General features: G+C 63.5%; 58 protein-coding genes and 2 pseudogenes (2 of these 60 only partly in view). 27 read left to right on the forward strand and 33 right to left on the reverse strand.

Translation table 11 applies throughout. The features are described 5' to 3' along the window. Positions 1–23, forward strand: the end of a protein-coding gene (locus tag AC3A4H_RS02665; RefSeq protein ID WP_348778138.1) for an MAPEG family protein. 385 nt of this gene lie to the left of the window's left edge; only the last 23 of its 408 coding nucleotides appear in the window; the start codon falls outside the window, past its left edge; the stop codon is at positions 21–23. 7 nt (positions 24–30) lie between these two features. Here AC3A4H_RS02665 and AC3A4H_RS02670 read toward each other — a convergent pair whose 3' ends face one another. Further along, positions 31–237 carry a hypothetical protein gene (locus AC3A4H_RS02670; RefSeq protein ID WP_487765298.1) on the reverse strand — a complete coding sequence of 69 codons (207 nt, stop codon included), beginning with the start codon at positions 235–237 and terminating at the stop codon, positions 31–33. A gap of 95 nt (positions 238–332) precedes the next feature. Between AC3A4H_RS02670 and AC3A4H_RS02675 the strand changes: the two genes are divergently transcribed. Further along, a complete protein-coding gene (locus AC3A4H_RS02675) occupies positions 333–1286 on the forward strand; it encodes a LysR substrate-binding domain-containing protein (RefSeq protein ID WP_487765299.1) in 954 nt (317 codons plus the stop codon). 34 nt (positions 1287–1320) lie between these two features. Next, entirely contained in the window at positions 1321–2571 is a 1251-nt protein-coding gene (locus AC3A4H_RS02680; RefSeq protein WP_487765300.1) for an aminopeptidase, read from the forward strand. Positions 2572–2644: 73 nt separating this feature from the next. Here the strand turns inward: AC3A4H_RS02680 and AC3A4H_RS02685 are convergent, their stop codons facing one another. Both AC3A4H_RS02685 and amaB read right to left on the reverse strand, forming a co-directional pair. Then, positions 2645–2995: an ArsC family reductase gene (locus AC3A4H_RS02685; protein WP_487765301.1), complete on the reverse strand. Its 351-nt coding sequence runs from the start codon at positions 2993–2995 to the stop codon at positions 2645–2647. A 215-nt stretch (positions 2996–3210) separates the two neighbouring features. Beyond that, the gene (gene amaB / locus AC3A4H_RS02690) at positions 3211–4722 is read right to left on the reverse strand and encodes an L-piperidine-6-carboxylate dehydrogenase (RefSeq protein WP_487765302.1); all 1512 of its coding nucleotides are present in this window, start codon (positions 4720–4722) and stop codon (positions 3211–3213) included. Between the two features lie 353 nt (positions 4723–5075). On the opposite strand from amaB, the gene AC3A4H_RS02695 reads away from it, so the two are divergent. After that, the gene (locus AC3A4H_RS02695) at positions 5076–5984 is read left to right on the forward strand and encodes a LysR family transcriptional regulator (RefSeq protein WP_487765303.1); all 909 of its coding nucleotides are present in this window, start codon (positions 5076–5078) and stop codon (positions 5982–5984) included. Between the two features lie 272 nt (positions 5985–6256). Beyond that, positions 6257–7864 (forward strand): methyl-accepting chemotaxis protein, encoded by a 1608-nt coding sequence (locus tag AC3A4H_RS02700; protein WP_487765304.1) that lies wholly within the window; start codon positions 6257–6259, stop codon positions 7862–7864. A gap of 107 nt (positions 7865–7971) precedes the next feature. Here the strand turns inward: AC3A4H_RS02700 and AC3A4H_RS02705 are convergent, their stop codons facing one another. Beyond that, positions 7972–8754, reverse strand: a complete 783-nt coding sequence (locus tag AC3A4H_RS02705) for an IclR family transcriptional regulator (RefSeq protein ID WP_487765305.1) — start codon at positions 8752–8754, stop codon at positions 7972–7974. A gap of 123 nt (positions 8755–8877) precedes the next feature. Here AC3A4H_RS02705 and AC3A4H_RS02710 point away from each other — a divergent pair, with 123 nt between their 5' ends. From AC3A4H_RS02710 to AC3A4H_RS02740, 7 genes are all read left to right on the forward strand, one after another. Next, entirely contained in the window at positions 8878–9630 is a 753-nt protein-coding gene (locus tag AC3A4H_RS02710) for an SDR family oxidoreductase (protein ID WP_487765306.1), read from the forward strand. Positions 9631–9647: 17 nt separating this feature from the next. Next, entirely contained in the window at positions 9648–10532 is an 885-nt protein-coding gene (locus AC3A4H_RS02715; protein WP_487765307.1) for an amidohydrolase family protein, read from the forward strand. Continuing rightward, entirely contained in the window at positions 10529–12043 is a 1515-nt protein-coding gene (locus AC3A4H_RS02720) for a sugar ABC transporter ATP-binding protein (protein WP_487765308.1), read from the forward strand. Before AC3A4H_RS02715 ends, AC3A4H_RS02720 begins: the two co-directional genes overlap by 4 nt. A 31-nt stretch (positions 12044–12074) precedes the next feature. Then, positions 12075–13073 carry an ABC transporter permease gene (locus AC3A4H_RS02725; RefSeq protein WP_487765309.1) on the forward strand — a complete coding sequence of 333 codons (999 nt, stop codon included), beginning with the start codon at positions 12075–12077 and terminating at the stop codon, positions 13071–13073. A gap of 100 nt (positions 13074–13173) precedes the next feature. Next, the gene (locus AC3A4H_RS02730) at positions 13174–14118 is read left to right on the forward strand and encodes a substrate-binding domain-containing protein (protein WP_487765310.1); all 945 of its coding nucleotides are present in this window, start codon (positions 13174–13176) and stop codon (positions 14116–14118) included. Between the two features lie 90 nt (positions 14119–14208). After that, complete coding sequence (locus AC3A4H_RS02735; RefSeq protein WP_487765311.1) at positions 14209–15486, forward strand: L-fuconate dehydratase; 1278 nt, start codon at positions 14209–14211, stop codon at positions 15484–15486. 11 nt (positions 15487–15497) lie between these two features. After that, positions 15498–16274, forward strand: a complete 777-nt coding sequence (locus AC3A4H_RS02740) for an SDR family oxidoreductase (RefSeq protein ID WP_487765312.1) — start codon at positions 15498–15500, stop codon at positions 16272–16274. Between the two features lie 19 nt (positions 16275–16293). Here AC3A4H_RS02740 and AC3A4H_RS02745 read toward each other — a convergent pair whose 3' ends face one another. Together AC3A4H_RS02745 and AC3A4H_RS02750 are read right to left on the reverse strand one after the other, a co-directional pair. Further along, on the reverse strand, positions 16294–17049 hold the full coding sequence (locus tag AC3A4H_RS02745) for an SDR family NAD(P)-dependent oxidoreductase (protein ID WP_487765313.1): 756 nt from the start codon (positions 17047–17049) through the stop codon (positions 16294–16296). 39 nt (positions 17050–17088) lie between these two features. Beyond that, on the reverse strand, positions 17089–17859 hold the full coding sequence (locus AC3A4H_RS02750; RefSeq protein WP_348778122.1) for an SDR family NAD(P)-dependent oxidoreductase: 771 nt from the start codon (positions 17857–17859) through the stop codon (positions 17089–17091). A gap of 155 nt (positions 17860–18014) precedes the next feature. Between AC3A4H_RS02750 and AC3A4H_RS02755 the strand changes: the two genes are divergently transcribed. Continuing rightward, complete coding sequence (locus tag AC3A4H_RS02755) at positions 18015–18320, forward strand: DUF1236 domain-containing protein (RefSeq protein WP_487765314.1); 306 nt, start codon at positions 18015–18017, stop codon at positions 18318–18320. A gap of 95 nt (positions 18321–18415) precedes the next feature. On the opposite strand, the gene AC3A4H_RS02760 is transcribed toward AC3A4H_RS02755, so the two are convergent. The 3 genes and pseudogenes from AC3A4H_RS02760 to AC3A4H_RS02770 form a co-directional block, all read right to left on the reverse strand. Further along, positions 18416–19426: a cytochrome c oxidase assembly protein gene (locus AC3A4H_RS02760; RefSeq protein WP_487765315.1), complete on the reverse strand. Its 1011-nt coding sequence runs from the start codon at positions 19424–19426 to the stop codon at positions 18416–18418. After that, positions 19423–20300, reverse strand: a pseudogene (locus AC3A4H_RS02765) (substrate-binding domain-containing protein). Before AC3A4H_RS02765 ends, AC3A4H_RS02760 begins: the two are co-directional and overlap by 4 nt. Beyond that, positions 20281–22044, reverse strand: a pseudogene (locus tag AC3A4H_RS02770) (methanol/ethanol family PQQ-dependent dehydrogenase). Before AC3A4H_RS02770 ends, AC3A4H_RS02765 begins: the two co-directional pseudogenes overlap by 20 nt. 397 nt (positions 22045–22441) lie before the next feature. Between AC3A4H_RS02770 and AC3A4H_RS02775 the strand changes: the two are divergent. Beyond that, entirely contained in the window at positions 22442–22618 is a 177-nt protein-coding gene (locus tag AC3A4H_RS02775; RefSeq protein ID WP_487765316.1) for a low affinity iron permease family protein, read from the forward strand. A 44-nt stretch (positions 22619–22662) separates the two neighbouring features. Here the strand turns inward: AC3A4H_RS02775 and AC3A4H_RS02780 are convergent, their stop codons facing one another. Further along, positions 22663–23019: a PRC-barrel domain-containing protein gene (locus tag AC3A4H_RS02780; protein ID WP_348778119.1), complete on the reverse strand. Its 357-nt coding sequence runs from the start codon at positions 23017–23019 to the stop codon at positions 22663–22665. A gap of 75 nt (positions 23020–23094) precedes the next feature. Then, a complete protein-coding gene (locus tag AC3A4H_RS02785) occupies positions 23095–23280 on the reverse strand; it encodes a hypothetical protein (protein WP_487765317.1) in 186 nt (61 codons plus the stop codon). 205 nt (positions 23281–23485) lie between these two features. Here AC3A4H_RS02785 and AC3A4H_RS02790 point away from each other — a divergent pair, with 205 nt between their 5' ends. Genes AC3A4H_RS02790 through AC3A4H_RS02805 form a run of 4 tightly spaced genes read left to right on the forward strand, consistent with a single transcriptional unit; the run spans position 23486 to position 26175 of the window. Continuing rightward, positions 23486–23830 carry a hypothetical protein gene (locus AC3A4H_RS02790; protein WP_348778117.1) on the forward strand — a complete coding sequence of 115 codons (345 nt, stop codon included), beginning with the start codon at positions 23486–23488 and terminating at the stop codon, positions 23828–23830. Positions 23831–23847: 17 nt separating this feature from the next. Next, positions 23848–24258, forward strand: a complete 411-nt coding sequence (locus AC3A4H_RS02795) for a phage holin family protein (RefSeq protein WP_348778116.1) — start codon at positions 23848–23850, stop codon at positions 24256–24258. Continuing rightward, positions 24245–25168 carry a hypothetical protein gene (locus AC3A4H_RS02800; RefSeq protein ID WP_487765318.1) on the forward strand — a complete coding sequence of 308 codons (924 nt, stop codon included), beginning with the start codon at positions 24245–24247 and terminating at the stop codon, positions 25166–25168. The genes AC3A4H_RS02795 and AC3A4H_RS02800 overlap by 14 nt, the downstream gene beginning before the upstream one ends. Continuing rightward, positions 25165–26175 carry a YihY/virulence factor BrkB family protein gene (locus tag AC3A4H_RS02805; RefSeq protein ID WP_348778114.1) on the forward strand — a complete coding sequence of 337 codons (1011 nt, stop codon included), beginning with the start codon at positions 25165–25167 and terminating at the stop codon, positions 26173–26175. The genes AC3A4H_RS02800 and AC3A4H_RS02805 overlap by 4 nt, the downstream gene beginning before the upstream one ends. Before the next feature lie 7 nt (positions 26176–26182). Here AC3A4H_RS02805 and AC3A4H_RS02810 read toward each other — a convergent pair whose 3' ends face one another. Both AC3A4H_RS02810 and AC3A4H_RS02815 read right to left on the reverse strand, forming a co-directional pair. After that, a complete protein-coding gene (locus AC3A4H_RS02810; protein ID WP_487765319.1) occupies positions 26183–26692 on the reverse strand; it encodes a hypothetical protein in 510 nt (169 codons plus the stop codon). Positions 26693–26706: 14 nt separating this feature from the next. Then, on the reverse strand, positions 26707–27882 hold the full coding sequence (locus AC3A4H_RS02815) for a zinc-dependent alcohol dehydrogenase (protein WP_487765320.1): 1176 nt from the start codon (positions 27880–27882) through the stop codon (positions 26707–26709). A 275-nt stretch (positions 27883–28157) separates the two neighbouring features. Here AC3A4H_RS02815 and AC3A4H_RS02820 point away from each other — a divergent pair, with 275 nt between their 5' ends. Then, positions 28158–29447: an NRAMP family divalent metal transporter gene (locus AC3A4H_RS02820; protein ID WP_487765321.1), complete on the forward strand. Its 1290-nt coding sequence runs from the start codon at positions 28158–28160 to the stop codon at positions 29445–29447. Positions 29448–29595: 148 nt separating this feature from the next. After that, positions 29596–29910: a hypothetical protein gene (locus tag AC3A4H_RS02825; RefSeq protein ID WP_487765322.1), complete on the forward strand. Its 315-nt coding sequence runs from the start codon at positions 29596–29598 to the stop codon at positions 29908–29910. Between the two features lie 6 nt (positions 29911–29916). Here AC3A4H_RS02825 and AC3A4H_RS02830 read toward each other — a convergent pair whose 3' ends face one another. The 10 genes from AC3A4H_RS02830 to AC3A4H_RS02875 form a co-directional block, all read right to left on the reverse strand. Continuing rightward, positions 29917–30132 carry a hypothetical protein gene (locus tag AC3A4H_RS02830; protein ID WP_487765323.1) on the reverse strand — a complete coding sequence of 72 codons (216 nt, stop codon included), beginning with the start codon at positions 30130–30132 and terminating at the stop codon, positions 29917–29919. A 263-nt stretch (positions 30133–30395) separates the two neighbouring features. Then, positions 30396–31097 carry a c-type cytochrome gene (locus AC3A4H_RS02835; protein ID WP_487765324.1) on the reverse strand — a complete coding sequence of 234 codons (702 nt, stop codon included), beginning with the start codon at positions 31095–31097 and terminating at the stop codon, positions 30396–30398. After that, the gene (gene soxC, locus AC3A4H_RS02840; protein WP_487765325.1) at positions 31081–32352 is read right to left on the reverse strand and encodes a sulfite dehydrogenase; all 1272 of its coding nucleotides are present in this window, start codon (positions 32350–32352) and stop codon (positions 31081–31083) included. The genes AC3A4H_RS02835 and soxC overlap by 17 nt, the downstream gene beginning before the upstream one ends. A gap of 104 nt (positions 32353–32456) precedes the next feature. Continuing rightward, positions 32457–34157, reverse strand: a complete 1701-nt coding sequence (gene soxB, locus AC3A4H_RS02845) for a thiosulfohydrolase SoxB (protein WP_487765326.1) — start codon at positions 34155–34157, stop codon at positions 32457–32459. A 183-nt stretch (positions 34158–34340) separates the two neighbouring features. Continuing rightward, positions 34341–35201 (reverse strand): sulfur oxidation c-type cytochrome SoxA, encoded by an 861-nt coding sequence (gene soxA, locus AC3A4H_RS02850; protein WP_487765327.1) that lies wholly within the window; start codon positions 35199–35201, stop codon positions 34341–34343. 40 nt (positions 35202–35241) lie between these two features. Beyond that, a complete protein-coding gene (soxZ, locus tag AC3A4H_RS02855; protein ID WP_487765328.1) occupies positions 35242–35571 on the reverse strand; it encodes a thiosulfate oxidation carrier complex protein SoxZ in 330 nt (109 codons plus the stop codon). A 58-nt stretch (positions 35572–35629) separates the two neighbouring features. Next, on the reverse strand, positions 35630–36085 hold the full coding sequence (gene soxY, locus AC3A4H_RS02860) for a thiosulfate oxidation carrier protein SoxY (RefSeq protein ID WP_209710658.1): 456 nt from the start codon (positions 36083–36085) through the stop codon (positions 35630–35632). Positions 36086–36102: 17 nt separating this feature from the next. Next, positions 36103–36564, reverse strand: coding sequence for a sulfur oxidation c-type cytochrome SoxX (gene soxX / locus AC3A4H_RS02865; protein WP_487765329.1), 462 nt, complete (start codon positions 36562–36564; stop codon positions 36103–36105). Positions 36565–36670: 106 nt separating this feature from the next. Further along, positions 36671–37267 (reverse strand): thioredoxin family protein, encoded by a 597-nt coding sequence (locus AC3A4H_RS02870; protein ID WP_487765330.1) that lies wholly within the window; start codon positions 37265–37267, stop codon positions 36671–36673. Positions 37268–37278: 11 nt separating this feature from the next. After that, positions 37279–38013: a cytochrome c biogenesis CcdA family protein gene (locus AC3A4H_RS02875; protein WP_487765331.1), complete on the reverse strand. Its 735-nt coding sequence runs from the start codon at positions 38011–38013 to the stop codon at positions 37279–37281. A 104-nt stretch (positions 38014–38117) separates the two neighbouring features. Between AC3A4H_RS02875 and AC3A4H_RS02880 the strand changes: the two genes are divergently transcribed. The 3 genes from AC3A4H_RS02880 (at position 38118) to AC3A4H_RS02890 (ending at position 40090) form a co-directional block, all read left to right on the forward strand. Further along, a complete protein-coding gene (locus AC3A4H_RS02880; protein ID WP_487765882.1) occupies positions 38118–38489 on the forward strand; it encodes a thioredoxin fold domain-containing protein in 372 nt (123 codons plus the stop codon). Positions 38490–38545: 56 nt separating this feature from the next. After that, entirely contained in the window at positions 38546–38899 is a 354-nt protein-coding gene (locus tag AC3A4H_RS02885) for an ArsR/SmtB family transcription factor (protein WP_348778100.1), read from the forward strand. A gap of 96 nt (positions 38900–38995) precedes the next feature. Beyond that, positions 38996–40090 carry a YeeE/YedE family protein gene (locus AC3A4H_RS02890; RefSeq protein ID WP_487765332.1) on the forward strand — a complete coding sequence of 365 codons (1095 nt, stop codon included), beginning with the start codon at positions 38996–38998 and terminating at the stop codon, positions 40088–40090. Between the two features lies 1 nt (position 40091). On the opposite strand, the gene AC3A4H_RS02895 is transcribed toward AC3A4H_RS02890, so the two are convergent. Beyond that, complete coding sequence (locus tag AC3A4H_RS02895) at positions 40092–41000, reverse strand: MBL fold metallo-hydrolase (RefSeq protein ID WP_487765333.1); 909 nt, start codon at positions 40998–41000, stop codon at positions 40092–40094. 152 nt (positions 41001–41152) lie between these two features. Between AC3A4H_RS02895 and AC3A4H_RS02900 the strand changes: the two genes are divergently transcribed. Continuing rightward, the gene (locus tag AC3A4H_RS02900) at positions 41153–41623 is read left to right on the forward strand and encodes a DUF302 domain-containing protein (RefSeq protein WP_487765334.1); all 471 of its coding nucleotides are present in this window, start codon (positions 41153–41155) and stop codon (positions 41621–41623) included. 102 nt (positions 41624–41725) lie between these two features. Beyond that, positions 41726–42169 (forward strand): pseudoazurin, encoded by a 444-nt coding sequence (locus AC3A4H_RS02905; RefSeq protein ID WP_487765335.1) that lies wholly within the window; start codon positions 41726–41728, stop codon positions 42167–42169. A 98-nt stretch (positions 42170–42267) separates the two neighbouring features. On the opposite strand, the gene AC3A4H_RS02910 is transcribed toward AC3A4H_RS02905, so the two are convergent. The 7 genes from AC3A4H_RS02910 to AC3A4H_RS02940 all read right to left on the reverse strand — a co-directional run bounded on the left by AC3A4H_RS02910 (position 42268) and on the right by AC3A4H_RS02940 (position 50829). After that, positions 42268–43158, reverse strand: coding sequence for a mechanosensitive ion channel family protein (locus AC3A4H_RS02910; protein ID WP_487765336.1), 891 nt, complete (start codon positions 43156–43158; stop codon positions 42268–42270). 94 nt (positions 43159–43252) lie between these two features. After that, positions 43253–45229: a BCCT family transporter gene (locus tag AC3A4H_RS02915; protein ID WP_487765337.1), complete on the reverse strand. Its 1977-nt coding sequence runs from the start codon at positions 45227–45229 to the stop codon at positions 43253–43255. A gap of 101 nt (positions 45230–45330) precedes the next feature. Continuing rightward, positions 45331–46365 carry a formate dehydrogenase subunit gamma gene (locus AC3A4H_RS02920; protein ID WP_487765338.1) on the reverse strand — a complete coding sequence of 345 codons (1035 nt, stop codon included), beginning with the start codon at positions 46363–46365 and terminating at the stop codon, positions 45331–45333. A 33-nt stretch (positions 46366–46398) separates the two neighbouring features. Continuing rightward, positions 46399–46998 carry a formate dehydrogenase FDH3 subunit beta gene (gene fdh3B / locus AC3A4H_RS02925; protein WP_487765339.1) on the reverse strand — a complete coding sequence of 200 codons (600 nt, stop codon included), beginning with the start codon at positions 46996–46998 and terminating at the stop codon, positions 46399–46401. Between the two features lie 10 nt (positions 46999–47008). Beyond that, the gene (locus AC3A4H_RS02930; RefSeq protein WP_487765340.1) at positions 47009–49918 is read right to left on the reverse strand and encodes a formate dehydrogenase subunit alpha; all 2910 of its coding nucleotides are present in this window, start codon (positions 49916–49918) and stop codon (positions 47009–47011) included. A 1-nt stretch (position 49919) separates the two neighbouring features. Next, positions 49920–50126: a formate dehydrogenase gene (locus AC3A4H_RS02935; RefSeq protein WP_348778090.1), complete on the reverse strand. Its 207-nt coding sequence runs from the start codon at positions 50124–50126 to the stop codon at positions 49920–49922. A 28-nt stretch (positions 50127–50154) separates the two neighbouring features. Continuing rightward, the gene (locus tag AC3A4H_RS02940; RefSeq protein ID WP_487765341.1) at positions 50155–50829 is read right to left on the reverse strand and encodes a TorD/DmsD family molecular chaperone; all 675 of its coding nucleotides are present in this window, start codon (positions 50827–50829) and stop codon (positions 50155–50157) included. Positions 50830–51081: 252 nt separating this feature from the next. Between AC3A4H_RS02940 and AC3A4H_RS02945 the strand changes: the two genes are divergently transcribed. Further along, positions 51082–51603 (forward strand): DUF3305 domain-containing protein, encoded by a 522-nt coding sequence (locus tag AC3A4H_RS02945; RefSeq protein ID WP_487765342.1) that lies wholly within the window; start codon positions 51082–51084, stop codon positions 51601–51603. Then, positions 51590–52198, forward strand: a complete 609-nt coding sequence (locus AC3A4H_RS02950; RefSeq protein WP_487765343.1) for a DUF3306 domain-containing protein — start codon at positions 51590–51592, stop codon at positions 52196–52198. The genes AC3A4H_RS02945 and AC3A4H_RS02950 overlap by 14 nt, the downstream gene beginning before the upstream one ends. A gap of 54 nt (positions 52199–52252) precedes the next feature. On the opposite strand, the gene AC3A4H_RS02955 is transcribed toward AC3A4H_RS02950, so the two are convergent. After that, positions 52253–54286, reverse strand: a complete 2034-nt coding sequence (locus tag AC3A4H_RS02955; RefSeq protein WP_487765344.1) for a 4Fe-4S binding protein — start codon at positions 54284–54286, stop codon at positions 52253–52255. Between the two features lie 135 nt (positions 54287–54421). Beyond that, positions 54422–54446, reverse strand: the 3' end of a protein-coding gene (locus AC3A4H_RS02960; protein ID WP_487765345.1) for a hypothetical protein. 131 nt of this gene lie beyond the right edge of the window; only the last 25 of its 156 coding nucleotides appear in the window; the start codon falls outside the window, past its right edge; its stop codon occupies positions 54422–54424.

Consider the following 54446-nt stretch of genomic DNA (forward strand, 5'->3'; position numbering starts at 1 on the left):
ACGCCTTCCGCCTGCTTCTCTGACGCTGGCCTAGCAGCGGGCCTCCCGCAGGGCATTGCACTCATCAAGGCACGCCTGACAGCCACGATCGAAGGGCAGATCACCGAGTTCGCGCTGCGACATTGCGCCGAGCGCCGGGTGCGCCAGCGGATCGCGCATCCACGCGACGATCTCGTCTGAGGCCGGTACGTGCGCCCTCGCGCCGGAAAGCCGCTGAACGAATGAGAGAAACTTCATCTGCACTTCTCCATCGGCCTCGTTTGCCCGCTATTTTTAAGCATTTCCCTGCTTTGACAATCGACATTTCGAAATAGCGCATTTAGAAAATCTGTATGGCGAACCTCAACAACGTCCATCTCAACGGGCTGCGCGCGGTGGAAGCCGTGGCGCGGTGCGGCTCGCTTCTGAAGGCGGCGGAAGAGCTCGGCGTTTCGCCCAGCGCTGTCAGCCAGCAGATCAACCGCACCGAACGGCAGGTCGGTCGCGCGCTGTTCGAACGTCGGTCCAGCGGCCTGGTGCCAACCGAGTTCGGCGCCCTGTTCACCGCGCGCCTCACGGCGGGGTTTCGCGAACTCGCCCAGGCGGTGGCGCTGGCCGACGATCGCAGCTCCAATACGCTGATCGTCTCGGTCGCACCTGCCTTTGCCTCGCGCTGGCTGGTGCCGCGCCTCAGCCGCTTCTTCGCGCTTCATCCCGAAGTCCTGATCCGCATCGACGCCTCGACGCAGCTTGTCGACCTCGCGCATTCCGATGTGGATGTCGCCATCCGGCTGGGCACCGGAAAATGGCCGGGCGCTCGCGCGGAACTGCTGCTGCCGATGGAGATCTTTCCCGTCTGCTCCCCGCACACCGCCCGAAAGCTGAAATCCATCGACGACCTGGCGAAGGTGTGGATGATTTCCGACGAAAACACCATGATCTCTTGGGAGAGCTGGTTCGACGCCGCGGGTGTCGCGCCCGTCCTGCCGAAGCAGGGCGCCAGCTACTCAGATCCCCTGCTCTGCCTGGAATCGGTGATCGCCGGCCATGGCGTCATGCTGGCCTGGCAGTTCCTTGCCGCCGACGCATTGGCTGACGGCCGGCTGGTGGCCCCCTTCGGCATTTCGGCGCCAACCGGGCTCGGGCACTACCTGGCTGTTGCGGACGGCCAGCGCAGCAGCCGCAAGGTCGATTGCTTCCGCAATTGGCTGAACGAAGAAGTGAAGAGTTCGGTGGCAAATATGCGGCTGGCAAGCGCCAGGGCATTGCCGGACAATGGTGTCAATCCGGCCCGTTCGGGAGTATGACTCGCGGCCAGATGATCAAAGGAGCAGTTTCGCCATGACCTCCCATACGAGCGCAATCGCTGCAATAGATCCCGTCAAGCTCGACCGTCTGGCCGAGGTAGCGGTAAAGGTCGGCCTGCAGTTGCAGCCGGGCCAGGACCTTGTGCTGACCGCGCCGATTTCGGCGCTGTCGCTGGTGCGCCGCATAGCCGAGCATGCCTACAAGGCAGGCGCCGGCATCGTGACCCCGATCTTTTCCGACGACGAGCTGACGCTGGCCCGCTACCGCCATGCGCCGGACGCCAGCTTCGACCGTGCCGAGGGCTGGCTCTACGAGGGCATGGCCAAGGCGTTCGCCGGCAATGCCGCACGGCTGGCGGTGCGCGGCGACAACCCGATGCTTCTGGCGGAAGAAAACCCGGCGAAGGTCTCGCGCGCCAACAAGGCAACCTCCACCGCCTACCGCCCGGCGCTGGAAAAGATCACCGGCTTCGACATCAACTGGAACATTGTTGCTTTCCCCACGCCCGCCTGGGCCCAGCTGGTATTTCCGGGCGAGGCAGAGGATGTAGCCGTGGCCAAGCTGGCGGAGGCGATCTTCGCCGCATCGCGCGTGGACAGGGAAGACCCCGTCGCCGCCTGGCAGGAGCACAACGCAGCACTTGCCCGCCGCACCTCCTGGCTCAACGGCAAGGCCTTCCACGCCCTGCGCTTCCGCGGCCCCGGCACAGAACTGACGGTGGGCCTGGCCGACGGCCATAAATGGAACGGCGGCGCGGAGACGGCCAAGAACGGCATCACCTGCAACCCCAACATCCCGACCGAGGAAGTCTTCACCACACCGCATGCCCATAGGGTCGAGGGCCATGTGACCAGCACCAAGCCCCTCTCCTATCAGGGCACGCTGATTGACCAGATCTCCGTGCGCTTCGAGGGCGGCCGCATCGTCGAGGCGAGTGCCGCGCGCGGAGCGGATGTGCTCAACAAGGTTCTGGATACCGACGAAGGCGCGCGGCGCCTGGGCGAAGTGGCGCTGGTGCCGCACTCCTCGCCGATCGCGCAGAGCGGGCTCCTGTTCTACAACACGCTGTTCGACGAGAACGCCGCCAGCCACATCGCGCTTGGCCAGTGCTATTCCACCTGCTTCACCGACAGCAACCTGACGCCGGCCGAAGTTGCGGCACGCGGCGGCAATTCCAGCTTGATCCACATCGACTGGATGATCGGCTCCGGCGAGATCGACATTGACGGCCTTGACAAGGACGGCAATGCCGAGCCGGTGATGCGCAAGGGCGAATGGGCCTGAGCCCTGCCTGTCCAACCTGATGACCAAGGGCGGCGCGAGCCGCCCTTTTCGTTGATCGACAGAACCCGTCGCCTCAACTGGCCAGCGCCTGTGCGTAAAGCTCCGGCTTGAAGCCCACGAGCAGCCGGCCGCCAAGGTCGAGCACCGGCCGCTTGACCATTGATGGCTGGGCCAGCATCAGCGCCATCGCCTTGTCGGCGTCGAGATCCTGCCTGTCTGCCTCCGGCAGCTTGCGGAAAGTGGTTCCGGCACGGTTCAGCAGAACTTCCCAGCCCAGTTCATCGCACCAGCGCGCCAGGCGCTCGCGGTCGAGGCCTTCGGTCTTGTAGTCGTGAAACTCATGGTCGACGCCATGGCTTTCCAGCCAGACGCGCGCCTTCTTCATCGTGTCGCAATTCTTGATGCCATAGATCACGGGCTTCAATTCGGGGCATCTCGCTTCTTCAACAAGATCATGGCCGACAAGAAAGCCTGCCGCCTCCAAGAGGCAGCGCCGCGGCTTGCTTCCGGCAAATCGATTCCAAGATGGGCAAAGCTTTAGCAAGGCCGGCAAGGTGCGGCCAGCCGGCGGTCTACCGGCCACGGCAAGGTGGCTGCCGGCCCTGCGCCGGCAGCCCTCTGTTCGGAGCGATCCTTCTCTCAATCGATGTCGAAGGACACGCCCTGCGCCAGCGGCAGCGCCTTCGAGTAGTTCACGGTGTTGGTGGCGCGGCGCATATAGGCCTTCCAGGCATCCGACCCGCTCTCGCGGCCCCCGCCGGTTTCCTTCTCGCCACCGAAGGCGCCGCCGATCTCGGCCCCCGAAGTGCCGATATTGACGTTGGCGATGCCGCAGTCGGAGCCGTCCGCTCCCAGGAAGCGCTCGGACTCCTGCAGGTCGCGCGTGAAGATCGACGACGACAGCCCCGCGCCCACCGCATTGTGCAGCTCGAGAACTTCGTCGAAGTCGGAATATTTCATCACGTAGAGGATGGGCGCGAAGGTTTCTTCCGTCACCGGCGAAACCTGCCTGGGCATTTCGACCAGCGCCGGGCGCACATAGTAGGCGTCCGCATGCCCGTTTTCGACGCGCGCGCCGCCGGTCACCTTGCCGCCGTGGCCGGCCGCTTCCTCAAGCGCCTTCTGCATGGCGTCGAACGCCGCCTTGTCGATCAGCGGACCGACCAGCGCACTGGTTTCGAGCGGATTGCCGACCGAAACGCTCTCATAGGCCTTCTTCAGGCGCGGCACGATCTGGTCATAGACGCTCTCGTGCACGAACAGGCGGCGCAGCGTGGTGCAGCGCTGGCCGGCCGTGCCCATGGCGCCGAAGGCAATCGCGCGCAGCGCCATGTCGAGATCGGCGCTCGGGCACACTATGCCGGCATTGTTGCCGCCCAGTTCGAGCACCGCACGCGCAAAGCGCTTGGCCAGCCGCGGCCCGACCTCGCGGCCCATGCGGGTGGAGCCGGTGGCGGAAACCAGCGGCACCTTCGGATGATCGACCAGCACCTCGCCGATTGCGCGGTCGCCGATCAGCACCTGCAGCAGGCCCTCCGGCGCATCGCCGAAGCGCTTCAGCGCACGCTGGAAGATCGCCGCGCTGGCAAGCGCCGTCAGCGGCGTCTTCTCGGAAGGCTTCCAGACAACCGCATCGCCGCAGACCAGGGCCAGCGCCGCGTTCCACGACCAGACGGCGACCGGGAAGTTGAAGGCCGAGATGACGCCGACCACGCCCAGCGGGTGCCAGGTTTCCATCATGCGATGGCCGGGCCGCTCGGTTGCGATGGTCAGGCCGTAAAGCTGGCGCGAAAGACCGACTGCGAAGTCGCAGATGTCGATCATCTCCTGCACTTCGCCCAGTCCCTCCGAGCGGATCTTGCCGACCTCGATGGAGACCAGCCGGCCCAAATCTTCCTTGGCCGCGCGCAGTTCCTCGCCCAGCAGCCGCACCAGTTCGCCACGCCGTGGCGCCGGCACCAGCCGCCAGGCCTTGAATGCCTCGTGCGCGGCTTCGACAGCCTTGGCCGTATCGGCAGGCGACATCTGCTTCAGCGCCGCGATCTTCTCGCCCGTCACCGGCGTGCGAACCTCAAGGTCGCCACCCGAGAGAACTTCCTGCGCCACGCCGAGTTTCGCCAGAAGCTCGGCCGTTTCCTTCCTGATATCCATGTCGAAATCCCTTATCTGTCCCATCTGGGCTCGCGCCCGGTCCGCCGTTTCAGATCATGCCGGCTTTCCCTGCCAGCATATCGTCATTCGTGGGCATTTTGTCATCGCTGCTGCAGTGCCAAAACTCCGTCGTCGGCCGGCGCCCGTATCCTTGCGAACCCCGCGCTCCCCGGCTCTACCCGCGCGCAGACCCGTTCCTGCCGACCCTCGCACCTCTTTGCGGTATATCTCCGGCATCGCCGGCGCGAAAGGCCGGGCCCGCGGTTCGCGGCGGTTGATACGCAGCGCGCACTATAATGGCTTAACGCCTGCTCCATTCATGCTATTGGCGCGTTGGTTGATGCGAGAATGGAATGATGTTTGCGAGATCACTGATCCCCGATTTGGGCAAGCTGCAGGCCTTTGAAAGCGCTGCGCGCCATGGCAGCTTCACGCTGGCCGCCAAGGAACTGAGCCTGACGCAAAGCGCCGTCAGCCGGCAGATCAAGGAACTGGAAACCCAACTCGGCGTCACACTTTTCGAGCGCGTCAGGCAAAGGGTCGTTCTTTCCAGCACAGGGCAGAGTTTTCTGCCCGACGTGCGCAAATTGCTCGGCCAGACCGAGGAAGCGATGCTGCGCGCGATGACGGCGCCAAAATCCTCCGCGCTCAACCTGGCCACCCTGCCAACCTTCGGCAGTCGCTGGCTGGTGCCGAGACTGCCGGACTTCCTGAGCCGCAATCCGGGCGTGACCCTGAACATTGTTTCGCGTTCCGAACCGTTCGACCTAGAGGACAACGCCTTCGATGCCGCGATCCACTACGGCCAGCCCGTGTGGGCGAACGCGACTTGCCGCTACATCTGCCGCGAGGTGATCGTGCCGGTGGCAAGCCCGGCCTTTCTGGACGCCAGCATAAGCGGAGAAGGACCGGCGGCACTGGCAGCGGGACCGCTGTTGCATCTCGCCACCCGGCCCAAGGCCTGGGCAAGCTGGTTCCAGACCGCGGGTGTGGAGACAGGCTCGGCCTTTGTGGGCCACCGGTTCGACCAGTTCACAATGTTGATCGAGGCAACGATTGCCGGCCTCGGGCTCGCCCTGCTTCCGCGCTACCTGATAGAGCAGGAGCTAAAGGATGGAAGACTGCAGGTTGCGGTTGATCGCCCCTTGCCGACGGAAAACAATTACTACTTCGTCGTCCCGCTCAAAAACCAGGCCAATTCGTTGGCTAACCTCCTGTTTGAGTGGATTTCCGGTCAGGTCGGAACCGCAATCCAGCGCTGATTTATTTGTTCGCCATAGAGATATTCATCTTCTGGAAGCGGGGACCGGAACGCGTTCGGTAGATTTACAACAAGTAAACACCCGCCACTTACGTCAATGCTTTGGTTTCCGCCCGCCGATCATTTTCCCATCGCTTTCAACATCCTGGCGACCAATAAACCGAATTTGAACGATTGGCACATATTCGCTTGGGCAATCGAAAACCGGGCAGCGCCCCCACCCCCGGAAACGCTGATTTTTGAAGATCAGCAGCCTGAGAACAAGGAACTGCCATGTCCGACACCTCCGTTGCCACTGACGCCTCAATCGCCAGACGCCTCGCATTCGTACGTTTCGACGGCGAGGCGCGCGAGGCTCTGAATGACGTGAGGCCCGCCCTCGAGGCAGCGCTTCCGTCTGCGATGGACAACTTCTACAGCCACATCTCCAAGTTCGAGGAGGCGCGGCAGTTCTTCGGTGCCGGCGGTCAGGACGGAAGCCAGAAGATGCAGGCCGCTTCGGGCCGGCAGGTGAAGCACTGGAGCGCCATCGCCGCGGCAGATTTCGGCGACGCCTACGTCCAGTCTGCAAAGCGCATCGGGCGCATCCACGCCGACATCGGGCTCGAGCCCCGCTGGTATGTGGGCGGCTACACCGTCATCATCGACCAGCTCGTATCCGTGGTCCTCGAGCAGCTCTGGCCCAAGGCCCTCGGGCTCCGCGCGCCGGGGTGCGAACGGGCAAGTGATGCGCTGAGCGCGCTGCTCAAGGCATCGCTGTTCGACATGGAACTGGTGATTTCCACCTATCTGGAAGAATCCGAAAAGCGGCGCCTTGCCGCCGAGGAGGCTCGCGAACAGGGGGAGATGGAGCAGCGCACGGCACTCGCCGCCCTTGCGGAAGCGATCGACCAGCTCGCTAAGGGACGTCTGGACTACCGGCTCGGCACGTTGGACGCCCCGAACTACGCTTCCATCCAGAGCGATTTCAATCGCGCCATGGAACATCTCGAGGAAGCCGTCGGCCGTATTCACGGAAACGCGGACGTGATCCGGGACGGCTCCACCAAGATCGTCCAGGCGGCCGATGATCTGGCGCGGCGAACGGAGCATCAGGCGGCAAGCCTGGAGGAAACGGCGGCGGCACTTGAAGAGATCTCGCAAGCCACCTCCCAGACTGCCAGCGGCGCGCTGAAGGCGGACGGCGTTGCGCAGGAGGCGAAGACCAGCGCACAATCCAGCAGCCAGGCCATGCGGGACATGGTCGTTGCCATGGCGGAAATCGACAGTTCGGCCAAGCAGATCAGCCAGATCGTCTCCTTGATCGATGACATCGCCTTCCAGACCAACCTGCTGGCGCTGAACGCCGGCGTGGAGGCGGCCCGCGCCGGCGATGCCGGCAGGGGCTTTGCGGTCGTCGCTTCCGAGGTGCGCAGCCTGGCGCAGCGTTCAGCGGACGCCGCACGCGAGATCAAGACGCTCATCGCATCGTCGGGCGAGCGCGTGTCTGCGGGCGTCAACCTGGTCGGCCAGACCGGCGAAGCCCTGGAAGTGCTGATCGGCAAGGTTTCGGAAATCAGCGTGCTGGTTGCCGAAATGGCGAATTCGGCCAAGGAGCAGTCGATCGGCCTGACGGGGATCAACGCTGCGGTCAACCAGCTTGATCAGGTCACGCAACAGAACGCCGCCATGGTCGAGGAATCCACCACGGCCTCCCATGCGCTTGCTCTGGAAGCCGAGAACCTTGCGACCAGCGTGTCCCATTTCCAGATCGCAGGGCGGATGGCCGATGCGGTCATGCCGGTCGTGTCTCACCAGCGGCGCACCGCTCCCGCGCTCAAGGTGGTCCGCGCCGAAAAGGCGAAGGCCGTTGCCATCGACGATGGGTGGAGCGAGTTCTGATTGAACTGAACTCTACTTCCTGCTCCAGTCGAGACAGGAAGGACACCAAGCTGCACCGGGAGAACACTGTCCAGAGATGGCTCAGCGCTCCCGGCAGGCTTCCCCTTTCAAGATAGCGACAGCTTTGCCGCCACGTCCTTCAACAAGGCCAATGTCTGGGTGATATCGGCCTGGGCGTTGTCCAGCCTCTGTATATAGGGGCAGGTCAGCACCGCGATCGCGTAGCCCTCCGGCGACAAGATCGGCACGGAAATATCGTCGACACCGCGAATCTGCTGGCTTTCGCCGATCCGGTGGCCGGCACTTCGATAGCCCGCCAGCGCAGGCTCCAGTCTGGCGAAGGTTTCGGCCATTCTGGTTCCATCCCAGCGCGCCACGATTTCCGCCTCTGAATGCTCGTCCTGGAAGGCCAGCAGCGTCTGGCCGGACCCGGTCGTCAGCAGGTCGATATGGGCGCCGATGCGGATGCCGAACTCCCAGTTGCCGGGACAGCTGGCGTGAGCCACCACGATTGCCGCGTCGCGGTCGGCCACCACCAGATGGCATGACTGGCCGGCATCGCGAGCAAAGCCATCCATCAGCGGCAGGGCGCGCGTCACCAGTCGTCGCACCGGTGGGTGGCGGTGGGCCAGCACGAACAGCTTCATGGTCAGCGCGTAGCGGTCGCCCTCCGGCGAGCGGCTGACATAGTCGCGCGCCACCAGCCTTTCGAGCATGCGGTAGACCTCACTTGGCCCCCGCCCCATGGCCTTCACGATCTCCGCGCGCGTCAGGCCGCTTGGCTGCTCAGACAGAAGCTCAAGAATGTCCAGCCCCTTGTCGAGTGCCGGCGCCCTGTAGCGCTCGTCCTTGGCCGTCTCGTCTGACGTTTTGGCCGGCCGCTTCGGCATTGCTCCAAACCCTCCCGGTCAACCGGGCCTTGCGATTGCCCATTGCAGGGGCGATTTATTTATGAATAGTATGTTTGTATATAGACAGGATCGCAAGCAGTTTGCTGGGAGGAGGCAACGGTTATGCGACTGAGGGGCAAACGCATCTTCATTTCCGCAGCTGCCCAGGGCATTGGCCGTGCCAGCGCGCTTGCCTGTGCTGCCGAAGGGGCGCACGTCATCGCCACCGACATCAATGCCGAGGCGCTCGCCTCGCTTTCAGAGCAGAACAGCCTCATCGAAACCCACCGTCTCGACGTGTGCGACAGCGCTGCCGTGGCGGCGTTCGCGCGCGGACCGGCTGCGGCGCTCGACGGCTTGTTCAACTGCGCCGGCTTCGTGCATCACGGCACCATCATGGAATGCGGCGAGGACGACTGGGACTTCAGCTTCGACCTCAACGTCAAGAGCATGTACCGCACCACCCAGGCCTTCCTGCCCGGCATGCTCGAGCGCGCCGAGACAAACGGCTCCGTCGCCATCCTCAACATGGCCTCGATGGCGTCCTCGATAAAGGGTTTCCCGAACCGTCTGGTCTACGGCGCCACAAAGGCGGCCGTGATCGGCTTCACCAAGGCCATGGCCGCCGACTATGTGCGCCGCGGCGTGCGCTGCAACGCGCTTTGTCCCGGAACGGTCGACACCCCGTCGCTGCGCGGCCGCATCGCCGCGGCAGCCGACCCGGTGCAGGCCGAAAAGGACTTCATCGCCCGCCAGCCTATAGGCCGTCTCGCGACCGTCGACGATATAACGCCCTTGGTCGTCTACCTGCTTTCGGACGAATCCCGCTTCGTCACCGGCCAGGCCGTCCTGGTGGACGGCGGCGTCACCATATAGGCGAAGAGGGGCGGGCCATGATCGCAAGGATCGACGGCCACTGCCACTACTGGGCGCTCGAACGCGGCGACTATGACTGGCTGACGCCGGACGCTGAGCATCTCGCACCGATCCATCGGGACTTCGGCGCGGCTGACATGCGCCCCTTGGCCAGTGCGGCAGGCGTCGGCCGCCGCATCCTCGTCCAGGCCGCCCCCACCGAGGCCGAGACGCACTACCTGCTCGAACAGGGGCACGAGGACGATGCCGTTGGGGGCGTCGTCGGCTGGGTGGACCTGTCCGATCCCCGCAGCGTCGGCTCGCTCGAGCGCTTTGCCCGCGACCCGCTGTTCAAGGGCGTGCGCCCCATGCTGCAGGATCTCGACGATCCGCAATGGATCGCTACGCGCCCGCACCCAGAAACGGTGGCGGCCCTGAAGCGGCTCGGCCTGCGCTTCGACGCGCTGGTCATGCCGCAGCACCTTTCGGCCCTCATCCGTTTCGTCAATGCAAATCCGGATCTTCCGGTCATCATCGACCATGCGGCCAAGCCAGCCTTCACCGCCCCGGCCGACGATCCGCGCCACGAAATGTGGGAGCACGGCATGGAAGAACTTGCTTCGCGCCGGCAAGTCTTCTGCAAGCTTTCCGGCCTGCTCACCGAAATGCCCGCTGGCTGTCGCGCAACGCCCGAAGCAGCGGCTGTTTTTCTCCGGCCCACGGTCGACAGGCTGCTTGCCTGGTTCGGGCCCGAACGCATAGTCTGGGGGTCGGACTGGCCAGTCCTGACGCTCGCAGCCGGCTACGACTTCTGGAACGAGGTCACCGCGCGACTGCTCGACGGCCTCGGTGAGGCAGAGCGGGCAAGCATCCATGCCCACGCCGCCGAACGCTTCTACGGTCTTGACGGGGGCCGCGTATGAGCGCCCTCGTCCTCATGAAGGACATCCAGAAATCGTTCCCCGGCGTGCGCGCCTTGCACAATGCGCAGATCGAGCTGCGCGCGGGCGAGGTGCACGCGCTGATGGGGGAGAACGGTGCCGGCAAGTCCACGCTGATGAAGATCCTTGCGGGCATCTACCGGCGCGACAGCGGCGAAATCCTGCTCGACGGCAAGCCGGTGGAAATCGGCTCGCCGCGCCAGGCGCAAGACCTTGGCATCGGCATCATCCATCAGGAACTCAACCTGATGCCGCATCTGACCGCGGCGCAAAACATCTTCATCGGCCGCGAGCCGCGCAAGGCGGCGGGCTTGCTGCTCGACGAGGCAAAGCTGAACGCGCAGGCCGCGCAGATCTTCGCCAGCATGCATCTGAAGCTCGATCCGCGCACCACGGTGGGCGGGCTCACCATCGCGCGCCAACAGATGGTCGAGATCGCCAAGGCGCTGTCGCACCGCTCGCGGGTGCTGATCATGGACGAGCCGACCGCGGCGCTGAACGAGGCCGAGATCAAGGAGCTTTTCGCCATCATCGCCCGGCTCAAGGCCGAGGGCGCCGGCATCGTCTACATCTCGCACAAGATGGACGAGCTGAAGCGCGTTGCCGACCGCGTGACGGTCATGCGCGACGGCGAATATATCGGCACCCTGCCCGCGCGCGAGACCCCGGTCGAGAGGATCATCTCCATGATGGTCGGGCGCGCCTTGTCCGACGAGCGCCCGAGGGTCCCCGATCACTCCGCCACAACCGTGGTCCTCGAAGTTCGAGGGCTCAGCCGGGGCAAGGAAATCCGCAACGTCTCGTTCTCCGTCCGCAAGGGCGAAATCCTCGGCTTTGCCGGCTTGATGGGCGCCGGCCGCACCGAGGTTGCACGCGCAATCTTCGGCGCCGACCGGCGCGACGGCGGCGAGATCTTCGTGCATGGCAGGCGGGTAGACATCCGCAAGCCTCAGGACGCGGTGCGCGCCGGCATCGGCTACCTCTCCGAGGACAGAAAGCACTTCGGCCTCGCCACCGGCATGGATGTGCGCAACAACGTCGTAATGGCAAGCCTGGGCCGCTTCACCGGCCCGGGCGGGCTGCTCAAGGAGGCGGCCATGCACGACGCTGCCATGCGCTACATCGACCAGCTGGCAATCAAGACGCCGTCGGACCGGCAGGAGGCGCGGCTGCTTTCCGGCGGCAACCAGCAGAAGATCGTCATCGCCAAATGGCTGCTGCGCGACTGCGATGTGCTGATCTTCGACGAACCCACGCGCGGCATAGACGTCGGCGCCAAGAACGAGATCTACAAGCTGCTCAACGCGCTGGCAGATCAGGGCCGCGCCATCATCGTCATTTCCTCCGAGCTGCCCGAGATCCTGAGGCTGAGCCACCGCATCGCAGTGATGTGCGAAGGCACGCTCACCGGTTTTCTGCCTCCGGGCTCGTCTCAGGAGGAGATCATGAACCTCGCCACCATGCGCGGCGAGGCCATTGAGCTCAGCGCATGAAGGAAGCGAAGCCAGCGAAGGGAGAGGCCAGATGAGTGCGACGACGTCCACCGCGAATATCCCGTCCGGCACAAGGTTTTCCGGCGCCCAGCACCGGTTGCTCGCCTTCGCCAGCCTGATCGCGCTGATCATCGTCTTCAGCCTCGCCTCGCCCAATTTCATGCAGACCAGCAATATCATCGCCATCCTGCAGGCAACATCGGTCAATGGCGTGCTGGCCATCGCCGCCACGCTGGTCATCATCACCGGTGGCATCGACCTGTCCGTCGGCACGCTGATGACCTTCTGCGCCGTGAGCGCCGGTGTGGTGCTGACCTTCTGGGGCATGCCGCTGGGCCTTGGCGTGCTCGCCGCCGTGATCGCCGGCGCGGTGAGCGGCACCCTGTCCGGCACCTTCGTGGCCAAGCTGAAAATCCCGCCCTTCATCGCCACGCTGGGCATGATGCTGATTCTCAAGGGCCTGTCGCTGGTCATCTCCGGCACACGGCCGATCTACTTCAACGGCACGCCGGGCTTCACCCAGATCTCGCAGGGGTCGCTCATAGGTTCGCTTGTCCCTGCCCTGCCCATCCCCAACGGCGTGTTGATCCTGTTTCTGGTGGCCATCGCCGCAAGCTTCATACTTGAGCGGACCATCCTCGGCCGCTTCACCTTCGCGCTCGGCTCCAACGAGGAAGCGGTGCGCCTCTCCGGCGTCAACACCGATCGCTGGAAGATCGCCGTCTATGCGCTCGCCGGCAGCATCTGCGGCATCGCCGGGCTGCTGATCGCCTCGCGGCTCAACTCGGCCCAGCCGGCTCTCGGCCAGGGTTATGAACTCGACGCCATCGCCGCGGTGGTCATCGGCGGCACGTCGCTCTCGGGCGGGCGCGGCACGATCATCGGCACCCTCATCGGCGCGCTGATCATCAGCGTGCTGGCCAACGGCCTGCGCATCCTGTCCGTCGCCCAGGAGTGGCAGACGGTGGTCACCGGCAGCATCATCATTCTCGCCGTCTACACCGACATTCTGCGCCGCAGCAGGCTTTGAGGAGGCGTGCCTTGCGCAGCCTTCTGGCCGCGCCAACAACCAGAAGAGAGCGAAAGCGCTCCGGGTAAGTTTCGATCAAAACGAACCAACGGAGGAAACCATGTTTAACAGACGCACCGTTCTCGGCGCCCTCAGCGCCATCGCCCTCATGGGCAGCGGCTCGACCATGGCAATGGCCGAGGACATGTACATCCCGCTCATCTCCAAGGGCTTCCAGCACCAGTTCTGGCAGGCCGTGAAGGCGGGCGCGGACAAGGCCGCGGCTGATCTCGGCGTGACCGTCACTTTCGAAGGCCCGGATTCGGAGTCGCAGGTCGACCGACAGATCGACATGCTGGCCGCAGCCCTCGCCAAGAAGCCGGCAGCGATCGGCTTCGCAGCACTCGACAGCCAGGCGGCCATCCCGCTGCTGCAGCAGGCCAAGGATGCAAACATCCCCGTCGTCGCCTTCGACTCCGGCGTCGACAGCGACATCCCCGTTGCCACCGCCTCGACCGACAATCTCGCCGCGGCGGCCCTTGCCGCCGACAAGATGGCCGAACTGATTGGCGGCGAAGGCAAGGTGGCACTGGTGGTGCATGACCAGACCAGCCGCACCGGCATCGACCGCCGCGACGGCTTCGTCAACCGCATCAAGGAAGCTCATCCGAAGGTCGAGATCGTGGCCATCGAATATGGCGAGGGCGACCATCTGAAGTCGACCGAGATCACCAAGGCGATCCTGCAGGCCAACCCGGATCTGAAGGGCATGTTCGGCGCCAATGAAGGCTCGGCCATCGGCGTCGTCAACGGCGCCAAGGAACTGGGCCGCAAGGTGGTGATCATCGGCTACGATTCCGGCACCCAGCAGAAGCAGGCGATCCGCGACGGCGAAATGGCCGGCGCCATCACCCAGAACCCGGTCGGCATCGGCTACAGGACCGTCGAAGCTGCGGTCAAGGCCGCCAAGGGGGAAGCCGTCGAGAAGCATATCGACACCGGCTTCTACTATTACGACAAGTCGAGCATGGACCAGCCGGAGATCGCGGCGGTTCTCTACGACTGATCCAGCTTCTGCAAGCCGGAGGGGACGCCCCCTCCGGCTTGCAGAATGCGACTGCCAAACGCTCCGCGTGACTTTTCAGGAATCCCGACCATGACCAGCATCATCGACATGCGGGTGCTCGACCTGCGCTTCCCTACCTCGCAGCACCTCGACGGCTCCGACGCAATGAACCCGGACCCCGACTATTCGGCGGCCTATGTCATCCTCGATACCGACACGCCCGGGATCGAAGGGCATGGCCTGACCTTCACGATCGGCCGCGGCAACGAGATCTGCTGCGCGGCGATCGAGGCGATGCGCCACCTCGTCGTCGGCCTGAACATGGACGCGGTCATCGCCGACATGGGCGCATTCTGGCGCCACGTCACTTCGGACAGCCAGTTGCGCTGGATCGGCCCGGACAAGGGCGCGATCCACCTCGCCACCGGCGCGGTCGTCAACGCGGTGTGGGACATCTGGGCCAAGATGGCGGGCAAGCCGGTCTGGCGGCTGGTCGCCGACATGTCGCCCGAGGAACTCGTGCGCTGCATCGACTTCCGCTACATCACCGACTGCATAACGCCCGAAGAGGCGCTCGCCATGCTGCGCGACAAGGCGCCCGGCAAAGCCGAACGCATCGCCACCCTCGAGCGCGAGGGCTATCCCTGCTACACGACCTCGGCCGGCTGGCTGGGCTATGAGGACGAAAAGCTGCGCCGCCTGTGCCGCGAGGCAGCCGAGGCGGGCTTCAACCACGTCAAGCTCAAGGTCGGCCGCGACAAGGCCGACGACATCAGGCGCCTGCGCATCGCCCGCGAGGTGCTGGGCCCCGAACGCCAACTGATGATCGACGCCAACCAGGTGTGGGAGGTCGACCAGGCCATCGAGTGGGTGCGCGACCTCGCTTTCGCCAGGCCCTGGTTCATCGAGGAGCCGACCAGCCCGGACGATGTCGAGGGGCACCGCAAGATCCGCGACGGTGTGGCGCCTGTGCAGGTGGCGACCGGCGAGATGTGCCAGAACCGCATCATGTTCAAGCAGTTCATCATGCGCGGCGCCATCGACGTGGTGCAGATCGACGCCTGCCGCCTCGGCGGCGTCAATGAGATCCTGGCCGTGCTGCTGATGGCAGCGAAACACGGCCTGCTTGTCTGCCCGCACGCCGGCGGTGTCGGCCTGTGCGAATACGTCCAGCACCTGTCGATGATCGACTATGTCTGCATTGCCGGCACGCGCGAGGGCCGCGTGGTCGAATATGTCGACCACCTGCACGAGCACTTCAAGGAGCCGTGCATCGTGCGCAACGCCGCCTACATGCCTCCCACTGCACCCGGCTTCTCGGTGGAGATGAAGCCCGATACGTTGGAAAACTATCAATTCCGGGGCTGACGGGGACGGTTATGGATCTGGGCTTGAAGGACAAGGTCGTCATCGTCACCGGCGGCGCCGCCGGCATCGGAGGCGCGGTCACACTCGGCCTTGCTGCCGAGGGCGCAGTTCCCGTCGTGTTCGGCCGCAGCGCGCCAGCTGGGGATTTCGACGCCCGGCTGCGACAGCTGGCGCCACGGGCAAAATTCATCCAGGTCGAGCTGATGAACGATGCGGAGATCGAGGCAGCGGTGAAGGCAACCTCGGACGCTTACGGCCGCATCGACGGGCTGGTCAACAACGCCGGCATCAACGACGGCATCGGCCTGGAAGCCGGCCCGGAAGCGTTTCGCCAGTCGCTCGAGCGCAACCTGATCCATTACTACACCGCCGCCCACCACTGCCTGCCGTGGCTGAAGGCTTCGCGCGGCGCCATCGTCAACGTCTCGTCCAAGACCGCTTTGACCGGGCAGGGAAACACCAGCGGCTACACCGCGGCAAAGGGCGGGCAATTGTCGCTGACACGCGAATGGGCGGCAGCCCTGCGAGGCCACGGCATTCGCGTCAACGCAGTCATTCCGGCCGAGGTGATGACGCCGCTTTATGAGAAGTGGCTGAGAACCTTCGACGATCCGAACGCGCGGCTTGAGGAAATCACCCGCCGTATTCCGCTCGGCCAGCGCATGACGACGGCCGAGGAGATCGCCGACACTGTGATCTTCCTGCTCTCCGAGCGCGCCAGCCACACCACGGGTCAGTGGCTGTTCGTCGACGGCGGCTATACGCATCTCGATCGCGCGCTGGACTGACCAGCCGCCGGAGGCCGCGCTACCCTTTCCGCTCCTGCAGGATATTTCCGCCGTCCACCACCAGAACCGAGCCGTTGACGTAGCTTGCCGCGTCGGATGCCAGGAATGCCACCGCCGCGGCAACTTCGTCCGGCGTTCCCGCCCGGCCCGGCGGCGTGCCGCGAGCAGCCTCCAGTTCTTCCGGCGTCGAGGCGCCGGTTTCGATCCAGCCGGGCGCGACGGCATTGACGGTGACGCCCTGCCGCGCGACCTCCAGGGCGAGCGCATGGGTCATGCCCACCATACCGGCCTTGGCGGCGGAATAGGCCGATTCTCCCTCGTTGGAGACGTAGGGGCCAGTGACAGACGCGATGTTGACCACGCGGCCATGCCCCTTCTCGACCATCCGCGGCAGAAATGCCTGGGTGACGAGAAACGCCGTCTTGAGACTGACGTCGATGCCCCGATCCCAGTCGTTCTCCGTCAATTCCAGGAAGCGCTTCTGCACTGCCGGCTGCGCGGCGGTTCCCATCCCCGCATTGTTGACCAGTATGTCGACGTCACCGATTTCGGCATGAAGACGCGCAACCTGCACTGCATCGGTCAGGTCGGCCGCCGCCGCCTTGACCGCGATACCTTCGGCCTCAAGCTCCGCGGCGCGCTCGAAGATGCGGTCGGAAGATGAGGTGATGGCGACCGACAGGCCGGACCGCGACAGCGCACGCGCAATCGCCATGCCGATCCCGTCGGGTGCGCCTGCCCCCGTCACCAGCGCGGTCGTGGATTTCGTTGACACGGTAAGTCCCCTCTTTGTTTTCAGCCGCTGCAACGCGGTTCAGTAGCCTGCGGTCACGCCGAAATCGATCGGAAGCGCGGTGCCGGTGATGGGTGCAGCACCCGGCTGGCACAGGAAATGGATGAGCGAGGCGACTTCCTCGGCCTTGATGAAACGGGCGCTGTCGCCCTGCGGGTAATGGGAAAGCAGCCTGCGCTTGTAGCCTTCCGGATCGCCGTCGCCATAGGCCGTTGCCTGAAACTCGATCATCGGCGTTGCGACATCCGCCGGGCAGACCGCATTGACCCGGACCCCGTGCGGCGCGAGTTCAAGAGACAGCGCCTTCGACAGCAGGACCAGCCCGCCCTTGGAGGCGCAGTAAACCGCCGCGCCGTTGTTGCCGACCAGGCCCGCATCGGATGCGATGTTCACTATCGCCCCGCGTGACGCGATGAGATGAGGGGTCGCCGCGGAACTCAGGAAAAAAGCGCCTTTGAGATTTATGTCGAGCACGCGGTCCCAGTCCGGTTCGCTGACCTGCGTGGAAGGCCCCTCTAGCCAGACGCCGGCCGCGTTCACCAGCACGTCGATGCCGCCGCCCCACTCCACGGCGGTTTCAACTGCTTCCCGGCACGCGGCGACGGAACGGATGTCAAAAGCTATTGTCAGGGCCTCGCCGCCCGCGGCCTCAATCCGCTCCTTGGCGTCGGCAAGGCGCGGCCCTTCAAGGTCAGCGACGACGATGCGGTCGCCATCGGCTGCAAACCGCAGCGCGGCCGCAATGCCCATGCCCCCCGCTCCGCCGGCGATCATGACAGTTCTGCGCGACATCAGGCACCTCCCCTTCAAATGCAGAGTTGGGGCGCGCCATGCGCATCCCCCGCACCGGATAGCGTAACCTCGCCGAAGCAGCAACGGCGGAACCCTTCACCGACTTCTGAGTTTGCGTACGGGTGGGATGATCTGAAATTCACAAGGAGGACGTCATGCGACACATTTTTAGGATCGCTTTAGCGGCGGCAGCTCTGATCGGTGGTGCAGGACTGGCGGCGGCGCAAGACGTGGTTATCCAACCACAGCAGCAAACCGTGATCAGGGAATACGTCCACAAAAATCCCCTGGCCTCGATCAGTCTGCTGGGACTGGAACTGAACGTGGGATCGACGGTGCCTGACGAAGTCGAACTGCACCGGATCGACGTTCCGGATGTCCGCTACCAATATGTGGTCATCAATGACCATACCGTCCTGGTGGACCCGGATACGCGCCGGGTCATCGAGGTTGTACGGTAGCGTCTTGGACATACCTTCCAGGCCCGCCGAACTCTTGCGGCGGGCCTTTCACATCGCGGATCGACATTGCTGACCCGGCACGCCTCACCCATCGATCATGCATGCACGCGCTTGTAACCAGGCCTGCTGCTGGCGGTGATCCAGATTCCAGCCACGGCGACCGCCGCACCGCCATAGACCAAGCCGGCCGGCACCCACATGACCAATCCGGCGAGCTGTTGGTCTTCCAGGGGCGTCAGGCCCCACAGTTCCGAGATGCCAAGGTTTGGCGGATACCAGAGCCGGGGCGACAAGAGGAGCAGCACGCCAAGCAGTGCGGTGTGCATCGAAGTCAGCGCGAGATGCATGACGGACGCGCCAAGCTCCCGCTCCTTGCCTCTCCGAGGAACCGTTACCAGCACCGCCATCACCGCTAGCCACACGACTGCGCAAAGTGCCGTGAAGAAGATGATCAGCCGCGCCAACTCGCCGGCTGCCGGCCCCTGCGGGTTGAGTGCCGATTGTATGCCGCTGCACCCGGCCAGTGCCAGAATCGAAGCCAGCATCAAGCTGTTCCGACCCATAGGCTGCCTCATGGCGACTTCCCCAGTGTGGCGGCGCCCGGCAACCTGTTTTCCGAAGGATGTGGCATCATCTCGTCGTTGCGGCTTGGCGCGGCTGCCGAGGATTCCTTGCCCCACAGGGAGCGGACATAGACCGAGAGCTCCCAGATCTGATCGTCGGGGATCAGCCCGCCGAAAGCGGGCATGCCGTTTGGCCGGCCGTCGCGGATGGGCATGGATCTGTTCGGTCGAGCCGCCGTAGATCCATTTCTCATCCATCAGCGCCGGGCCCATGCCGCCGCCTCCCTTGGCGTGGCAGCCCGAGCAATTGAACTGATCGAACAGCCGCTTGCCCTCGCTGAGGTGAAAGGCGTTACCTTCGAACTCGGCCGCCTTGCTGTTCACCGGCGAAGGTCGTGTCCCGCCCGGTGCCAGCGTCGTCACCGGTGAAGGTTGTTCGCCGCTACCTGTATCGGGGCTGGGCTGGGTATTGCGCTCTTCGCGATGGCAGGCGGCCATCATCGCCATTGCGCACAGGAGCATGATGGAGGCGCGCGCGCTCATCGCGGCACCGCTTCGCTCTGGTTCGGCCGCGGTACGTGATACTGGGAAAGCACCGCCTCTATTTCGGCGCGATGTTTCGTCAGCGCGTCGTCGATTTCTCTGCGAAGCGCGACGTCCTCGCGCCGCACTCCCATGGAAATATCGTAGACCATCGGCAGCATCGGCAGGTCGACTGCGGGCGTGACCGGGCTGATCCTGAGTTTCCCTGCCTGCCTGTCGGCGAAGTAGCCTGCAAGCGGGCCCCCACGCGATCGCAACGTCGACATCGCCGCTCGCCACGGCATCGACGATCCTGGCGCTCGGGTTCGGCATCAAATAATCGCCATATACCGGAAAGCCGCGCACATGGCCGGCAATGCCCCGGCGTGCCAGTGCGGCCACCGGCGGCGTATTGGCACCATCGTCGCCGATCAGCTGGACCCCCGATCCGCAAGCCTCGAAGCGCCGGATCATCGAATGAAGTGATCTGCGGCCCGTCCTCGCGGGTGACGAACACATAGGTGGAGCGGTAATAAGGGCGGCTGGTGCGCAACGGCTCGAGGCCCGAAGGCGTGCCGGGAACGAGATCGCACAGCCCTGCCTTCAACGTATTGCGGATGAAGCCGCGTCGCTGCGCCCACCACACATAGGAGACGCTGGCGCCAAGCTCCCTGGCAACGATGTCGACGATCCTGTTGTCGAACCCTTCCTCGCGCTCGTTTGAAAACGGCAGATTGTTCGGATCGGCGCACACACGCAGTTCGCGCGCCGGATTGGTCGTGGTCGCCGCGACGGGAAGACCGAATATGAACGCGAGCAGCAACACTGCGCCGGTGATCGGTTCTCCTGACGACCTTCCCGACCTGGCAGCGCTTTCAGGGCAGCCGGAACACATAGAGCGTGCCTCCAGGGTTCGTGGCTTCCTTCAGGTCCTTCATCACGTTGACAAAGCCGAGCGCCGCGGTGGCGTCTCGCGGGTCGAGATCGCCGGACACGATCGCGCCTGCCCAACCGCCAACCCCGGAAAGGACGGCGATGTATTGCCGGCCGTCCGGCCCTCGATAGCTTATCGGCTGGCTGATGATGCCGGACGATGTCTTGAACTGCCAAAGCAACTCGCCGGTCTGGGCGTTCACCGCCTTGAACCAGCCCTCCATCGTTCCGTAGAATACGACATCGCCCGCGATGACCAACGCACCGCTCCAGACCGGGAAGTTCTCATCTATCTTCCAGGTCGCATGTTCGTTGGCGATGTCCCAGGCCGTGAACTGGCCGCGATGACCGCCAGGCCCCGGAATCATCCGCACATTCATGCCGACATAGGGTGTGCCGGCTATGTAGCTCACCTCCACGCCCTGTTCGTCCATGCACATGTTGTTGTGCGGAATGTAGAGAAGGCCCGTTTTCGGGGAGAACGCGGAAGGCTGCCAATCCTTAGCGCCGGCCGCAGTGGGGCAGATGTCGCGCACCACTTTTCCGGTGCCGGTCTTCTTGTCCGGGTTCTCGATTAGCCGCCCGCTTTTGAGGTCCACGCCCTTGCTCGAGTTGATGACCGGCGCGAAGGGCTTGGCGGAAAGCACCTCGCCCGTAGTGCGGTCGAGTACATAGAGATAGCCGTTGCGATCCGGGCGCACGAGCACCTTGCGGGGCTTGCCCTGCCAGTCCATGTCGAGCAGAACCAGCTCGTTTATGCCGTCATAGTCGTGCTGGTCGTGCGGCGTCCATTGATAGTACCAGTGGGCCGCTCCCGTATTCAGGATTGCGCGCGAAGACCCCCGCCGTCCACTTGTTGTCTCCGGGCCGCAGGTCCGGATTCCACGGGCCGGGGTTTCCGGTCCCATGATAGATCAGGTCGAGCTCGGGATCGTAGGAGATCCAGCCCCAAACATTGCCGCCGCCGATCTTCCATGCGTCGGGCGGCCAACTGGTCACACCCAGGTCCTTGCCCTTGTCGCCGTCATAGAACGGCTTGAAATCCGGCCCTATCAGAACGTCCGTGTCGGGGCCGTTGCTGTAGGCTGTCCACACGACATGCCCGTCGCCGACATCCAGCGCCTTGATCCAGCCGCGCACGCCGAGCTCGCCGCCGGAATTTCCAAGCAGCACCTTGTCCTTCACCACCAGCGGCGCCATGGTGACGGTCTCGCCAATGTTGATATTGCCGACCTTAGTGTTCCAGATGGCCTGCCCCGTAGTGTTGAAGAAGACGCGGCCGCCGGAGACGCGGCCACCGGAATAGACCGCGCCACGGTTGACGACGTCGCAACACGCCACACCTTGCGCGGCGGGTTCCGGATTTGGTTCGTATTTCCACTTCATCGGGGCGCCCGGCTTTGAGAGGTCGAGCGCGTAGAGGATGTTGGGATAGGGAGTGACCACGAACATGGTGCTGCCCACGACGAGCGGCGCAGCCTCCAGGCCCTTCAGGTTCCCGTAGAGAAGGTGAACGCTACCTGCAGGTTCTTGACGTTGCTCCGGTCGATCTCTGTGAGTTCGCTGTATCGCGTCGAGGCATAGTTCTTTGCCGGCATAAGCCACTGGCCGTCGTCGGGCGGAGCCGCGGCACTCGGCGGCTTGATCGCGCCCTCGGCTGATGCGCTGGTTGGCGCGGCGAAACCCGCAGCGACTATGAGCAACATGCAGGCTGCAGTGAGAATAGAATGCCCGGAGGTGGCTTCACCTGCCGCCAATCGGCCGTGCTGCGAGCGTCCCTGGCGACCAGTCGCAGTGCGACCACTCTCCCGGGAGGTTCCACCTCTGCCAAACCGCCCCAACGTACACGGAGGACATTGTTCCGCGGGTGGAGCCACGGCTTGGCTCATCGGCATCAGCGATGGCGAAGCGGGAACAATTGAACGCTTTGCCGATTTGCCACGCATGGCAGGCAGAGCTGTAAGAACCGCGATAACGGAGGTTGGCACCCTGCTCGCCAGGCCCTGGGCCTTCATAGTGTTCGGCTTGTACACAGTTGCATGGCTGGCACTCGATAGGTCCTCGCTGGGCTGGCACGGCGTAGCGACGCTTGCGACGTGGGTGATGACGTTATTCATCCAGCGCGCCGAGCACCGGGACACGCAGGCCATCCACGCCAAGCTCGACGAACTGCTGCGGACTGCCGGCCGGGACAACTTGACCACTCTCGATGAAGAAGAACCCGAGGAAATCGAAGATCAACGCGAGCGGGACCGGGGAGATGACGCTCAAGCGCGTTGAGGTGCGGCCCGGGCGGGCGATTGACGCCCGCGGGCCTTTCTTGGTCAAGACGGATATTCGGCGCCGTAGTAACCGTGGATACGCCGGCTGTTTTCATCAGACCAATCGTAGCCTCGGTTGGGGTCGTATTTCGGCCCGTTCTGGATCTGCTCCTTGGTGAGCCGGATCCGGAAGCCGTCCAGACCCTCGTCATAGGTCAAGCTGGACCAGGGAATGGGGTAATATTCGCTGCCAAGCCCCCAAAGGCCGCCGAAGCTGAGCACCGCGCAGGCCACCCGGCCATCCCGCTTTGTCAGGACCAGCCGTTCCACCTTGCCTACATTCTCGTCGCCGGCATCGTACACGGTTGTGCCGATGACATCGTCACTGTCGACCAGATTGAAGCGGGTGTCGGTTTGCATGATTGCCTCCTAATGATTTCGCCAGGGGACCCCGCGCAGATCAATGCGGGGTGGGAAAAGTTGCGGTGCGAACCGCTAGCGGTCGTTTTTATGGCTCTGTTGCCCGGCCTTCACATGCTGCTCATGTGAGCCGCCGCGCTCGCCCTGGCCGCCCCGACGGTCGCTGTCCGGTTCACCGGCGTGGCGCGTCCTGTCGTCGTTCTTGTGGCTCTGCTGGCCAGCTTTCACGTGCTGCTCGTGAGTACCGCCACGGTTGGGCATTTTGCTTCTCCTTTATTGTCCGAGGCCGGTGTGTGGCCTCACCGAACCAATCCGAGGCGGAGGACATGGTTCCAAAATATTTTGGGAGCTTGTCCGCAATGCAGGGGAATGCTTTCGTCGCTTCAGCCACCCACCGAATGGCGGGAACATTTACGTTCCAGTGGGGTTAGGAGTCGTATTCGCCAACGCGACAAGGACCACGGCGATGAGCGAAATTCAGGATATCAAAGACCAGGCCTTGCGAAACGCCGAGCAACAGAAAGATGCCGGCGCGGATCGCATTGGTGGCGTCGCCAAGGTGGCGCACGGTGTGGCTCGCGAACTTGAAGACGAGTTTCCATTAGGGGCCGCCTACGTCCACGAGGCTGCAGCGCAGCTCGAAGCTGGCGCAACGAAACTCCGGGAAAGCAGGATCGAAGATCTGGTCAAGGGCGTCGGAAGAATGGCGCGAACGCAACCTGCCGTCTTTTTCGGCGGGGCGATGCTGGCTGGCGTGCTCCTGTCCCGCTTCCTGAAGAGCTCGTCTCACAGGCGCGGCGCTCGACACTGAGTGAAAAGAGGAACGAAATGGCACACTATAGCCGCACGATTCCAGACATTTTCACAGACGTAGTATCTCTCGCTGCGACACTGGTTCGCAAGGAAAGCCAGCTCGCCCGTACCGAGATTTCGGAAAACATCGGCCGCGTCGGGGCAGGCATTGGCCTGCTGACCGGCGGCGCCGTCTTGATGATTCCGGCTCTGGTCATCCTGCTGCAGGCTGCGGTGGAATGGGTGAGCAGAACTTATGCCATCACGCCCGCGTTGTCGGCCTTGATCCTGGGCGGCATTGTCTTTGTGATCGGGCTCATCCTGCTGCTGGTCGGCGTTAATCGGCTCAAGGTCAGGACCATGGTGCCCGATCGCACCATCCGCCAGATCCAGCAGGATGCAAACGTGGCACAAGAGCAGATGAGGCCGCAAGATGCCGTCCACTGATCAACTTGAGCACGAAGTAGAGCGTGTTCGCTCCCAACTCGTCGACGCGCTGGATGAATTCCGCGCCAACCTTTCCCCGGGGCAGGTCCTGGACCAGCTCACTGAATATGCCGGTGAAGGGGATGCCGGGGAGTTCTACCGCAGGCTGCGGCACCAGGTGGGGCAAAATCCGGTGCCGATGGTTTTGGTCGGAACCGGCGTTGCCTGGATGATGCTTTCCAACGTCCTGGGCAGTTCCACCCGCACGGAGACCTCGAGGCGCCAAGGGGCGATGGGCGACGAGCTGGCCGAAAAGGCGGGCTCGGCCGCCGACACCGTCAAGGATGCCGGTTCGGCTACAGTCGATATAGCTGGCCGGATGGGCGACGCGGCCAGCGCAAGCGCAAGATCCGCAGGCAATGCCATTCGAGAAGGTGCAGCAAGCGCAAGCGACCGCCTGGGAGCGGCGGCGGGAGCGGCGGGCGGCGCTGTGAGCAAAGCCGGCTCTTCCGCCTACGATGTCGTGGCGGGCACCACCAGCCGAACCGCCTCGGCTGTCGGAGAGTCGGCGCGGCATCTCGGCAGCAGCGCCACTTCGGGTGCGAGGAGCTTTATTGAATTCTGCCGCAGTGAACCGCTCGTATTGGCGAGCATGGGCGTCGCCATCGGGGCTGTGCTTGGGGCGCTTATGCCGTCCACCCAAACCGAAGACTATCTGATGGGCGACCGAAGCGATCGCCTGAAGGAAAATCTCGGCGAAATGGCAGAAACCGGGGAGCGCGGGAAGGCCGACAAGCCGGCAGCGGCTGAGTCCGGCGGTGCGGAGGCGGCTCGTGGCTCGAAAACGGAAACGAAACGGGCCGCCGCAATGGAGACTGGCAGCCACCGAACTTCGGGCACCCGGAAGAAACGCAGCCAAGCAGATACATGAGTGGCGGCTCGATCCACCGGCCTTCGGCCGCCCGGCCTGCGAGCGTTCCGCTCTTGCTTTCCGGACTGGCGCTAGCCCTTCTGTTTCTTGGATTTCACAGGCCCCGCCATCAGGCCCCGGCCAAAGAGGACGGTGCCTCGCACAACCCCGACCAGCACAGCAAGGAACCGGTCCGCACCAGCGCGCTACGGCGATGGACGGAAGTATTGCGGCAGACCCTGCGCAATGTGTCGCGCCATCGGGTCCTCGCCAACGCCGCCGGCGTCGCCTTCTACGCGATCCTCGCGGTCTTTCCCGCCCTGGCCGCCTTGGTGGCGATCTACGGGCTCTTTGCCGATCCGCAAGCGATAGGAAATCACCTGGCGCTGGTCGCGGGCGTGTTCCCGGAAGGCGCCATCGACGTGATGAAGGATCAATTGGCGCGCGTGGCGTCGCAGGGCAGCAGAACCCTCGGCTTTGCGTTCGCCTTGGGCCTGCTGGTTTCGCTGTGGAGCGCGAACGCCGGCATCAAGGCGCTCTTCGATGCGTTAAATGTGGTCTATGGCCAGCAAGAGAAACGAAGCTTCGTCTGGCTCAACGTCGTCTCCCTGATCTTCACCCTCGGCGCCATAGGGCTCGTCCTGCTGGCGTTGTGCGCAGTGGCGGTCGTACCGCTTGTTCTTGCTTTCGTAGGATTGAGTGAAGTTGCGGACGTGCTGCTGCGGATTGCCAGGTGGCCCGCCCTTCTGATCGTAACGGCATTCGGGCTGGCCCTGCTCTACCGCTATGGGCCGAGCCGTGGCGAGGCTCACATACGCCCTTTGACCTGGGGTAGCGGCTTTGCGGCTCTGGGGTGGCTGGCGGTCTCGATTCTGTTCTCCTGGTATGCCGCGAATTTCGGCCACTACAATCAGACCTACGGCTCGCTGGGCGCGATCATCGGCTTCATGGTGTGGATCTGGATTTCCGCGATCGTCATACTGGTAGGCGGCGAAATCGACGTTGCGCTCGAACGCCATCCCACATGAGGCCGGGTCATCGCGCGGCTGCGGAGCGGGCGGTGCGGAGCCCCTTCGGGAACCCGCTGCGATCGCTATAATCTCGCCAGCCGTTCCCTCGCCGATGCCGGGCGGTGACGCTTCTGGCAGCGAGGAGATCGAGGGCGGCGATGCCAATCACCATCGCCAGCGCAAGATTGGCGTTTTCTCGCCTCGGATTAGTTGAGCGCAGGCCACCCGAGAGTGCCGCGATGTCGATGACGTCGCCGATCACCCTGCTCCAGAGCCCGATCTCCTTGTTGATTGACAGCGAGAGGACGCCGCTTGCGATCTCTCGTGCGCCGCAGGCGCGAACCATCCCCTCCCGCCCTCTCATCCCGAGCGAACGGGACAGCTGGCTGGACGCGAGGAGTTCGACAATGCCCAGCCCGATGCTGAGCCAGCCGAGCGCGCGGGCCAGGCGGTCTGATGGCCCCATTGAGCTCGGGCCGGAGTGCAGGATCTTCGGGTCGCCTTCCGGGCGGCTGAGATTGGCAAGGAGGTTCATTGCTCGCCTCGACTTTATGGTTTGATGACAACCTTGATGCAGCTGTCCTGCTTGTCGCGGAACACCTTGTACATGTCGGGGCCATCCTTGAGCCCGACCGTGTGGGTAATGACGAAGGAAGGATCGATCTGGCCTTCCTCTATCCTGCGCAGCAGGTCGTCGGTCCAACGGTTCACATGGGTCTGCCCCATGCGGAACGTCAGACCCTTGTTCATGGCAATCCCCATCGGGAACTTGTCCACCAGCCCGACATAGACGCCGGGAACTGAGATGATCCCTCCGGGCCGGCACACATAGATCATTTCCCGCAACACATGCGGCCGGTCGTTTTCCAGAAGCAGCATTTGCTTGGCGCGGTCGTAAAGCGTGTCGGGCTGCCCGAGCGAGACGTGACTTTCCGTGCCGGTAGCGTCGATGCATTTTTCAGGCCCGCGTCCCGATGTAAGCTCCTCGAGCCTTTCCAGCACGCTTTCCTCCTCGAAATTGATCGTGGTGGCACCGCCTGCTTCCGCCATCGAAAGGCGCTCGGGCAGGTAATCGATCGCGATCACCTGATCGGCGCCAAGCAGGATGGCGCTGCGGATCGCCATCTGGCCAACGGGGCCGCAGCCCCAGACGGCAACCGTATCGGTTGGCTCGATGTCGCACTGGACCGCCGCCTGCCAGCCTGTCGGGAATATGTCGCCCAGGAACAGCACCTGCTCGTCGCTCAGGCCGTCGGGCACCTTGATGTGAGTGGTGTCGGCAAAGGGAACCCGCAAGAACTCGGCCTGTCCGCCGGGATAGCCGCCAGTCAGATGCGAGTAGCCGAAGAGCCCTGCGGTTGCGTGGCCGAATGCCTTCTCGGCAAGGTCCCTGTTTCTGTTCGTGCGCTCGCAAAGTGAATAGTTCTGCCGCTTGCACTGGTCGCATTCGCCGCAGATGATGGTGAAAGGCACCACGATGCGTTCGCCCTTCTTCAGCCTGCCGTCCATTCCGGACCCGACCTCCACGACCTCGCCCATCGCCTCATGGCCCATGATGTCGCCCGGCAGCATTGCCGGAATGAGATTGTGGAACAGATGCAGGTCCGAACCGCAGATGGCGCAGCTGGTGACCTTGATTATGGCGTCGCGCGGTTCTCTGATTTCAGGATCCGTAACAGTGTCGCAGCGGATATCCTCCTTGCCGTGCCAAACAAGCGCTCGCATGTGCGCCTCCATTCGGCGGCTGAGCCGGCGTCTCTGAAGCGTCACGGGTCGCCAGAAGCCGCTTTGTTCGTGCTGCTGTCCGAACAACGGCGGGGCCAACCTGTTCCACAGATCGGCGCGAAAGTTGACCGCGGCCACTCTCGAATTCCCGGCTGCGGTCGCTCCGGCGGGGTCCGGCGGAACCATGGCCTGCGCTGGTTGTTGATTTCGGTTTGGTAGCGACATGGTCCGGTTGCAAATGCGTGGCCATGGCCGCTGTCGCTTGCGAGTTGGAAATGACAACACCGGCCCAACCCAGTCCGCACGTTCAGCCCAAAGCCCGTCTGCTGGCCGTGCTCGGGCCAGGTCTGATCACCGGCGCCTCGGACGACGACCCAAGCGGAATAGCGACCTATTCACAGACGGGCGCCCAGTTCGGATATCTCCCCACCTGGTCTCTTCTATTCTCGTATCCGCTGATGGTAGCGGTCCAGATAATCAGCGCGCGCCTTGGCCGCACGACAGGTCTTGGCATCGCCGGCAACCTCAGGAAGTTCTACCCGAACTCCGTGGTCTATGCGTGCGTGGCGCTGCTGCTGGTGGCGAATGTCATCAATGTCGGAGCGGATATCGGTGCCATGGCCGATGCGGTGCGCGTTCTGGTCGGCGGCCCGCAGATCGCATATGTGCTGGCGTTCGGCATCATTTGTGTCGGGATGCAGGTCTATCTGTCCTACAAGCCGTATGTCAGCGTTTTGAAATGGCTGACGCTCGCTCTGTTTGCCTACATCGCCACGCTCTTCTTCGTCCAGGTCGGCTGGTCCTCGTTGGCCCGCAGCTTCTTTATCCCGCATCTCTCGCTCAGCAAGGATTACCTCACGGCGATCGTTGCCATCCTTGGCACAACGATCAGCCCATACCTCTTCTTCTGGCAATCTTCGCAAGAGGTGGAGGATATCCAGGCTGTTCCCGAGAGGAAGGCGCTGGCGTCCGCGCCGGAGCAGGCCGAGGAAGCCGAAGCCAGGATAAGCCTGGATACCTTCGTCGGCATGGGCTTTTCGAATATCGTTGCCTTGGCGATCATGGTCACGGCTGCAGCGACGCTCCATGCCAGCGGCATCACCCAGATCGAAACCTCCGCCCAGGCAGCAGAAGCGCTGAAGCCCCTGGCTGGCGTGATGGCTGGAACGATATTTGCGCTTGGCATCGTTGGCACCGGGCTGTTGGCGGTTCCCGTCCTTGCGGGGTCAGCTGCCTATGCCGTCGGCGAGACACTGCGATGGCCGACAGGCCTCGACCGGAAACCGGGGCAAGCGAAAGCCTTCTACGCCACGATTGTGATCGCTACCTTGATAGGGGTCGGTTTGAATTTCAGCCCGATCAATCCGATCAGGGCTCTGTATTGGAGCGCGGTCATCAACGGCGTCGTGGCCGTACCGATCATGGCCATGATGATGCTCATGGCAGCACAGTCTCGCGTCATGGGTCAGCGCGCGATTGGCGGCCGGCTCCTCGCATTCGGATGGCTTTCGACCGCGGTGATGGCAGTCACGGCCGGCGCCATGATCGTGACGCTGGTGTTCTAGCCGCAACCGACGCGTGACCTCCGGCACGGGTTCGTTTTTTGCCTTGCGGCCTCTGGAGTTTTGCCCAAGCCGCACCATTTCTCACTCGCGACGTTTAGTGGTTTCGGGGCATTTGCCACCAAGCGTTCCGGCCAGACTGGAGGCGTCGATGCGGAGGCACCTTTCCCTCCACCCCGAGTGCTCGTATGATTTTTCCCCCGAGGTTCTGGACACCCTCGATGCTCTGGTCCAGCGCGCAGTAGAAGCGCTGCACAGCGATGATCCGGCCGATCGCAACGAAGTGGCGGCAAGAATCCTGTCGCTATACACGATCGGCGGCCGAAGCCTCGAGGAGATATTGGACCTGACGATCCGCCTGCACCGGGAAGGCTATACGCCGGGCGGCCGGCGCTCGGACAGCCCGGCGCCGAAGCGGATCCGGACCGAGCGGCAGCGCCGTCACCTGAAGGGAGAAGACGAATAGAGCCTCTCAGGCTCGGCCGAGGCAGCGCCAGTTCGCCTGCACCGCCACGCTCTTGAGCGCAGAGGCCAGTTCGGCCTCGTCCCTCATGCCTTCCTGAAGTTTGCGAGTAAGGAAGCGCGCCGCCTCCGCGGCATTCGGCGAGAAGTTGAAGCCGGCTTCGGCGAGCACGCGTCTGAGCATGGCCATGTCGTTGCCGGTGAGAGACAAGTGGCTGAGTGGCATATGTGAGGTCCTGGATTGATCACGAACCGTTCAAAACCGCTCTCGGCGATCAAGGTTCCGTGACAGACCAGAGAAAATTTGGCACGCCGGCGTGTGGGCGTGCGCCACAAAGACCGCGCTGAACCGCCTGGTGCCGGTTCAGCGCGGCAGTCGGGAGACGCGACGTTGGGAAAAAGCGGCTAATCACTTAGCAGCGGGAAGACGGTGCCAGAAGTTTTCCACTGGCACCAGTCGGGCAAAACCCGTGGGATGCTCCGACCCGCTCAGTCGATGCCGCCTGCCGGTGCGTCCTTGTCGCCGGCGTCTTCGGGCGTCACGTCCAGAACTGCCGCATGCATGGTGATCTCGGCCTTGCCGGGCTTGCAATCGGTCATGCAGGGCTCGGACTTGTCGGCATAATGAGGTTCCTCCAGCCGATCGTCGTCGATGAAGTTTTCCTCGTTGGGAAGCTTGATCGACGTGAAGTTTTCCTTCGACAGCTCGAAATCCTCGTCGTCGACGAGATCGTTGAGGTAAAGCAGATAGGCCGTCAGCGCATAGACATCGTCGTCCGACAGCGAACGTGCATTGCCGAAGGGCATGGCCCGGCGCACATAGTCGTAGACGGTCGACAGATAGGGCCAGTAGGAGCCGATGGTCTTTTCCGGCCGCTCGGCTTCCAGCGTGCCCTGCCCGCCTGCCAGTACCGGCCAGCGGTCGATGGCCTCGCCGAAATCGCCGTGGCAGGAAGCGCAGTTCTCGTCGTAGATGGCCATGCCTTCCGAGACGGTGCCGCGACCTTCCGGCAGGCCCTGCCCGTCGGGGCGCACGTCGATGTCCCAGGCTGCAACCTCTTCCGGAGTGGCGACGCGGCCGATGCCGAGCTTGCCGCCAGCGGCAGCATCCGAGGCCTGCGCCGTTGCGCCGAGACAGGCCGTGCCGAACAGCAACCCTGCGGCGAAACCGAGTTTAAGAAATCTCGACATTCTCGATCACTCCGTCGGTGCCGACATGCCAGGTCTGGATGCCATTGTTGTGGTAGATGGAATTGGGGCCGCGCACCGCGCGCAGCTCCTGCTTGGTCGGCTGCACGAAGCCCTTGTCGTCGATGGCGCGCGACTGCAGGAAGAGTTCAGAGCCGTCCCAGTCGAACTCGTAATAGAAGCGGTGCAGTGCCATGGGCAGGCTCGGCCCGTCGATGCGCGCCGGGTGCCAATTGCGACCGCCATCGATGGAGACGTCGACCCGGCTGATGGTGCCGTTGCCCGACCAGGCGAGGCCCGAAAGCACCAGCGGGCCCTTGCCATGGGTGATCGGCGCCTGCGGGCTCGGATTGGTGATGACCGACTTCACGTCCATCACCCAGGTGAAGCGCCGCGCCTTGCCGTTCGCAAGCAGGTCCGTGTATTTCGAGGTTTCCTCGCGGTGCTGCCAGGGCTGGTCGCCGACTTCGAGGCGGCGCAGCCACTTGACCCACATATTGCCTTCCCAGCCTGGCACCACGAGGCGGACCGGATAGCCTTGCTCGGGGCGCAGTGCCTCGCCGTTCATGGCAAAGGCGACCATGCAGTCGTCCAGCGCCTTTTCCATCGGGATCGAGCGCGTCATGGCGGAAGCGTCGGCACCTTCGGCCAGAAGCCACTTGCCTTCCGTCTTCACCCCGGCTTCCTCGAGCAGATACTTCAGGCGCACGCCGGTGTAGACGACGCAATGGATCATGCCATGAGTGAACTGGCAGCCATTGAGCTGCGCACCGCGCCATTCCATGCCGGAATTGGCCGCGCATTCCAGGAAATAGACCCGGTTCTCGCGCGGGAAGCGCTTCAGGTCGGCCATGGTGAAAACCAGCGGCCGCTCTACCAGACCATTGATCATCAGCCGGTGCGAACCCGGTTCGATCTCGGCGATGCCGGCATGGTGGCGCTCGAAGCACAGGCCGTTCGGCGTGATGATGCCGTCCAGTTCATGCAACGGCGTAAAGTTGATCGACGAGATTGAATCCGAGGTCAGCCACGGCACGTTCTTGCGCACCACATGGGCCTCGAACTGGGACGGCTGGCCATAGGGACGCGCGTCTACGCCGTCGCCCGGATAGCGGTTCCAGTCCTGAATCTCGGTGATGACCTCCTCGCTCTCGGTGGCACGGGCCACTCCGGCGCCGGCCAGCGCGGCCGCGCCCATCAGCCCCCCGGTAAGGAAACTGCGCCGGGAGGGAGACAGCTTGCTCTGCCGCTCAGCCATGATGACCTCCATGAATCTTCATGATTAATTCTAACATATGAATTTTTCTATGTATATGGCAACAGGACAGCCGGCGCAAACCGGCTCTCCTGTCCACATGCGGATCAGGCGACCACCTTGACCGTCCGCTCATCCGGCACGGAGACCGTGCCCTGGCGGGAGATGTAGCTTTCCATCAGGTCGTAGATGGCGGGCCCGTCGGTGCCTTCGTTGACGGAAGCCCAGCCGCCGACGACATAGCTGCGCGACGGGTCGATCGGCTCGCCGGTCGCGGCCAGTTTCATGTCGGAGATGCGGCTGCCGATCTTCTCGTTGACCGTGCAGGTATAGGTCATGCCGCCGACGCGGACCATGTCGCCGCCCTGCTGCAGGAAGGGATCGGGGTTGAACAGGTTGTCGCAGACATCCTCCAGCACTTCCTTGAGCTGGGCTCCTGTCATCTCGTTGCGGTAGACGGCCGGATAGCTCATCGAGGTCTCGGTGTAGAGATCGTCGATGGTAATGTCCTGTCCCGGCAACAACGTCGTGCCCCAGCGGAAGCCGGGCGAGAGGGCGATCTGGGTGTCGCGCTCCTCCATGATGCCGCGACAGATAAGGTCATCCCAGGTGCCGTTGAAATTGCCGCGGCGATAGAGCAGCGTGTCGGTCTTGCCGATGACCCGCGCCAGCTCGTCCTTGTAGGGCGCGCGCACCTCCTCGATCTTCGCCGCCATTTCGGCGTCGGGTGCAATCACGTCGGAAAAGACCGGGATCAGCTTCGAGCTGTAGCCCGTCACCTTGCCATTGGACACTTCAAGGTCGATGCGGCCCAGATATTTGCCGTGCGATCCGGACGACATGATCAGCGTGTCCTCGACCTGCAGGGCCACAGGCACGGCGTCATGGGTGTGGCCGGTGAGGATAACGTCGATGCCCTTGACCACGCTGCACAGCTTGCGGTCCACGTCGAAGCCGTTGTGCGAAATCACCACGACGATCTCGGCGCCCGCATCGCGCGCTGCGTCCACATTGGCCTGCAACACGTCGGGGCGGATGCCGAACGACCATTTCGGGAACATCCAGCGCGGATTGGCGATCGGCGTATAGGGCATTGCCTGTCCGATAACCGCAACCTGCACGCCGCCCTTCTCGAACATCGCTGTGTTGTCGAAGGCCGGCTCGTCCCACTCGGCATCGAATATGTTCGAAGCCAGGAACGGATAGCCCATGCTCTCGATGATCTCGAGGAAGCGTTCCTCGCCGAAGGTGAACTCCCAGTGCCCCGTCATGGCATCGGGTTTCAGCAGCTTCATGCACTCGACCATGTCCTGGCCATTGGTCTTGAGCGAAGTGTAGGAACCCTGCCAGGTGTCGCCGCCGTCGAGGAACAGCACCTTGTCTTCGCCGCGCTCGGCGCGGATCGCCTTGACCAGCGTGGCCGTGCGGTCGAGGCCGCCGAGGCGGCCATAGCTGCGGGCGAGGTCGACATAGTCCACGAAGGTGTGGGCATAGGCGAGCGGGCTGCCCCGGTCGATGCCGAATTCCTTCAGGAAGGCTTCGCCGACCAGATGCGGCGGAATGCCGGCATAGGCGCCGACGCCGATATTGGTGTCCGGCGGCCGGAAATAGACAGGCATGAGCTGGGCATGCACGTCGGTGAAGTGCAGCAGGGTCACCTGCCCCTTGGCATCGAAGCTCAGCAGATCGTCCTGGGTAAGCTTCTGCTGGGCCAGCGCGCGGGTGGGATTGGCCAGGTATCCGGCCGCGCCAAGCGCAATGCCGGCATTGGCCGCAAACTGCAGGAAATCCCTACGGGTATAACTCATGCTCGCCTCTTCGGAGCGCTCTCGCCTTCCTCAGAAGTGCAAGCGACGCTCAATCTTCCTGTTTGTCCGCCGTTGCGAACGGAAAACCGGCCCCCCTCTCCCGGATTCGCTCTCGGAACGCCGAAACGTCAATTACCCGCCGGGCGGAGAACCGCCCGGCTACATTTCAAATTGCCGCGCCTGCTATTGCCTTACGGCCGGCGTCTCCACCGAAAGCCCGGTGCCCCGCCAGGTCACATAGACCTCCAGCGCCATCAGCTCGTCGGAGAAGGCCTTGGGCATTTCCGCTCGCGTGTCGCGGATGCAGCCGCGGAAGCGGTTGTGCAGCGAAACCATGCCAGCCGTGTTGAAACGGTATGTCGGGAAGCCGTTGGCCTGCCCCTGGCTGAGGTGATCGGCGCGGATATACTTGCCCATCGCGCCCTCGTGGCAGGAGGCGCAAGCGAGATTGAGCTGGCCGGTGCGGGTGTAGTAGGACTGCTTGCCCTTCTCCCACCAGCTCTGCATCTCGCCCTCGCCCAGATCCAGCTTGACCGGAATGCCCAGCGACTGGTGCTTGATGAAGGATGTCAGGGCCACCTGGTCGGCATCGTCGAACTTGTAGGGCTCCGCCCCCATGTTCTCGACGCGGCACTTGTCAATCTGCAACTCGACATTGATCGGCTTGCCGGACGCCGCATCCCATTTGGGGTAGCGGGCGCCCACGCCCTTCATCGATTCGGCAGCGTCGTCGTGGCAGGAGGCACAGGACTTGCCCATGGTTCCGTCCACAGCCTCCCAGATGTCGGCGCCGCGTTCGACGGCCAGCATGCCGGGATTGGCGAAGGAGTCGGCCTCCGTGGCGCGGGTCTCCGCCTCGCGGAACAGCCAGCCCGACAGAACCTCGTCGAAAGGATGCCCCTCGGGCGCCGGCGCTCGGGTGATGATCTCCACGCCGTCGATCTCGAGCGCCTCGTCGACCGGATCGGCGATCGAAACGTTCGCGGCCAGAGCCACAACACCTGCACACAACGCGGACAATGCCGCGGTCGATAGTCTGCTCACCTTGTCCTCCCCCGATGGCGCGGCATCAGGCCGCGCTGGTTCAGGCTACTTCGATCTGATGTTCGTCGGTGTAGACGGACCCGTCGTCGTCAGTCCACGTCAGCTTGAAGGTCCCGCTTTCATTGACCTTGGCGCTGAACTCGAAATAGGGATTGGCCGAGATCGCCGGATCGATGTCGCATGAGAACACCGGCTGCCCGTTGAATTCGCAAGCGAACTTGTTGATGATCTTGCGCGGGATCGTGTTGCCATCCTTGTCCTTGCGCTGACCCGATTCCATCTCATGGCTGATCAGGGTCTTGAGCACGACGATCTCGCCGGCCTTGGCCTTCTTCGGGATCTTCACGCGAGGCTTGGGAGCTGCAGACATTTCACTTCCTTCAAATTGGAACGAACAAAATAGAAACGGGGCGAGACAGCGGGGCGGATCAGCCGCCGCAGCCGCCGATGGTCACCTTGACTTCCTTCTTGTCCATGTAGACCGAACCATCGGCCATCTTGGCGACGGCGATGACGTTCTGGGTCTTGGCCAGCCGCATACGGGTGGTGGCGGCAGCCGAACCGCTCAGCGCGGTGAAGCTGAACTTCGCCACATCCGGGCTCGGGTTGCCGTCGGCAAGGATCAGCACCTGGTCGACCATGTCGTCGCCTTCCATGGCGCTCTCGACCTCGACCGAGATCGGAACCGTATTGCCGTTCTCGGCGATTTCCGGCGCGGTAAGCGTGATCTTGCCGCTTTGCGGCTCCTTTCCGCCGGTGAAGTCCGCGATCAGCTTGCTGACTTCCTCAGGCGCCGCCACCGCCCGACCGGGCAGGATATGCAACGCCGGAACGACGGCCGCACCTGCGACCAGCGCGAGTACATGACGCCTGTTGAGTGCCATGCTTGTCTCCTTTTTACCTATTCCTTGAGTGTCGCCAGATAGGCGACCACATCCTCGACCTGCTGTGCGGTCAATATCGTCTTGCCGACGAGGTCCTTGCGGACATCGATGCCGACATTGAGGCTGTAGAAGCCCGGCATCATGGTCTCGTCGCTGAATACCTGCTTGGCGTCCACGACTATGGCGCGCAGCTCCGCCTCGCTCCAGCGATCAGCCACGCCGTCAAGCGAGGGAGCGACATCACCATGGAACTGCTCGCTGGCCAGCGCCGTCACCACATGGCAGGCAAGGCAATTGCCCAGACCGCGATTGGCAAGCGTCTTGGCGCCCTCTTCCGGATTGCCCGGAACGCCGGTCAAAGATGCCGTGACAGCCATGTCCTCGAACCGGACATCAGCCGGCGCCACCTCGCTCGCCTGAGCGAGCCCGGCACTGGCAAATACTGCTAATGCAACGATTGCGGTGAGTGTCCGCCCCATTCGGCCCTCCTCCAACCTGCGGTTTGCACGAGTGAACCGCCTCTCAAGCCAACGATAGTCCGCACCATGCGTGCAATCAATCAAAAAATATGAATTTGTGCATATATCACTCATCATCCCCAAGTTTACCGGCTGCTCTCAGTTCGTTGATGATGCGGGCGTGGTATTGCTGGAAGTGCTCGTCGCGCTCGTAGCCCTTTTCCTTCACCCAGCGGAACATGTTGAGGAAGGTCCACTTTCCGAAGGCGCCGGGCATGGTGGCGACGGCGGCCTCGGCCACCGTCTTGTCCTCGGGCGCCGCCTCCGGCAGGAACACGATCGTGGGGGTGAACACATAGCCCCATTTGCGGGCGGCGGTCTTCTCGGTCAGCGTCTCGCCATTGAGATCGGTGACCTCCTCGTCGCCAAACATGTTGTACTGCACGACCATGAAGTTCTGGCTGATGTAATCGCGCACTTCCGGATCCGAGAGGATCTTCTCGTGCATCTGGGCGCAGTAGATGCAACCGCGCTGCTCGAAGACGATGGCAAGGCGCTTGCCCTCGCTTCTGGCCTGCGCGATGTCGTCGCTGACGTCGCGGAAGGTCATGGCAAACCAGCTTTCCTTGTGCAGCCCATCCTCTCCCACTTCCGCAGCGGCGAGCGTCTGGGCAAATGCGAGCGCCATCAACAGCGTGAATGCGCGTGCCAGCAGCTTGTGCATGGGTTACTCCTCTAACCGATGGTCTGGAACGCCGGGAAGGTTTCCAGAAGCCAATATGAGATGGCCGACATCTGGCCGGTGATGAACAGCATCCCGGTGACCACCAGCAAGCCGCCCATGGCCATTTCGATCTTGCGCATGTGCTTCTTGAAGCGAGCCGCCCAGCCGAGGAAACGGCTGGCAAACGCGGCGGCGAGGATGAAGGGAATGCCGATGCCGAGCGAATAGGCGCCAAGCAACGCGGCCCCGCGCAGCGCAGTGCCCTCGCTGCCCGCGATGAACAGGATCGCGGCCAGCACGGGCCCGACGCAGGGCGTCCAGCCAAAGGCGAAGGCGAGGCCCATGACATAGGCGCCGAGCGGACCGGCGGGCTTGCGGTCCACCTGCACGCGCGCCTCGCGGTAGAGCATGCCGATGCGGAAGACGCCGAGGAAGTGCAGCCCCATGGCGATGATGAGGATGCCGGCTATGATCGCCAGCGCATCGAAATATTGCGCAATGGTCTTGCCGACCACGCTTGCCGTGGCGCCGAGCGCGATAAACACGGTTGCGAAGCCGAGAACGAAGGCGATCGCAGCGACAATCACCCGGCGGCGCTGCTCGGCACCCGGGGTCTCGCTTTTCAACTCGTCGAAGCTGATACCTGCCAGCCAGGCCAGATAGGGCGGCACGATGGGCAGGACGCAGGGAGACACGAATGACAGCAACCCCGCGACAAGCGCCCCACCCAGGCTTACATCCAGCATTTCCCCTTCCCCACTTTTCGATTCAGCCCAAGGCGGACATTGAATTCATACAATTCTATATTTCTATGTTATACAAGAGCGGAAAGGTTGCGGGAGTGTTGATGATGACCGGTTTCAAGACGGGGCTGCTTGCGCTTCTGGCCCTGCTCGCGGCGCCTTCAGCCTTATCCGCTGCCGAACTGCTGATGCTGGAACAGCCGGGATGCTCCTGGTGCGCCCGCTTCAACGCCGAGATCGCGCCCGCCTGGCCCAAGACCGACGAAGGCCGCCGCGCACCGCTCAGACGCGTCGATATCACCGAGGCATGGCCGGACGACCTGAAAGACGTGGCCCGGGAGCGCTTCACCCCCACCTTCGTGCTGATGGAGGACGGCCAGGAAATCGGCCGTATCCGAGGCTATGTCGGCGACGAATTTTTCTGGTATCGTATCGGAGAATTGATCGCGCAGTTGCCGAACAAGCAGCCTATGCAGTAACAGGCGCCTTCAAATGGATTTTGCGCCAACTTCTATTCCGGGATCATCAACGCGACATGAGCTTACCGAAGATCCAAGACGTCCAGACGCCGGAAGACTTCAACCAGTTGCTCGAACAGGCCCGCGTGGCCAGCGAGTTGTTGAAAGCGCTTGCCCATGAAGGTCGGTTGCTGATCCTCTGCCTTCTGGCGGAAGGCGAGAAGTCGGTTTCGGAGCTGGAAGAAGCCATGCATCTACCGCAGGCTGCCGTATCGCAGCAGCTTGCCCGGCTTCGCTTCGACCGGCTGGTCACCACCCGCCGCGAGGGCCGGGTGATCTATTATTCCATCGCCAGCGAGGAAGTATCCTCGGTCATCGAAACACTCTACAAGCTTTTTTGCGCGCCCGTGCGGCGCCCCAAGAGCGAGTAGCGGGCGAACCGTCGCGAGGGAGCAACGCACAGCCGGCGCTGCGAGAGGTGCCGGTCCGCCTTCCGGTGAAGCGGCTTCAGACCAGACGGAGGAAGCATGAACATCGCCACCCATCCGTGGTTCCTTGCCCTTGTCGGCCTCGGCGCCGGTGTCGTGCTCGGCTTCGTGGCCCGCGCCAATCATTTCTGCACAATGTCGGCGCTCGAGCGGATGTGGTATGCCGACGACAGCCGCGGCGTGCGCACCTGGATGCTTGCCGCCGCGACCGCCCTGCTCGCTACCCAATCACTGCAGGCGGCCGGCATGGTCGACACGGCGTCGAGCTTCTACATTCATTCCAGCTTCGCATGGATCGGCGCCATTGCCGGCGGCATCGCCTTCGGCCTGGGCATGGCGCTGGTGGGCACATGCAGCTTCGGCGCGCTGGTAAGGCTTGGCGGCGGCAGCCTGCGCTCGCTTGTCGTCCTGGTCGTTCTCGGTCTGGCCGCCATGTCGGCGCAGAAGGGGCTGGTCGCCCAGGCACGCGTGGCGCTCTCGGACAATTTTGCCATCGACCTTTCCGACCAGGGCGGCCAGTCTCTCGGCGCGCTGGTGTCGTTCTGGACGGGTCATGATCTGTCATTCGCCGTCGCCCTTGCCGTCGGGCTTGGCCTCCTCGCCTGGGTTTTCCGCAACCGTTCCTATCGCGTGCAAACGGGCTCCATCCTGACGGGGATAGTCATCGGCCTGATCATCACCTTCGGCTGGTGGGCGACGAGTTACGCGACCCAGCATTCCTTCGAGGTGATACAGATCGAGGCGGGCTCCTTCGTCGTGCCCGTCGCCGACACCATCCTGCACGCCATCACCTTCACCGGTGTGGTGCCCGACTATGGCGTCGGACTGGTGCTGGGCGTAATCGCCGGAGCCGCCCTCTGCGCGGCCTGGAAACGCGACGTGCGCTGGGAGGCGTGCGACGACGCCCGCGAGCTTGGCCGGCATCTGGCCGGCAGCACGCTGATGGGATTTGGCGGTGTCTTCGCCATGGGTTGCACCATCGGCCAGGGGGTCACCGGCATTTCGGCACTCGCCATATCGGCGCCCCTGGTGCTGGCTTCGATTTTCCTGGGTGCGCGGCTGGGGCTTGCCTATCTCATCGAAGGCTCGCCCCTCGGCGCATTTCGTCCCTCGGCGCGACAGCCGGCGGAATAGCTCAGCTGGGCACGTAGACGAAACCGTCGCCGCGCCGCTCCACCATGCCCGCCGCCGGATGCGGAAAATGAAAGCCGATTGTCCCCACTCGATCTGTCGCCAGGCGATCAAGCAAGGCAAGCCGCGTCTTCACGCCCTGCTGCGGATCCTGGTCGCTCGCCGTAGGCCAGTCCGGCCGCGCGAAGGACACTGTCGCATTGGAAATGGCATCGCCGACGATCATCACCGGCTCCGTTCCATGCACCAGGAAGGACATGTGGCCGGGCGTGTGGCCCGGGGTATCCACCGCCTCGACGCCCGGCAGCACTTCATCGCCTCCGGCGATGAAGTTCACCCTGCCATCCAGCGCCGCGAAGCGGCTTTGGGCACCGACCACGAAGGTCTGACGGTCCTCCGGCATTTGCGACATGGCATCCGGTGACGACCAGAAATCCCATTCCTTCTGGCCGATGTGATACTGCGCGTCGGCGAACACCAGTTCGTCGAAATCGTCGGTGAGGCCCCACAGATGATCAGGATGGGCATGAGTGATGACCACGTCGGTCACGTCGCCGGGAGCGACGCCGGCTGCCTCAAGCGATTCCAGCAGCTTGCCGGTGCTCGACATGAAGTTGGGACCGGCGCCCACGTCGAAAATCGCCAACCGGTCGCCCGTACGCACCAGGGTCACGTTGCAGTCGGGCCGCATCGCGTCAGTGGGCTGGCCGCTGCCTTCCAACAACTTCACAAGCTCGTCCTGCGGCGCATCCGGAAAGACGAAACCCAGCGGCAGCGTCATCATGCCGTCGCTGACCACGGTAAGCTCGGCGCTACCGGTGGACAGCGTTTGCGACCATGCCGTGCTGATCGGCGCGAACAAGGCTCCGCCAAACGCAGCAGCCGTCCCGCCAAGGAATGTCCTGCGGCTCACTCCCCCGCTTCTGTTCAACTTGCCTGACATTGCAGCCCTCTCTTCTATGCAAACATCTTGTTTTTTGCATATCTCGACAATGCAGGCTAGCCTTTGCAAGCGAAATGACGTTTCGTGCAACGCTCACCAGATGCCATGTCAAGGAGAACGCCATGCTCAAGCTGAAACCCGTCTCCGCCGCGCTGGCCGCAATCGGCCTGAGTTGCGCCCTCTTGAGCCTGCCTGCGAGAGCGCAGGATGGCGTTCATGCCGTCACGTCCGACAGTCCGTTCGAGCAAGTCATGGCCGATCTGGAGGACGCGATCGTCAATCGCGGACTTGTCGTGGACCATCGCGGCCGTGTCGGCGAGATGCTGGAGCGCACAGCCGCCGATGTTGGCGGCACCAGGCTCTACCGCAATGCGGAGTTCCTGCAGTTCTGCTCCGCCGTCATGTCCCGCAAGGCCATGGAAGCCGACATCCGCAACATCGCCTATTGTCCCTATGTCGTCTTTGCCTATGAGGCGGAGGCCAAGCCGGGCCAGGTCACCCTTGGCTTCCGCGAGTTGCCGGCGGGGCCGGGCCGTGACGAGGTCAATGCGCTGCTTGCCGAAATCGTCGAACAAGCCGCGGATGGGCTTTGAAGCCAGCCTTGGCTTGACCACACATCGAATAATTGAAATGTATGCATGTGGAAGCGCGACTCCCATGCGCCCCATATCGTTGTTTTTCCTGGAGGAAAATCCTTGAAGATATTCTATGCCGCTGCGGTGGCCATCGGTCTTGCGCTGCCTGTGTCCGCCTTTGCCGCAGATCATGAAGTGAAGATGCTCAACAAGGGGTCGGACGGCACCGCGATGGTGTTCGAGCCGATGGTGGTCAAGGCTGCTCCCGGCGACACCATCACCTTCGTGCCCACCGACAAGAGCCACAATTCGGCCAGCATGAAGGACGGCCTTCCGGAAGGCGCCGAGGCCTGGAAGGGCAAGACCAATGAGCAGATCACGATCACTGTGTCCGAAGAAGGCGTCTACATGTACCAGTGCACTCCGCATCTGGGCATGGGCATGATCGGCGCCATCGTCGTCGGCGAGCCGACCAACCTGGAAGCGGTCAAGAGCCTGAAATATCCGGGCAAGGCGAAGAACACGGCTGAAAAGATCTTCGCGGAGATCGAAGCCGGCTCCTGACGGCAGCGTTACGTCAAACCCGGCCGAATAGAGCCGGGTAGTCAGTCCGCACCGGATTCATGCAGCGGCAGCGACGGCTTTCCCCTCAGCCGTCGCATTCACACGGCAGATGAAAGCAGCTTCACCCGGCTGAATGGAGGCGGCAGGCCCCGGTCCCGGATCGCCGCATCGACAGCGACGAGAATTGCATCTCGGCAATCGATATCGTCGACGAAGCTCGGCACCCAATAGCGAACAGCATATCTCACACCCTCGGTGTCGTAGGAGAGCGCGCGCGCGTCAGGCTTCGGCGACGTCATGATGATCGGCGTCGACGCGGCAGCGGCAGCGAGCAGTTCCTTGCCCTGGTCAACCCGTATGTCATGCCCGAGCACGATCTCCAGCGTCGCGCGATAGTGCTTCCGCGGCGCGCTGTAGTTGGTCAGTTTCTGGCGTGAGATCTGGCTGTTGGGCACGATCATATAGGTGTCGTTGCGCGTCTGAAGACGTGTGGTGCGCCACCCGATCTCGATGACCCGACCACGGATCGCCCCGTCTATCTCGATCCAGTCTCCTATCCTGAACGGGGCCTCCAGCCCCAGGGCGACCCCGGACAGCACGTCGGCAAGCACATTGCGTATGGCGAAGCCGAGAATGGCAATGATCAGGCCCGAACTGGCGAGAGCGCCACCCGCCGATTGCCCCAGCAGCATCGCCACGGTTGCAATCGTCGCCGTCAGGAACAGGGCGGCCGTGATGAGGTCCCGAAGAAGCTTCGGCATTTTGCGGCGGCCGTTTCCGGCTCTTATCAGACCTGCTCCGATGATACGGGCCACGAGCCACGCGCCGGAATAGTACGCAGCGGCCGTGCTCAGTTGCCGTACCGCGGTCGGGTCGGCCTCCGGCGCCAGCTTCTGGAAAGCCAGACCGTGGAAGACGTAGGCCGCAACCGACAAGGTGGCGAAGAGGGCCGGCCAGAAGAACCGAAGGAAATGCGAGCGCTGTGCCAAATATACTTCTCCAAATTCTCCACTGCTCCGCCTGAGGCAGAGGAGGATATTAAAATTGCCCCGTATATGGCGGGATCGACCGGCGCTGCAGCGTCTAGTGCTCGGGAGCAGCCGTCAGCAGGGCGGTCTCTGTGGAGTGCACAAGTGCGAGATATCGTTCGAACTGTGCCAGAACGTCGTCGATGATCTGCTCTTGCGACATTCCCATGATGTCATAGCCCCGGCTGCCGTCCGAAAAGAATGTGCGGGCCTCAAAACGCAACCCCATCTTGACGGCCTCGAATGCGGTGAATGCCGGCAATTTATGTTCGCGTATTTGCACGCCGTAGACAAAGTCGCGAAAGCCTTCCGCCGGCACCGTCAGTGAAATGGCCCCTGTTTCGTCGTCGCGGCCAACATAGGCCGTACGTGAACGCAGTGCCAGCTCGTCCGCTACCGCAATGAGAGCGGGCAGAGCAGCCTTCTCCAGGAAACGGTCGATATCCTTCCTGTCTGGCGCACTGAGTACCAAGGCCAGTCGCTTCTGCCATGTCAATCCAGATGCGGGATGGGCTTGAGAAGCACCACTCAGCAGCGTCCTGCTTTGGGCGATGTCGGCGTTCATACCCTGGAACAGTGACCAAACAAGGGCCAGCATCACCAGCGAGAAGGGCAACGCTGTCGATATGGTGGCGGATTGCAACGCAGATAGCCCTCCTGCAGCAAGCAGAACGGCTGCAACGGCCCCGCCGAGCGCACACCAGAAAATGCGCTGCAGGGAATTGGTTTCGGTTTCGCCGCCCGCGGCTATCGTATCGATGACCAGCGAGCCCGAGTCCGACGAGGTCACAAAGAAGATGGCGACGAGTGCCACGGTAAGCGTCGAGGTGACGACAGGGAACGGCAAATACTGGAAGAACTGAAACAAGGCGACCGACAGAGCGGCTTCGACGGCTCGGGCAAGCGCTCCGTTCGCCTTCGTGGTGTCGAGATACATGGCGGTGTTGCCGAAGACGGTCATCCAGAAGAATGTGAAACCGGCCGGTATGAAGAGAACTGCGGCCACGAATTCCCGAACCGTGCGGCCGCGCGATATGCGGGCGATGAACATGCCGACGAAAGGCGACCAGGAAATCCACCAGGCCCAATAGAACAGCGTCCAGCGATCGATCCATGGTCGCGGTTCATAGGCGTAGATATTGAACGTGCGCAACAGGAGAGTGTCGAGGTAGAGGCCGATATTCTGTACGAAATCTCGCATCAGAAGCCTGGTCGGTCCGACCACCAGCACAAACAGCATCAGCAGCAGCGCCAGCGCCAGATTTACCTCGCTCAGGATGCGCACGCCCCTTTCGACGCCGCTCACCGCAGACATGGTTGCCATGGCGGTCACGACGACGACGAGAAGAAGCTGGACATAGATCGACACCGGAACGCCCAGCAGATAGTTCAAGCCCGCATTGATCTGAAGAACGCCGAAGCCGAGCGAAGTCGCCAGCCCGAACAGCGTTCCGCAGATCGCGAAGATATCCACCGCATGGCCGATCGGCCCGTTGATGCGGTTCTTCAGCAGCGGGTAGAGACCGGATCGGATGGTCAGCGGCAGGTTGTAGCGATGGCCGAAATAGGCCAAGGACAATCCGACCACGGCGTAGATCGCCCAAGCGTGGATCCCCCAATGAAAAAAGGTGACGCTCATCGCCTGGCGCTGCGCCGCAATCGACAGCGGGACAGCTTCCGGGGGCGCCGCAAAGTGCGTCATCGGTTCCCCTACCGCGAAATACATCAGGCCGATGCCCATCCCGGCGGCAAACAACATTGCCACCCATGAGAGGAAGGGGAAATCGGGCTCTGAATCGTCGGGTCCCAGCTTCAGGTCGCCATAACGGCCAAACGCCAGAAGTATCATCGAGAACAGAAAAACGCCGACCGCGAGAAGATACAGCCATCCGAAACTGGACAGTATGGCCGTCTGCATTTCGCGGAAAAGCACTTCCGCGTGCCCCGGAACGATCGTGCCAATTCCCACGAATAAAGCGATGATAGCCACTGAGCCGTAAAACACTGGCGGATTGATGACGAATTTGGGCACGATCCGCCCTCCTCGCTTGCCTGGTCGCGACTATGCGCCAAGCGCGCCCGGAATTCCGGCTGAAGCACCTATGATGCCCGATAGCGGCATTGCTCCATCCGCTATTCCGCAGGCGTGGAGAATGGTTCGCGGCCGCGCGGCCCCTTTGACTTGCCCTGATGCAGTTCCTTTTCGAGCCAGAGGCTGTGATGCTCCTTCGCCCAATTTACGTCGACCGTGCCGCTGCCCATCGCCTCGAATGCGCCCTCCATGCCGATCGTGCCGATGTAGATGTGAGCGAGCATGATCGCGAAGAACAGCACGGCGACGACCGCATGGACGACATGCGCCGTGTGCATCTCGCCGATGCCGGTGCCGTAGAAGGGAAAGATCAGCAAATAGCCGCTGATCGCCACCGCCGCGCCGCCCAGCACGACGATCCAGTAGATGGCCTTCTGCCCGGCATTGAACCGATCGGCCGGCGGGTGGTCATGGCCGATGATGCCGCCGCCGCGTTTCAACCACTCGATGTCAGTCCGATTTGGAATGTTCCCCCCCAGCCACATCAGGAAAATCAGCACGACGCCGATGGTGAAGGGAAAGCTGAGATAGTTGTGCGTATATTTGGCCCACTCCGAGAATGTCGAGAAGGCATCCGGGCCCATCAGCGGCATCAGCAATTTCTTGCCGAAGGTGATGTTGAGGCCGGAAAGCCCGAGTATGATGAAGCAGGTTGCCGTCATCCAGTGCACGAAGCGCTCGAAGCCGTTGAAGCGCACGATGGTCCGCCCGGAGCGGCCGCTTTCCAGCCGCACCATGCCGCGCGTCAGATAGAACGCGACCAGGACCACCAGCATGCCGAGTATCGCGATGGCGGCGATCCAGCGCAGCGCGATCTCGTGGAAGGCGCGCCACTCCTTGCCGCCGGGCTGAATCAGTACCGCCGCCCTGCTGTCGGGTATGCTTATGCGTCCGGTGATGCGCGGCTCCTGCTGCAGAAGCTGTTGCTGGGTCACGCCTTCCGCAGTCGGATTGACGATCGTCGCCGCGGGCTGCTGGGTCTGCTCCTGTGCACTGGCGGGAGTGGAAAGCGCCGTCAGCACCGCGAGAACGCAAGCGCCTGCGACATTGCGAATTCCGGCGGCAAGACTGCTCATGTCTCATCCTCCCTTGCTCATGGCCGGCGGCCTTTACGACGTGCTGACGTCCTCGCCATAGGCCGTCTTCCAGCCCCATGCGCCTGAACTGTAGCCACGCTGCTCCACCCGCTCGCGGAAAATCTCCTCGATGACGTCGCCGTCGCCGGCCAGCAGCGACTTGGTCGCGCACATCTCGGCGCAGAGCGGCAGCTTGCCTTCCGCGAGACGATTGGCACCGTATTTCTCGTATTCCTCCTTGCTGCCGTCCGCTTCCGGGCCGCCGGCGCAGAAGGTGCATTTGTCCATCTTGCCGCGCGAACCGAAATTGCCGAGCCGCGGATATTGCGGCGCGCCAAAGGGACAGGCGTAGAAGCAATAGCCGCAGCCGATGCACTGGTCCTTGGAGTGCAGCACCACGCCGTCATCGGTGGTGTAGATGCAGTTGACGGGGCAGACCGCCATGCAGGGCGCGTCCGTGCAATGCATGCAGGCCATGGTCACCGAGCGCTCGCCCGGCAGCCCGTCATTGATGGTCACCACCCGGCGCCGGTTGATGCCCCAGGGCACCTCATGCTCGTTCTTGCAGGCGGTGACGCAGGCGTTGCATTCGATGCAGCGCTCGGCATCGCAGAGAAACTTCATCCGTGCCATTGTCGCCTCCTTACGCCGCCGTGATCTGGCAGAGCGTGACCTTGGGTTCCTGCATGCCGGTGGCCGGGTCGTAGCCATAGCTGGTTATGGTATTGGCGCTTTCGCCAAGCACGATCGGGTCGGCACCCTCGGGATAGTTTGCGCGCAAGTCTTCGCCGCCGAACCAGCCGCCGAAATGGAAGGGCATCCAGGCCACGCCCTTGCCCACGCGTTCTGTCACCAGGGCGCGCATTCTGGCCTTCGAGCCATTCTCGGTGCCGGTGACCCAGACCCAGCCGCCGTCGACGATGCCGCGCTCGCCCGCGTCGCCGGGATTGATCTCGATGAACATGTCCTGCTGCAGTTCGGCGAGCCACGGATTGGAGCGCGTCTCCTCGCCGCCGCCCTCGAACTCGACCAGCCGGCCGGTGGAGAGGATGAGCGGGAACTGCTTGGCCACTCCCCTGTCCACCGCCGATTTCTGCACCGAAAAGCCGATATTGGGCAGGCGGAACTGCACCTCGTCCTCCCGCGTGGGATATTTGGCCACCAGGTCGACCCGCGGCGTGTAGATCGGCTCGCGGTGGACCGGTATCGGGTCCGGCACGCCGAAGGCATTCATGCGTGCCCGTGCATTGCCATAGGGCAGGCAGCCATGCTTCATCGCAACGCGCTGGATGCCACCGGAAAGGTCGGTCGACCACGAAACCGCATCGGCCTTGTCGGCACCGATCTTCTCGATGGTGGCGACCTCGTCGGGCGTCAGGTCATGATCCCAGCCGAGCTTCTTCAACACGCCATAGGTGAATTCCGGATAGCCGTCCTGGATTTCGGAGCCCTGCGAATAGGAGCCGGAGGCCAGCAGGTTTACGCCATCGCGCTCGACGCCGAAGCGGGCCCGGAACGTGCCGCCGCCATCCATCACATGGAGGCCGGTGTTGTAGAGCAGCGCCGTCCCGGGATGCTTCAGTTCGGGCTTGCCCCAGCACGGCCATGGCAGGCCGTAGTAATCGCCCTTGGCCGGGCCATCCTTGGCCCGCAGCGTCACCAGGTCGAAGTCCTTCTGGTTGGCCATGTGCAGCTTCAGCCGCTCGGGCGACTGCCCGCAATAGCCGGTGCTCCAGCTGCCGCGGTTCATCTCGCGCAATATGTCCTCGGCCTCGGGAAGGTTGTTCTCGACCTTGATGTTCTTGAACATCTTGTCGGCGAAACCGAGCTTCTGGGCGATGAGATACATGATCTCCAGATCGTCCTTGGCCTCGAAGCTCGGCTTTACGATCTGCTCGCCCCATTGCAGGGAACGGTTGGAGGCCACGCGCGAGCCCTTGGCCTCGAACTGCGTGCAGGCCGGCAGCAGCCAGGTGTCGCCCTTGCGCCCGGCCTTGAGCGCCAGCGAGGCCCAGGTGGTGGGATGCGGATCGGCCACAACCAGCAGGTCGAGCTTGGCCAGTGCCTTCAGCGATTCAGGAATGCGGGTGATGCTGTTGGAGGCGTGCCCCTGCACGATCATCGCCCGCACATTGTCCTTCTGGTGCACCTGGTCTTTGGGCAGGAGCACGGCATCGAACCAGCGCGTCAGCGGGATGCCCGGCGCTTCCATGATCTCCTTGTTGTCGAAGCGCGACACGAACCACTCGTAGTCGACCTCCCACACACGCGACCAGTGCTTCCAGGCGGTGTCCTTCAGCCCGTAATAGAAAGGCAGCGTCACGATATCGAGGCCGACATCGGTGGCGCCCTGCACATTGTCATGCCCGCGCAGGATGTTGGCGCCGGTGCCCGGCTTGCCGACATTGCCGGTGAGCAGAAGCAGGATGCAGCTGGTGCGCACATTGGCGGTGCCCACCGTGTGCTGGGTCTGGCCCATGCACCAGATAAGGGTCGCCGGCTTTTCGGTGGCAAACAGCCTGGCGATATGCTCCACCTGCGCGCCCGGAATACCGGTGACGCGCTCGACCTCGTCGGGCGGCCATTTTTCGATTTCCTTGCGGACGTCGTCATAGCCGTAGACGCGGCTCTGGATGAACTCCTTGTCCTCCCAGCCGTTCTTCACGATGTGCCACATCAGCCCGTAGAGGAAGGGAATGTCGGTTCCCGGTCGCAGCCGCACATAGTCGGTGGCATGGGCGGCGGTGCGCGTCATGCGCGGATCGACCACGATCATGTTGGCGTTGTTGAGCTCCTTGCCCTCCAGCATGTGCTGCATGGCCACGGGATGCGCCTCGGCCGCATTGCTGCCGACATAGAGCAACGTCTTGGCGTTGCGCATGTCGTTGATGCTGTTGGTCATGGCGCCGTAGCCCCAGGTGTTGGCGACGCCGGTTACGGTGGTGGAGTGGCAGATGCGGGCCTGGTGGTCGGTATTGTTGGTGCCCCAGAAAGCGCCGAGCTTGCGGAACAGATAGGCGCCTTCATTGGTGAACTTGGCCGAGCCCAGCCAGTAGACGGAATCCGCCCCCGACGTACCGCGAATTTGCGTGATCCTGTCGCAGATGGAGTTGACGGCTTCGTCCCAGCTTGCCCGCTTCCACTCGCCATCGACGAGCTTCAGCGGGTATTTCAGCCGCCGCTCGCTGTGCACCAGTTCGCGCACCGACGCACCCTTGGCGCAGTGCGAGCCGCGATTGATCGGGCTGTCGAAGCTGGGCTCCTGGCCGATCCAGGCGCCGTTGGAGACCTCGGCAGTGACCGTGCAGCCGACCGCGCAATGGGTGCACACGCTCTTGCGGATCTCGACGGCGGCGCCGGGTTCCGGCGGCGGGCCCGCCTTGGCCTTGCGCATATTGGCAAGCGGCAAGGCGCCGACGGCGGCGAGGCCGGCAGCGGCGAGCCCGGAGCGGCGCAGGAAGCTGCGGCGGTCGAGCCGGCCCAGCCCCTGCCCTTCGGTAAAGGAGGCCAGATGGGTCTGGCGGGCGGGACGATCCGAACGCTTGATGAGCATCTCACCCTCCCTTGCCCGGATAGCGATTGACCCGATAGTAGGTCTTCACGTGCTCGGTTTCCCGGTAGCGGGACTTTACTCGCTCATCGCGGCTTTCGCTGTCGGCGCGGGCCTCGGCGCCGAGCGTGGGAACCGCCGCCAGGGGGGACAGGCCAAGCGCCCGCAGGAAATCGCGCCGCTTCACACCATGCTCGTTCCCGGATGCCATATCGCTTCCTCCGCTCCTGTTCCCTGCGTCATGCCGGCAAGGCGAATGCCTCCGTCTCTATTTCGATAAAAAGGCGGCCTACGCAGCCGAGTTGCCGGTAAAACTCGCAATCGGCCGCACGTTCCAGATCCGCAAAGAAGCGGCCGAACCATGGCTTCAGATGCGTCTCGAAAAACGCTGCCTGCTGCGCCGGATCGATGGCACCGTAGGCTCCTGTGGCAAAGCCGGCCATGACCTCGCACAGCATCCCGGCATGATCTTCCGGCTGGCCACCTCCTGAAGCGGACTCGATGCCCAGACGGCGCAGGTCGCCGCGCAGCCGGGCCAGCGGCCGCTCGTTGAGAAACCCGGTGAGGTAGTAGGAAGCGTAGGGCAGAAGCTCACTGCGGCCGACACCGACGAACAGGCGGAAATGCTCCCGCTCGAGCGCGTCCGGATCGGCCTCGCGCGCAGCTGCAGCGAGCGCTGCATGCGCACGGCCGAGTCGGGTGCCGTCGCCTTCTATGTCGGCCAGACGCGACAGCAACTCGCTGTCCGGCGGGGCGAGAAGCAAAACGGCGAGCAGCGCATATTCCCGGGCACGGGCGCGGTCCACCTCGTCGACGTCAACGGGCGACGTCCACGACGACTCGTCCTCTCCTCTTTGGATCGGCAAGTGCCGCAATACGGTCGGGGCGGCTCGCGCTGCAACAGGCGCGCTCATTGCGTGGCCCTGGGGCGCGGCGCAAACACTAGGTCTTGCGACGCAAGTTCGACCGCTGGCACGGCTTCAGATTCAACAAAGTGGAAATTCTGCACGCGCATTTCTCCACCACGTCACAGTGGCGGGGCGCCTTCGGTAACATGCGGCACACCCGCATCTGCCTGAAAAGGGAGCGTCTACTGAAAAGCTTGAAACGTCAACCACCTGGGGTAAGACTTTCGATCGGGTGTCTGGCACGCAAGGAGCGGTAGGTTGAGCAACCCGATGCCGCATCTCAGCATCCCGGCAGGGATCGTGGTAGAACGGCGCAGCGCGGCTTCTCCGTGGATCGATTTCACGTGGCGGCCCGTCTCCTTGCTGGCCGGCGCGCCGGAGGCCGAGCCCTGGACCTGCCTCGGCGACGATGGAACGACCGCGACCTTCTATGCCGACGCCGTCACCCTCCACCTCTACAAGACGGAAGCCGGCCACTACCGCGACAACCTGACCTCGCCCCAGCCCTCCGCGTGGGTGGCTATCGTCGAGACCGGCGGCACGCCGCCTTGCGCCATCGTCGGCGCCACCGTCGATCCCGCCGAGGGCGAGGCCATGACCGAACCCGGCACGGTGGTGGAAGCAGTGCCGCTGCCGCAGGCCATTGTCCGCGAAATCGCGGAGTTCGTGGCGCGCCACCCGATCCAGGGCAGCTTCGTCAAACGCAAGCGAGACCGGGCCGACCCGGAATCGCTGGCACGTCGATCTCCTATCCACGAGGCGAGCGATGACCGATCATGAAGGCATTTTCGCACGCTGGTCGCGTCTGAAGCGGCAGGCTGCGGAGGAGACGCCCCAAACCGGCGAACCCGAAAGCACCAAAGCCGAGGACGACGCCGTGCAGGCCGCCGACGTCGCCGCAGCCGAGGAGGCAAGCGTCGACCTTTCGCAACTGCCATCACTCGATGCCATCGATGCAACGACCGATCTTCGCGCGTTTCTTGCAGCGGGCGTTCCCTCCGAACTGCGCAACGCGGCCTTGCGCAAGGCGTGGTCGGCCGATCCTGCGATCCGCGATTTCATTGGCCCGAACGAGAATTTCTGGGATCACACCTCCGGTCGCGTTGCCGGCTTCGGAGTGCTGAAGCCGGGAACGGCTCGGCGGCTCATGGCTCAGGTTCTGGGAGACGATGGGCGAGCGCGGATGGAACCCGAGGCCAACATTGCGCAGGAGCCTATCGCCGCACAGCCCGACCGCACGGCACCGACTGTGGAAGCTGCGGATGTAGAGGAACCGCCGCCAGACGATCGCTCCGAAGCTTCAGCGAAAGTGGAGAAAAACGAGCCCTTCGTTCGCCGCCATGGCGGAGCCGTCCCACGCTTCAAGGAAGATTGAAAGCGTTGCCATTCGGAACGCGTGCGTAGTGGCGCGGGGTTGACGGCTTGAATGTCAGCTTCCGGGTTGGCCGTCCTTGTCGGCATCCCGCGCCCGCAGGAAATCGTCGGTGGTGAGAATTGGCCGCCGCTGCGGCGCGTTCGGGTCGAAGCCTTCGTGCACCATGGCGGTGGCGCGGCAATTCTCGCACATGCGCACCAGATCGACGTGGCCGGCATTGGTGCCTCGGTACATCCAGTGCTTTTCCTCCAGCTTGGCCACGATGCGCTCGATGCTGCTCCTGGTGCCGAAGGGCGCGCCGCAGGAAATGCACAGGAACGGCTCTTCTTCCTTGAGTGTGCGGCTGGACGCCCCCCAGGCAGCGAAGTCGAGGCGCGGGTCGAGCGTGATGGCGTCTTCCGGACAGGTCGCCTCGCACAGCCCGCATTGCACGCAGGCAATCTCGGCAAAACGCAGCATCGGACGCTCCGGCTCGGCCGAAAGCGCGCCGGTCGGGCACGCCGTGACGCAGGCATGACAGAGGGTGCAGCGCTCGACGTCGAGATTGACGCTGCCGAACGGCGCCCCATGCGACAGGGCGATGCGCTCGACGGGCGCGGGCGCGACACGATGCAGTTCGCCAAGCGCCGTTTCCATCAGGCTGCGCCGGCCGCCAAGCGGCATGAACGAGGATGGGGTGGCGGTTTCCACACCAGCGGGAGCCGCGTCGAGCTCGGTACGTAGACGAAACGGATCGTCTGTCTGGACGATGCGCACGGCGTCTTCTCCGAAGCCCAGCGCGGCGGCCGCAGCTCCGGTCCACGCCGCCACCTGCCACAAGCCGGCAATGTCATGGCGCGGTCGTTCGCGCGTCAGGAAGACGACACCAGCACCGCCATAGGCGAAGACCGCTGCGATGCTCTCGGGGCCGACCTGGGTCACCTCGTTGACGCGGAATGGAATTACGTTGGCCGGCAGGCCGTCGCCATGGCGGGCGAGTGCGTCGATCAGTGGCTCACCGTGGTCGCCGTCGTGGAACAGGATCCTCGCCTGCCTGCCGCCTGCGGCGCGGTAGGCCGAAAGCATGGTGCGCAGGCGGCTCATCTGCTGTTCCGGCCCCGGCGTGGCGTAGGTGGCGGCGCCCGTGGGGCAAGCCGTCGCGCAAAAGCCGCAGCCGCCGCAGATCGCCGGGTCGATGGCGACAGCATCGCCGTTCGGCGTGATCGCGCCGGTCGGACACAAATCGAGGCAACGACGGCAGCCGGTGATGCCGGAGCGGGAATGAGCGCAGAGCGATTCATCGAAGCGGATGAAGACCGGCTTGTCGAAAGTGCCGACCAGACCGCCAGCCTCGAAGATCGCTCTTTCCACCGCGACGGGATCGCGTGGGTCGGCGCGCAGATAGCCCGCCCTGAGCTCCGGTGCGGAGAAAAGCGGCGCATTGCCGGTGAGGTCGAGGATTAGATCGCAATTGGAGACCGCGCCGTCGCGCGGCAGGCCGAATTGCAGCACGTCGCGAGACGAAGCGACCGGCAGGGCAAGGCCGTCTATCGTCAGCTCAAAGGCGCCGAGATGCCCGCGCGCGGTGCGGATGTCGCCCTTGAGCACAGGAAACTCATCCACATGGCTTGGCACCACATTTTCCGGCCGCGTCAGCAGCACGGTGATATCGAGCCGATCGGCAAGCCTGCGGCCGGCCTCGATCGCCACCTCATCGCGCCCGTAGACAAGGATGACGCCGTCGCTTTCGAAGGTGACAGGTATGATCGGCTGTTCCGGTTCGGCAGCGGCAAGCAAGGCGGCCGCCTTCGGCCCTGCGGCTTCGGCATCGTTCGACCAGCCGCCGTTCTCGCGGATATTGGCGAAGATCAGATCGACGAAAGAGGTTTCGGCGGCCACCTCGGCAAACAGCGGCGCCTTCTGCGTGCAGGCCACCGTGACGGGTTCGCCCCGCGCGATCGCCTCGCGGAACAGCGGCAACTGGGCGCCGCACAGATGATCCGCCTGGGTGATGCCGCAGGAGCCGCAGCCCCGCGCGATCGCCTCCCGATCGAGCGGCATCGATTTTTCGCAGGTGCAGATCATGAGATGCGGTTTCACATCGCGCATTCCGCTCTCCCCGCTTTCGCGCCGGCCTGGCGGTCACCTTACATCCAATTCGGAACCAAACCAGACGGGAAAACGTCGAAAACGTTCGGCTGCGCGGTCGACGCCTTGCGCAAAAAGCAACAGGTCAGCTCCGGATCAGCGGTGTCCTACGAGGTTGTGG

The organism is Pseudaminobacter sp. Soil_N_29 (genome assembly GCF_057656055.1).

Coding starts and splice junctions, on each gene's coding strand:
- AC3A4H_RS02835 (WP_487765324.1), bottom strand. CDS start 31,097: ATGTCGAGATTTCTTAAACTCGGTTTCGCCGCAGGGTTGCTGTTCGGC.
- AC3A4H_RS02810 (WP_487765319.1), bottom strand. CDS start 26,692: ATGAACCTCCTTGCCAATCTCAGCCGCCCGGAAGGCGACCCGAAGATC.
- AC3A4H_RS02720 (WP_487765308.1), top strand. CDS start 10,529: ATGAGCGCCCTCGTCCTCATGAAGGACATCCAGAAATCGTTCCCCGGC.
- AC3A4H_RS02820 (WP_487765321.1), top strand. CDS start 28,158: ATGACAACACCGGCCCAACCCAGTCCGCACGTTCAGCCCAAAGCCCGT.
- AC3A4H_RS02890 (WP_487765332.1), top strand. CDS start 38,996: ATGAACATCGCCACCCATCCGTGGTTCCTTGCCCTTGTCGGCCTCGGC.
- AC3A4H_RS02675 (WP_487765299.1), top strand. CDS start 333: ATGGCGAACCTCAACAACGTCCATCTCAACGGGCTGCGCGCGGTGGAA.
- AC3A4H_RS02740 (WP_487765312.1), top strand. CDS start 15,498: ATGGATCTGGGCTTGAAGGACAAGGTCGTCATCGTCACCGGCGGCGCC.
- AC3A4H_RS02695 (WP_487765303.1), top strand. CDS start 5,076: ATGATGTTTGCGAGATCACTGATCCCCGATTTGGGCAAGCTGCAGGCC.
- AC3A4H_RS02755 (WP_487765314.1), top strand. CDS start 18,015: ATGCGACACATTTTTAGGATCGCTTTAGCGGCGGCAGCTCTGATCGGT.
- AC3A4H_RS02780 (WP_348778119.1), bottom strand. CDS start 23,019: ATGCAAACCGACACCCGCTTCAATCTGGTCGACAGTGACGATGTCATC.
- AC3A4H_RS02705 (WP_487765305.1), bottom strand. CDS start 8,754: ATGCCGAAGCGGCCGGCCAAAACGTCAGACGAGACGGCCAAGGACGAG.
- AC3A4H_RS02710 (WP_487765306.1), top strand. CDS start 8,878: ATGCGACTGAGGGGCAAACGCATCTTCATTTCCGCAGCTGCCCAGGGC.
- soxY (WP_209710658.1), bottom strand. CDS start 36,085: ATGGCACTCAACAGGCGTCATGTACTCGCGCTGGTCGCAGGTGCGGCC.
- AC3A4H_RS02735 (WP_487765311.1), top strand. CDS start 14,209: ATGACCAGCATCATCGACATGCGGGTGCTCGACCTGCGCTTCCCTACC.
- soxB (WP_487765326.1), bottom strand. CDS start 34,157: ATGAGTTATACCCGTAGGGATTTCCTGCAGTTTGCGGCCAATGCCGGC.
- soxZ (WP_487765328.1), bottom strand. CDS start 35,571: ATGTCTGCAGCTCCCAAGCCTCGCGTGAAGATCCCGAAGAAGGCCAAG.
- AC3A4H_RS02775 (WP_487765316.1), top strand. CDS start 22,442: ATGACGTTATTCATCCAGCGCGCCGAGCACCGGGACACGCAGGCCATC.
- AC3A4H_RS02825 (WP_487765322.1), top strand. CDS start 29,596: ATGCGGAGGCACCTTTCCCTCCACCCCGAGTGCTCGTATGATTTTTCC.
- AC3A4H_RS02700 (WP_487765304.1), top strand. CDS start 6,257: ATGTCCGACACCTCCGTTGCCACTGACGCCTCAATCGCCAGACGCCTC.
- soxC (WP_487765325.1), bottom strand. CDS start 32,352: ATGGCTGAGCGGCAGAGCAAGCTGTCTCCCTCCCGGCGCAGTTTCCTT.
- AC3A4H_RS02670 (WP_487765298.1), bottom strand. CDS start 237: ATGAAGTTTCTCTCATTCGTTCAGCGGCTTTCCGGCGCGAGGGCGCAC.
- AC3A4H_RS02790 (WP_348778117.1), top strand. CDS start 23,486: ATGAGCGAAATTCAGGATATCAAAGACCAGGCCTTGCGAAACGCCGAG.
- soxX (WP_487765329.1), bottom strand. CDS start 36,564: ATGGGGCGGACACTCACCGCAATCGTTGCATTAGCAGTATTTGCCAGT.
- AC3A4H_RS02760 (WP_487765315.1), bottom strand. CDS start 19,426: ATGAGCGCGCGCGCCTCCATCATGCTCCTGTGCGCAATGGCGATGATG.
- amaB (WP_487765302.1), bottom strand. CDS start 4,722: ATGGATATCAGGAAGGAAACGGCCGAGCTTCTGGCGAAACTCGGCGTG.
- AC3A4H_RS02800 (WP_487765318.1), top strand. CDS start 24,245: ATGCCGTCCACTGATCAACTTGAGCACGAAGTAGAGCGTGTTCGCTCC.
- fdh3B (WP_487765339.1), bottom strand. CDS start 46,998: ATGGCACGGATGAAGTTTCTCTGCGATGCCGAGCGCTGCATCGAATGC.
- AC3A4H_RS02955 (WP_487765344.1), bottom strand. CDS start 54,286: ATGCGCGATGTGAAACCGCATCTCATGATCTGCACCTGCGAAAAATCG.
- AC3A4H_RS02795 (WP_348778116.1), top strand. CDS start 23,848: ATGGCACACTATAGCCGCACGATTCCAGACATTTTCACAGACGTAGTA.
- AC3A4H_RS02785 (WP_487765317.1), bottom strand. CDS start 23,280: ATGCCCAACCGTGGCGGTACTCACGAGCAGCACGTGAAAGCTGGCCAG.
- AC3A4H_RS02875 (WP_487765331.1), bottom strand. CDS start 38,013: ATGCTGGATGTAAGCCTGGGTGGGGCGCTTGTCGCGGGGTTGCTGTCA.
- AC3A4H_RS02750 (WP_348778122.1), bottom strand. CDS start 17,859: ATGTCGCGCAGAACTGTCATGATCGCCGGCGGAGCGGGGGGCATGGGC.
- AC3A4H_RS02930 (WP_487765340.1), bottom strand. CDS start 49,918: ATGCTCATCAAGCGTTCGGATCGTCCCGCCCGCCAGACCCATCTGGCC.
- AC3A4H_RS02805 (WP_348778114.1), top strand. CDS start 25,165: ATGAGTGGCGGCTCGATCCACCGGCCTTCGGCCGCCCGGCCTGCGAGC.
- AC3A4H_RS02940 (WP_487765341.1), bottom strand. CDS start 50,829: ATGAGCGCGCCTGTTGCAGCGCGAGCCGCCCCGACCGTATTGCGGCAC.
- AC3A4H_RS02900 (WP_487765334.1), top strand. CDS start 41,153: ATGCTCAAGCTGAAACCCGTCTCCGCCGCGCTGGCCGCAATCGGCCTG.
- AC3A4H_RS02885 (WP_348778100.1), top strand. CDS start 38,546: ATGAGCTTACCGAAGATCCAAGACGTCCAGACGCCGGAAGACTTCAAC.
- AC3A4H_RS02725 (WP_487765309.1), top strand. CDS start 12,075: ATGAGTGCGACGACGTCCACCGCGAATATCCCGTCCGGCACAAGGTTT.
- AC3A4H_RS02730 (WP_487765310.1), top strand. CDS start 13,174: ATGTTTAACAGACGCACCGTTCTCGGCGCCCTCAGCGCCATCGCCCTC.
- AC3A4H_RS02880 (WP_487765882.1), top strand. CDS start 38,118: ATGACCGGTTTCAAGACGGGGCTGCTTGCGCTTCTGGCCCTGCTCGCG.
- AC3A4H_RS02870 (WP_487765330.1), bottom strand. CDS start 37,267: ATGCACAAGCTGCTGGCACGCGCATTCACGCTGTTGATGGCGCTCGCA.
- AC3A4H_RS02935 (WP_348778090.1), bottom strand. CDS start 50,126: ATGGCATCCGGGAACGAGCATGGTGTGAAGCGGCGCGATTTCCTGCGG.
- AC3A4H_RS02815 (WP_487765320.1), bottom strand. CDS start 27,882: ATGCGAGCGCTTGTTTGGCACGGCAAGGAGGATATCCGCTGCGACACT.
- AC3A4H_RS02715 (WP_487765307.1), top strand. CDS start 9,648: ATGATCGCAAGGATCGACGGCCACTGCCACTACTGGGCGCTCGAACGC.
- AC3A4H_RS02920 (WP_487765338.1), bottom strand. CDS start 46,365: ATGAGCAGTCTTGCCGCCGGAATTCGCAATGTCGCAGGCGCTTGCGTT.
- AC3A4H_RS02680 (WP_487765300.1), top strand. CDS start 1,321: ATGACCTCCCATACGAGCGCAATCGCTGCAATAGATCCCGTCAAGCTC.
- AC3A4H_RS02830 (WP_487765323.1), bottom strand. CDS start 30,132: ATGCCACTCAGCCACTTGTCTCTCACCGGCAACGACATGGCCATGCTC.
- AC3A4H_RS02950 (WP_487765343.1), top strand. CDS start 51,590: ATGACCGATCATGAAGGCATTTTCGCACGCTGGTCGCGTCTGAAGCGG.